Source organism: Acetobacter orleanensis, assembly GCF_001581005.1.
GTDB classification, from domain to species: domain Bacteria; phylum Pseudomonadota; class Alphaproteobacteria; order Acetobacterales; family Acetobacteraceae; genus Acetobacter; species Acetobacter orleanensis.
Genome location: NZ_LHZV01000062.1, coordinates 1 through 57,671 on the forward strand (window position 1 = coordinate 1; position 57,671 = coordinate 57,671).

Sequence of the window (57,671 nt, forward strand, 5' to 3'; positions counted from 1 at the left end):
TGTGCCTGTGCCTGTGCCTGTGCCTGTGCCTGTGCCGCTTGCGTTTGTTTGCCGCACAACGCTGGCCGGTTGGGCCGGAAGTTGCGTATGAGGCTTCCAGCCGCCGCCCAGAGCACGGTAGATGGTGATGAGGTTCTGGTATTTGGATACCGCGACCGTAATCTGCGTCTGTTGTGCCTGAAGGTAAGAGCGCTGGGATTCCAGCGTGGTTAGGTAGGAATCAGAGCCAGCGTTAAAGCGCATTTTCGCGAGGCGGAAGGCATCGGCGGAAGAGAAGACGAGATCATCCGCCTGCTTTTTCTCATCCAGATAGGCTTCCCGCGCGGCCAGTGAGTCAGCCACTTCCCGGAAGGCGGTCTGCACGGTTTTCTCATAGGTTGAAATCTGCACGTCACGGGCTGCTTTGGAGGCTTTGAGGTTTCCGCTGTTCATCCCCCACGTCCAGAGTGGAATTTGCAGGGAGGGGTTTAGGCCCCATGTGGTGGCGGCTGCGGTAAACATTTTGTGGAACTGAAGGCTGGATACGCCGTCTGTCGCGGTCAGTGTCAGACGCGGGAAGAAGGCCGCGCGGGCCGCGCCGATATTGGCCTGAGCAGCCAGCAGGTTGTGCTCGGCGGAAACAATGTCCGGCCGCCGTTCCAGCAAATCAGACGGCAGGCCTGCGGGCAGGTCCGCCAGAAGAGTCTGTTCGCCCAGAGAGCGGGGCGGCGGCAGGTCTGTCGGGATGGGGGCACCAATGAGCAGCGCAATCAGATTTTCATCCTGCTCCATTTTCCGGCGGGAATCAGCCCGGAGGGCGGCGCTCTGCTGGACCTGCGTTTCTGCCTGACGGACGGTGAGCAGGTTTTCTTCCCCATGCTCATATTTGGTGCGTGTCAGGTTCAGGGTGTCCTGCTGGGTGGCCAGCGTTTTTTCCGCCAGAGCCAGTGTATCCCGGTCTCCGAGCCAAGTGACGTAAGCCGTTGCGACCTGCGAGACGATGCTGATGAGCATACTGCGCTGGGAGGCTTCCTGCGCCAGTGCTTTTTGCCCGGCTTCCTGCGTCAGACTGCGGATGCGGCCGAACAGATCAATCTCGTATGAGGAAAAGCCAATTCCGCCCTGATAGTATTTAAAGACGCGCCCCCCGCCAAAGGCCGCGTCGCTCCTGTTCGCGTCGAGGCCCGGAGCGAAGCTGAGGCCGGAAGCACTGGCTGGAGCCTGATAGATCGGGCCGCCTGTGGCTGAAATTGTAGGAAAAAGGCCCGCATGTTGCACATCATACTGGCCCTGTGCCTGCATGATGTTGGCGGCTGAGATGCGCAGATCCCGGTTTTCACGAATGGCGATGGTAATCAGGGCTTTCAGCCGGGGATCGGTAAAGAAATCCTCCCAGCCGATGTCATACGCCGCCTGAGCCAGACGCGGGCTTTTGGTGGCTTGATACGCTGGCCATGTGGTGGCCAGCGGTGGTGCGGGCCGCGTATATTTCGGGATCATGGTGCAGCCCGACAGCAGGCCAGCGGCCAGTGTCAGGCCCAGAACCCGGAAGCGGCGCGATGGGTGAGACGAAAAATGTGAAGACATGCGCTTACTCGTTTCCGGGGGCTGACGGGGCGGAGGACGGGGTTTCCTGACGTTCACTGAGGCGTTTGACCTTGAACAGACGTAGCACCACCACAAAGAACACCGGCACGAAGTAGACAGCCAGCAGGGTGGCTGTCGCCATCCCGCCAACCACCGCTGTGCCAATGGCAATGCGGGAGGCGCTGCCTGCGCCGGAGGCGATTGCCAGCGGGAACACGCCCACCACCAGCGCGATGGAGGTCATCAGAATGGGGCGGAGTCGTTCGCGGGCGGCTGTCAGCACCGCATCACTCAGGGACTCGCCGCGCTCGAAGGCCATTTTTGCGAATTCTACAATCAGAATGGCGTTTTTTACCGCCAGACCAACCGTAGTCAGCAATCCCACCTGAAAGTACACGTCGTTATCAAGGTTACGCCACAGCGTTGCGGCAATGGCCCCCAGAACGCCCAGCGGAATAACCAGCATCACGGCAAGCGGGATGGCCCAGCTTTCATAGAGTGCGGCAAGGCAGAGCAGGATAACAATTATCGCCAGCGCATAGAGCGGACCCGTGGAGGAGCCAGAGGCTATCTGTTCAAAGGACAGGCCCGTCCATTCATAGCCCACACCAGCCGGAAGTTTGGCCAGAATGCTTTTAATGGCGTCGATGGAATCACCCGAACTGTAACCGGCGGCTGGCTGGCCCAGAATTTCAAAGGCATTCAGGCCGTTATAGTTTTCCACTTTCTGCGGGCCGACGTCCCAGTGCCCGGATGCAAAGGCATTCAGCGGCGTGAGGGTTAGCATCGTGTTGCGGATGTACCATTTGTCCAGATCGCTCGGCAGCATGCGCGCTTCGGGTATGCCCTGAATATAAACCTGCTTCACACGGTCATTCCGGGTAAACTGGTTGACGTAGATAGACCCCAGCGCCCCCTGAATGGTGGTGTTGATGTCATCAATCGTAATGCCTAGCGCGTTGGCTTTTTCCCTGTCGATGTCCAGATGGTACTGCGAGGCATCTTCCATGCCGTTCGGGCGCACGGCCATCAGGCGGTGGTCTTTGGAGGCCATGCCCAACACCATGTTTCGGGCTTCCAGCAGCTTCTGGTGGCCTAGATGGCCGCGGTCTTCCAGCTCAAGGTCAAAGCCGGTGGCGTTGCCCAGTTCCAGCACGGCGGGCGGGTTGATGGCAAAAATCTGCGCCTTGGGGCTGGACCAGAAATGCATCATGATCCGGTGCGCAATGGCGGACGATGTCTGGGAAGCCAGAGGGCGTTTTTCCCAGTCTTTCAGGCGGATAAAGAATGCGCCGGAGTTCTGGCCCTGCCCGGCAAAGTTAAAGCCGTTAATGGCATAGACGGATTCAACCAGAGAGCCTTCGGCCTTGAGGATATAGTCAGTAATCTCGCGGTTGACGGCCTGCGTTTCCGCCATGGGCGTGTTGGGCGGCATGGTGACCTGCCCGAAAATCAAGCCTTGATCCTCATCCGGCAGGAAGCCGCCGGGTAGACGCATGAACAGGAACACGACCAGTGCGGTAATGACGACAAAGCCGAGCATGGACAGCACGGTGCGGCCAATAAGGAACTGCACCCCGTGCAGATACCCTTTGGTCAGCCGGTCGAACTGCCGGTTGAACCAGCCAGCGGGGCCGGTTGTTTTTTCATGGCCACCCGCCTTGAGCATGGTGGCGCACAGGGCTGGCGTCAGCACCATGGCGACCAGAACGGACAGCCACATGGCGGCAACAATGGTCACGGAGAACTGGCGATAAATCACCCCGGTGGAGCCGGAGAAGGCCGCCATGGGCAGGAACACGGCTGTCAGCACCAGCACGATACCCACCAGAGCGCCGGAGATTTCATCCATGGAGACACGGGCGGCTTCCACGGGGGAGAGCCGCTTTTCCGTCATCACACGTTCAACATTTTCCACCACCACAATGGCGTCATCCACCAGCAGACCCACGGCCAGAATCATGGCCAGCATAGTCAGGGTGTTGATGGAGTATCCGAGAATATTCAGCACCCCGAACGTGCCCAGCAGCACAACCGGCACGGCAATGGTCGGGATGAGTGTGGCCCGGAAATTTTGCAGGAAGATCAGCATCACCACGAACACGAGCGCGATGGCTTCCAGCAGGGTTTTGACAACTTCCTCAATGGAGAGAACGATAAACGGTTCGGTATCCAGCGGGTAAACGGTTTTCAGGCCCGGCGGGAAGAACTTTTCAAGCTGGGCGATCTGCGCCCGGACAGCGGCTTCCGTCTGCATCTGGTTGGCACCGGGGGCGAGCTTCAGCGCCATGCCGGACGCGGGCATGTTGTTGTAGAAAGAGTTGGTATTATAGGTCTGCGGACCCAGTTCCACTTTGGCGATATCGCTAATACGGACCTGAGAGCCATCAGGCTGCACCTTGAGCAGAATTTTCTCAAATTCTTCTGGTGAGGTCAGGCGCGTGGGGCCAATGATGGTGGCGTCCAGCCGGATGGCTTTCTTGGCGGGCAGACCGCCGAGTTCACCGGAGGAGACCTGAATGTTCTGTGTCTGGATAGCGGTCTGCACATCCTTGATGGTCAGGCCGTAGCTGAACAGCTTGCCGGGGTCCATCCAGATACGCATGGCGTATTCGGACCCAAAGAGGGTGTGATCCCCCACGCCGGACACACGGCTCAGCGGGTCGGAAATGCTGGAGGCCACGTAATCGGCAATGTCACTGCCGGTCATGCTGCCATCGGTGGAAATAAAGGCCAGAACCATCATGAAGTTCTTGACGGCCTTGGTGATGCTCAAGCCCTGCGCCGTGACTTCCGGCGGCAGTTTGGGCTGTGCCAGTTGCAGCTTGTTTTGCACCTGCACCTGCGCAATATCCGGGTTTGTCCCCTGTGCGAAGGTGAGGTCAATTTCCATCGCGCCAGACGCGTAGGACTGGGCGGAGACATATTCCAGATGGTCCAGACCGAACATCTGCTGGAGGATGGGGCGTACGACCGTATCATTCACCGTATCGGCGGAAGCACCGGGATAGGTGACGGCAATGGCGATCTGCGGCGGTGCAATGCTTGGATACTGGGCAATAGGCAGCTGGAAAATGGACAGGCCGCCGACCAGCATGATGATCAGGCTGATGACCCACGCGAAAATCGGGCGGTCAATAAAGAAACGCGAGAGAGACATCCTCTTACTGTCCTTTGTTCTGGCTGGACGTGTCGGATGCTGACGGCGCGGGTGCGTCTTCCATGGGTTTCACTTTTGCACCGGGTTTGATTTTCTGGAGGCCGACGGTCACGATGCGTTCACCAGCTTTCAGCCCGCCCGTGACGAGCCAGTCTGAGCCGATGGCCTGACCGATCTGGATCTGGCGCAGTTCCACAGTGTCATCGGGTTTGACAACCCAGACCTGCGGGTCCCCGTGTGTATTGCGTGACACTGCCTGCTGCGGCACGAGCAGCCCGTTGGGGTCCGCCCCTTCATCCAACTGGGCGTGGACATACATGCCCGGCAGCAGGAGCTTGTCGGGGTTGGGCATAATCGCCCGCACCACGACGGAGGCCGTGGATGTATCCACGTTGACTTCGGAAAGCGCCATCCGGCCCGTATGTTCATACGGGCTGCCGTCTTCCAGCGTGAGGGTGACGGGCACCTCCCCATTGGCCTGACGGGTGATACGGCCTTCCGCCAGTTCCCGCTTGAGGCGCAGGAGCGTGATGGCAGGCAGATTGACGTCCACATAAATGGGGTCGAGCCGTGTAACAACGGCGGTATTGTCGGTCTGGTTGGCCGTAACAAGCGCACCCACGGTGATGATGGTACGGCTGATGCGCCCGGTAATGGGGGCGTTCATGCGCGTATAACCCAGATCAACCAGAGCGTTTTCCACCTGTCCTTTTGCCGTCAGAATCCGGCCCTGTGCTTCTTTTTCAGCCGCCAGTGCGTCATCATAATCCTGATGGCTGACGGCATGGGCCTGCACCAGAGATTTAAAGCGTTGCAGCTTGGCGCGGGCGGTCACTTCTGCCGCTTCCGCTTCCGCCAACTGGCCGCGGGCGGTATCATACGCGGCTTGATAGCGGGATGGGTCAATCTGGTAGAGTTGCTGCCCGGCCTGCACATCGGCCCCTTCGGTAAACAGCCGCTTTTGGATAACGCCCGTCACCTGCGGGCGGACCTGCGCGATTTCATACGCATCTGTGCGGCCCGGCAGGGTGGTATGCACAGTGACGGACTGCGGATGCAGCGTAATGACGCCAACCTGCTGCGGAGGCATGGCGGGCGGAGCGGCTTTGCGGTTACAGCCCGAGAGCGCCAGCAAAGCGACAGCAGAAAGCAGGACCGGGCGGAATGGGAGGGTGTGCATGGTCACTCTGACGGATCCTGTTTTTGGAAAACAAAGAAAAAACGAAGGGTAATACGCTAAGCGTTCTGGCGCGCCGGGTAAGGCTTGAAGAAGGCCCTGACTCAGGGGCGCAGAAGGAAAAGCGTATCAGAAGACAAACTGAGGAAGTGTAAACAGTACTAAACGTTACCGTTCAGTGGGTAAGCTAAAAGGCGGTAACAGGCTAGTCAAGCCACGTAGGAAAACATTAACGGCCGATGTCACGCAGTTTTTTCCCGGCCATGAGATTTTGCTCAATCTTTTCAAGGGAGACACCGCGGGTCTCGGGAACCAGCAAGCGGGTGAAGACAAAGAAGACGGCGTTGAGTGCGGCAATCAGGCCAAATGTCATCGGAGCCCCCAGCGCGTTGAGCAGGCTGAGGAAGGAGACACCGACAATCATGTTGGATACCCAGTTGGTCAGGGTGGACAGGGTAATACCCAGATCACGCCCCTTGATCGGCTGGATTTCCGAACACAGTACCCATATCAGCGGCCCTGCGGACATCGCATGGGCGGCGATGAAGATCATGATGAGGAAGACGCACAGCACCTTGGCCGCCTGCCCGTCCAGCCCGTGAGAGTTGAGGAGGGCGAGTGCTCCCATGGCAACCGTCATGGTGCTGAACCCTGCATAGAGAATGGGTTTGCGGCCCCAGCGGTCCACCAGCCCGATAGCGGCCACGGTAGCTAGCACGTTTACAAAGCCAATAATGGCCGTGCACCACATCTGCGCCGTGCCGACAAACCCGGCCAACGCGAAAATCTTGGGGGCGTAGTACATCACCACATTAATCCCCGCGAACTGCTGCATCATCTGAAGCAACATGCCTAGCAGAATGGAGCGCCGGAAATTGGCGTTCTGCCAGAGCAGACCAATGCCGCTCTGTCGCTGCTGGAGCTGTTCATCAATCGCGCGGATTTCCGCATGGGCTTCATGCGGGGTAGGGCGGAGGTCTGTCAGCACTTCCAGCGCTTCCTGCCTGCGTCCCTTCATCATCAGCCAGCGTGGGCTGTAGGGCAGGAACAGCACGCCAATAACAAACAGCACGCCGGGGATGGCAATCACGCCAAACATCCAACGCCACTGGCCGTGGTAACTGAACAGGGTGTCACTGATAAAGGCCAGAAAAATACCCACCGTAATCATCAACTGATAGGTGGAAATCATCGCCCCGCGTGAGTTTTCACTGGCAATTTCGGAAAGGTAGAGTGGGGAGGTAAAGGCGGCAATCCCAATAGCCAGCCCCATGAGCCCGCGCCCGCAGATCATGCTGGAAACGGACCATGACAGCGCACAGCCTACAGAGCCGATGATAAACAGCACCCCGCCAATCACCAGAGCCCATTTACGCCCACCCAGCCGCGCCAGCCACCCGGCCATAATGGCCCCGATGGCAGCGCCCGCCATCATGGCGCTGACAATCCATTCCTGCGCAAAGGTGGAGGCATGGAAAGCCTCTGCAACAAAATCCAGCGCGCCGGAAATAACCCCAATGTCTAGACCAGACATAAGGCCACCAGTTGCGGCAAGAATACCAATAATAATGGTACGGAAATGAGCGGACGAGTCTGTTTCTGTCTGTAGTGAAGGCTGGTTTGGCATCGGGTTAACAGGTTTCCGTGAAGAAAATTATTATTATTAGCGTATTTATGTTCGGCACGACCTTGCCGGAACGGCTTTTTAGGCTTGCCGCTATCCGAATAGTCTGGGTCATGCCATAAAATGACCCAGAAACCTATCTTTTACGTTCGGTTGGTTAGGCTGCGTCCTGATTTTCATTCTCGCCAAAGCGAGAATCCCGGTGCACCCATGTAGACAGCAGCAGCCCAAATCCCAGCATGACATTCAGCATGGCCGAACCGCCGTAAGAGACAAGCGGCAACGGCACGCCGCCTACTGGAATGGCCCCCATCACCATGGACAGATTAACCAGACAGTAGAAGAAGAAGTTCATGCTGATTCCCAGAGCCACCAGCCGCCCGAAGCGGTTGCGACTGCGAATGGCCATCAGCATGCCGCCCAGAATCATCAAGAGCAGCAGCCCGATGACAGTCACTGCACCGACATAACCCCATTCTTCCGCAATCATGGTGAAGATGAAGTCAGTCTGTTTTTCCGGCAGGAAGTTCAACTGGCCCTGTGAGCCATGCAGATAGCCCTGCCCCCACATACCGCCAGAACCAAGGGCAATTTTGGACTGAATGATGTTGTAGCCAGCACCCAGCGGATCACTTTCCGGGTTAAGGAAGGTTGTAATACGGGCGCGCTGGTAGTCATGCAGGTGGGCGTAAGCAAATTTTGCCAGATAGGGCACCGGCAGCAGGAGCAGGGTAATGAGCCATAGCCGCATGCCTGCGGCAAAAAACATGGCCGCGCCAATTCCGCCAATAATCACGGCGGTGCCTAGATTAGGCTCCTTGAGCACCAGCACGACGGGCAGCAGCACCAGAAAAGCGGGGGGAAACAGCCATAGCGGATTACCCATCCGAGCGTAGCTGATGCGATGGAACCATGAGGCCAGCACCAGCACCAGAGCGACCTTGGCATATTCGGAGGGCTGGACCTGTAATCCGCCAATCATCAGCCAGCGTTCCGCGCCTTTGCCCACATGCCCCATGCGCAGCACGGCGACCAGCAGAATGATGGACAGCACATAAAGCGGGCCGGAAATCCGCACCAGTATTTTGGGGGGGAGCATGGCCACGGTAATCATGAGCACCAGCCCCACCGCAAACCGAGCAGCCTGCGGGGCCGCGAAGGGATACGGCGTGCCGCCCCCGGCGGAATAGAGCGTGACATAGCCCACGCCAGCCAGTGTGCAGATCAGCAGCACATACAGCCAGCTAATCCGCCAGAGCTTGGAGAGCAGGCGGAAGCTGGGTTCGGCGCGTAAAAGGCGTTTGTGAAATTTCATGACTAGTCTGACGTGGCCGCCGGGGGGGCATCGCCAGCGGGCGGCGGGGCCTCCGGTTGCTCCGCCGTGGCCACGCTTTCTGGCGGCGGAGTCTGGTGGTTTACCGGGTCTCGCAGCAATGTATCGGTCATGATCTCGCGTGCCAGCGGGGCGGCGGCATCGGCTCCGGTATTACCGTGTTCAATTACCACCGAGACGGCATAGCGCGGCGCATCATACGGCGCGAAGCAGATAAACAGCGCGTGCGGGCGATATTCCCACGGCAGATTGGCGGAGTTGAAGTGCCCGCTCTCACGCAGCGCACGGGAGACGCGGCGCACCTGCGCGGAGCCTGTTTTCCCCGCCATGGTGATGCCGGGCAGGTTCAGCCGGGCCTTGGGGGCTGTGCCATGCGGTTCATTCACCACAGCAAACATGCCCGAGCGCAGGGCGGAGAGATATGTGTCCGGCATACCCAGTTCTGGCCAGTGGTCCGGGGCCGCCTGTGGCCCAAGGTCCCCGTTCATGGTACGGACCAGATGGGGCTGCACGGCCCGGCCTGTAGCAAGGCGGGAAGTATAAGTAGCCAGTTGCAGCGGCGTGACCTGCACAAATCCCTGCCCGATGCCGCTGACAATGGTATCGCCCCCGTTCCAGTGGTGATGGTGGGCCTGCCGCCATGCGGGGGTGGGGATCAGCCCCGTGCGGGTATGTGGGAGTTCAATATCCAGCGCGGTGCCCAGCCCGAACTGGTGGGCTGTTTCGGCAATGCGGTCCATGCCAATCCGGCGCGCCATTTCATAGAAATAGACGTCACAGGAATATTTCAGAGCCAGATGCAGGTCTACCGAGCCATGCCCCCAGCGGGACCAGCAGTGGAAGCGCGTTCCGCCCACATCCAGATGACCGGGGCAGAAAACGCGGTCTGTTGGCGAAAACAGGCCGGATTGTAGCCCAGCCATGGCCACGGCGGGTTTGAATGTGGAGCCGGGAGGATACACACCAGCCACGGCCTTGTTGATGAGCGGGGTGCGCTCGTTATTGGTCCATTCAATCCACTGGGCATGGCTGACGCCACTGTCAAACAGGGAGGGATCGAAGGAGGGCGTGCTGACCATGGCCAGCACTTCCCCGTTGCGGCAATCCATGACCACGGCGGAGGCTGTCAGTTCCCCGATACGGTTGAGAACTTTCTGTTGCAGGCCGCGGTCAATGGTCAGGCCGATTTCCGTGCCCGGCACCCCTTCCACCCGGTTCAGTTCGGACATCACACGGCCGACGGAATTGACTTCCATTTCCACGGAGCCCGCCGTGCCGCGCAGCTTTTCGTCCTGACTCTGCTCAATACCGGCGCGCCCCACGCGCATGCCGGGCAGGGCCAGCAGAGCGGAGCGGGCAACATCCCCTTCATTCGGCGGGGCGACATAGCCAATCAGATGCGCCAGCAATTCCCCTTCCGGGTAGGCCCGCCGGGTGCCGACATCAATCAGTACGCCGGGGAGGGAGGGCGCGTTGAGTTCAATCCGCGCCATTTCCTCCCATGAGAGGAAGTCCCGCAGCATAACCGGGATAAACCTGCGCTGGTGGCGCATTTCCCGCGCAATGCGTGCGCGGTCACGGTCATCCAGCGGAATGATGGTGGAAAACCGCTCAATGGTGCCGCTGACGTCGGTCGTTTCCTCCGGCATCAGCAGGGCGCGCCAGTTTTCCTTATTGTTGGCCAGCGCCACGCCGTAGCGGTCCACAATCCGGCCACGTGGGGGGGCCAGATAGCGTTTGCTGACACGGTTACTGGCCGCCATACGGGCGTAGCGGTCCCCATCCTTGATCTGAAGCTGGTAGAGCTTGTGTGCGAGCTCCCCTAAAGCGCCAACCTGCACGGCCATGAACAGGAGAGCCCGGCGTGTAAAAACGCCGCGGCCGGGGTCTTTCTGGTTCTTGATGGGCATCAGGCGGTTGCTCTCCCGCCTGCGACGTCTCAGCCGCATGACACGCCTCCCGCCAGCATCAGATATCTTCCTTTTCGTCCAGCCGGTGCAGAATCCATGAGAACAGGGCGGAGAGCGGAGGATAGACCCCGATTGTCAGAAGAGCCTCGAACAACGCCGGGGCAATGTCCAACATGGACAGCCGGAACAGACAGGCCAGCCCCCATTGCAGCAGGCAGGCTGCTGCCGCCACCAGAGCAAAAACACCCCAGACCAGCAGAAAATTCAGGCGCATCAGGCCAAAGCGGGAATAGAACGCCACCCCATGCACCAGCAGCAGGATAAAGGCGCTCACCCCAAGGGGCGTAAAGCCTACCAGATCCATAAAGAGACCGAGCAGGAACACGGCCACGCCAGACATGCCGGTGGGCCGCCAGAAGGACCAGAAAAAGACGGTGGCGATAACAAGGGCTGGCAGCAATTCAGCCGCCCCCGGAATGTTCAGGGGGGCGGAGAAAAAGATAATGATGAGCGCAATAAAAAGAGAGGGCAGCAGGCGGCGCGCCCCGTGGTCAAGCCGTTGCCATACAGTCTGGCGGGGCCGGATTTCCGGCTCCCATGCGCTCATGGAAGGGTCTGGCATCATCCCGTTATGCCCTCAGCCCTGACCAAGCAGGGTCTTGAGGGGCAAGGTGAGTGTCTGGCGGGGGTGGGCCAGGGGTACATGGCCGGGGGCTTCGGGCGGGTCGATCAGCGCCTGACCAAAATCAAACACCCGCAGCATGGTCAGGTGGTCAAGCTGGGCAAACGGCACGACCACAGGCTGGCCGGGATGCAGGTAATGCACCGTCCCGATCGGGAGCCCTGCGGGAAAAGCGCCTGCCTGATCACTGGTCACGACTCGTTCACCTTCGATAGGCCGCGTATCCTGCGCGTAATACATCAGCCGGGGGAGAGGCGTATTATCTCCCCCCATGATGGCGGTAGCATGGCTGGCGTCCAGCATGACGGGCAGGCGGCTGGCAATATCGGTAATCAGCAGGATCCGGGCGGAGCGCGCGCCGGTTTCCGTCACGCGGCCTGCCAGACCATTGGCGGCCAGCGCGACGTTGCCTACACGCACGCCGCTGTCCGTACCGGCAACCAGCAGAACGGCGCGGGCGTAAATCCCCCCGCTATCCGCCACCACACGGCCGGTGACAAAGGCTGGTGTAGGCTCGGGAATCCAGTGCAGGGCGGTTTTCAGCGTGTCATTTTCCCGTGTCAGGGAAACGGCGACATCATACCAGCGGCGCAGATTGTCATTTTCTTTCTGGAGTCGCGCATTTTCCGACGCCATGCGCCCGGCTTCCCGCAGGCTGGAGCTGATGGCCTGCGCCCGGTTCTGCGCGGCGGTCATCAGCCCCCATAGCGGGGCGAGACCATCGGCCACGGTCATACGGGCTTTGTCCGCCAGTTTGCGGTCGGCTTGACCGCCGATGATAATGCCAATGGAGAGCAGAACGAGCAGCGGCAGCACCAGCTTGCCCAGTGCCTGACGCATCTGAATGGAGACAGGAATCATGCAGCCTCCATGACGTTCAGGGAGTCAGTTCCCGTGTCGGCGTTCAGGGCGTGTCGGCGTGGTCTCCACATGGAGTTGCATGCATCCTTTTCATCAGCCGGGCTGACGTCTTGTGCCGCGTTCCTCCTTGTCCGGACGGAAGGCGTCTCATTTTATGATAAAAACATGACAATTAATACATGGTTGTCAGGACGTTGCGCAGGCGCTTCATTTCTTCCAGCGCGCGCCCGGTACCCAGAGCCACGCAGGACAGGGGATCTTCCCCAACCGTTACGGGCAAGCCGGTTGCCCGACGCAGCACTTCGTCCAGACGGTAGAGCAGCGCTCCGCCGCCCGTCAGCACAATGCCTTTATCCACAATATCCGCCGCCAGTTCCGGCGGTGTGTTTTCCAGAGCCGTGGTGACGGCATCCACAATCTGGCTGACAGGTTCAAGCAGACTTTCGGCAATCTGCGCCTGAGAAACCTGAACCTCACGCGGGACACCGTTAATCAGGTCACGCCCTTTAACATCCAGCCATGGGCCGGGGTCTTCCGGGTCATCCGGCATCATGGCGGACCCGAGATTGATCTTGATGCGCTCGGCGGAGCTTTCACCAATCAGCAGGTTATGGGTGCGGCGGATGTAGGAGATAATGGCTTCATCCATCTTGTCCCCGCCCACGCGCACGGATCGCGCATAGACAATGCCGCCCAGAGAAATAACGGCCACTTCCGTCGTGCCGCCACCGATATCAACAATCATGCTGCCGGAGGGTTCCGTAACAGGCAGGCCCGCGCCAATGGCGGCGGCCATAGGCTCTTCAATCAGGAAGACGCGCCGTGCCCCGGCACTTTCCGCACTTTCCTGAATGGCGCGGCGCTCAACGGCGGTAGAGCCGGAGGGCACGCACACAATAATCTGTGGGCTGGTAAAGGCGCGGCGATTGTGGACCTTGCGGATGAAATGCTTGATCATTTCTTCCGCGACATCAAAATCGGCAATCACGCCATCCCGCATCGGGCGGATGGCGGTGATGTTGCCCGGAGTCCGGCCCACCATTAGTTTGGCTTCATCCCCCACAGCCAGAAGCTGCTTCTTGCCCCGTACCTCGGCAATGGCCACCACAGACGGCTCATTGAGAACAATGCCGCGTCCTTTGACATAGACAAGGGTATTGGCGGTACCCAAGTCGATAGCCATGTCGGCGGACATGAGACCGAGCAAACGAGAGAACATCCAGCACTCCTGGCTTGAGAGGGTACTGCGCACGCCTCAGACGCAGGCGCGCAAACAACTACACTCAGGTAACGAGCTTCCTATATGGGGGCAGGGCTTACCGGGCCGCAACCACACAGACAAGACCCTGAGGCAAGAAACAGAAGAAAATTCTTCCGGCCCGGTTCTGCTATAATAGAACCGGACCAGAACGCTGTTTTTTAAACGGTAAGAGCTTCCGGTTCCGCACGGTCCCGCTTGACCAGCAGTTTGTTCAGCGCATGCACATAAGCGCGTACGGCGGAGACAACCGTATCCGCGTCCGCGCCCTGACCGTCCACCAGCTTCCCCTCTTCTTCCAGACGGACGGTGGTGCGGGCCTGTGCATCCGTTCCTTCCGTGACGGCTCCAACGGAGAACAGGGCCAGACGGGCCTCATGCGGGAAAGCGATGCGCAGCGCGTTAAAGGCCGCATCCACGGGACCGTTGCCGGTTGCGTCGGCTTCAACCACCTGACCATCCACCGTCAGAGACAGCGTGACGCTGGAGGGCTTGCCGGAGCAGGAGGTCAGGCTGAGCGTGCCAAAGCGGATATGCTCATTATCCCGCACTTCATCATCCACCAGAGCCACGATGTCTTCGTCGTAGACAGATTTTTTCTTGTCGGCCAGATCCTTGAAGCGGGCAAAGGCATCATTCAGCTTGGCGTCATCCAGATCGCCATAGCCCAGAGCTTTCAGCTTATCGCGGAAGGCCGCGCGGCCGGAATGTTTGCCCATAATCAGGGAAGAACGGCTCCACCCCACGCTTTCCGGCGTCATGATTTCATAGGTCGCGGCGTTTTTCAGCACGCCGTCCTGATGGATGCCGCTTTCATGCGCAAAGGCATTCCGGCCGACAATGGCCTTGTTGGGCTGTACATCAAAGCTGGTGATGGTAGCCAGCATCCGGGAGACCTTCAGCAGGCTTTCCGTATGAATGCCGGTGGTGAAGGGATACTGGTCATGCCGCGTGCGCAGCGCCATGACGATTTCTTCCAGCGCCGCATTGCCTGCCCGTTCGCCAATGCCGTTGATGGTGCATTCAATCTGCCGCGCCCCACCGCGCACGGAGGCCAGCGTGTTGGCAACACCCAGCCCGAGATCATTATGGTTATGGGCGGAGAAAATGACCTGATCCGCTCCGGGCACTCGCGCCAGTAGCATGGAGAAAATCCGCTCCATGTCTTCCGGAGTCGCATAGCCGACGGTGTCGGGAATGTTGATGGTCGTGGCACCTGCCTTGATGGCCGCCTCCACACAGCGGCACAGGAAGTCCGGGTCCGTGCGGGAGCCATCTTCCGCGGACCATTCCACGTCATCCGTCAGGTTACGGGCAGCGGTATTGCCGGTGGTGATCAGGTCCAGCACCGTTTCCGGCTCCATCCGCAGCTTGTATTTCATGTGCAGCGGAGAGGTGGAGATAAAGTTGTGAATCCGCTTGCGCTCAGCCGGGGCCAGAGCCTCACCCGCTGCCGCAATATCTTTCGCACCGCCAGAGCGGGCCAGTGCGCAGATCACTGAACCTTTGGTGTGCTGCGCAATCTGATGCACGGATTCAAAATCCCCCTTGGAGGCAACGGGGAAGCCTGCCTCGATCACATCCACGCCCAGTGCTGCCAGCGCTTCCGCCATGCGCAGTTTTTCCGCCAGATTCATGGAAAAACCGGGGGATTGTTCGCCGTCCCGCAGGGTGGTGTCAAAAATAATGACACGGTCGGCAGTCATGCGGCCAAAGGAGGGATGAGTGATGGTGCTGGATGAGGCTGACATGGGAAACTGTCCTTGAAATCGGTCTTGTCTGGGGTCTGGCATGCGGAGGAGGCACGCCGGTATCCGTTGAGGGATACAAAGGGCTCGTTCGTCTTTCCCCTAAGCGCGACGGCAGAGAGCCGCCCGGATCGCTCAGGGGCAGATTAGTCGAAGAAGGAGGTCCAGACGCGTGGCCACGCCGCCCGCTTGCGCCGCAGAGCGGCACAGCAGAGACTCGGACGTGAACCAGACGGAATTCATACCGAGCACAATACAGGCGGATTTTCTAAAATCAACCCGCACGCTGCCCGCGCAGGCAATGCAGCGTGTAAAGCATGACCCCCAGCAACACGGCAGCAAACGTCTGGTGCACAGCCCCAGCCCAGACGGGCACGACGAGCAGCAGGGTGGTGACACCCAGCGCATATTGGATCAGCACTGCCCAGCCCAGCAGCATGATGGCGTTATGCGCCTTGTTGCCAAGGTTTGTGCTGCGCAGACCCACCAGCAGAATTGCGCCAATGCTCAGGGCCGTCAGGGTGGCCAGCAGGCGGTGGTCAAACTGGATGGCGGCCTTGTTGTCCACCAGATTCATCCAGAAGGGGGAAAGGCGGGCGTAATCCGCCGGAATCAGGTGCCCGTCCATGAGCGGGAAGGTGTTGTACACAAAGCCAGCATGTGTGCCTGCGGTAAACCCACCCGCGATAATGGTTATGCAGATCAGGCAAAGAGCCAGCCAAACCAGCCGCTTGGTGCGGGTGCCATTGGCGGAGGGGGCCACCACCTGCGGCGTGGGCCAGCGGATGGATAGGGCTGTCCACAGAATAGCCAGATACAGGGCAAGGGCCGCGCTCAGATGCAGCACCAACCGCACCGGCTCCACTGCTGTGCTGTCCGGACGGAAACCAGAGGCGACCATAAACCAGCCAATGGCTCCCTGCATGGCGCCGAGGATGAAAAACACAAACAGACGCACTGCCAGCGCACGGGTAATCATGCCGCGAATGGTGAACCAGATGAGCGGCAGCAACAGCACAAGGCCCATCAGGCGGCCCCAGAAGCGGTGCGTCCACTCCGCCCAGAAAATGCGCTGGAATCCTTCCAGCCCGAAGCCTTCATGCTGGAGGTGATATTGCGGGATGGTCTGATACAGCGCGAACAGCCGCTCCCACTCCGCATGGGAGAGCGGGGGGATAAATCCGCTGACAGGCTGCCAGTCCATAATGGACAGGCCGGAGCCAGTCAGGCGGGTGACACCGCCAATGGCAATCATGCCCAACAGCATGAAACACAGCAGAAACAGCCAGTTTGAAATCAGGCGGCGATGGCTGGGCGTCATATCAGCATAACGCGGGAGAGAGGAGGACATGGCACCCTTTTGCGTGTGTTGTGTCTGGTACAACGGGGTTTAAACCCTGCTTGCGGCTGGCGGCAAGAAGATGGTACCAGCCGAGGGGATGGAACAGACATCTCCTGCCGCTTCCCGCCCTGTTTTACGGTTTTTACGTCCTGCCCTGATGCTGGCCTTGCTGGTGGCAGGGGCCGTGCTGCTGCGTGCCGTCCCGGGCCTGCGGCATGTGCTGCAAAGCACGGACCTGCTGCGGGATGGCGTGAGCGGTCGCATGGTGTTTCTGGCCGGAGCCTCTGTCTGGTGTGCTTTTGGGCTGCCCCGACAGGTGGCGGGTTTTGCCGCCGGGCTGGCTTATGGCGCACTGGAAGGCATCGTGCTGATTACGGTTGCCTCCACAGCCGGGTGTGTGGCCGGATTTTTCTGGGCGCGCTGGGGGGGGCGGCAGTGGGCGCAGGCCCGGCTTGGTACGCGTTTTGCAAAGCTGGACACCATGCTCACCACCCAGCCGTTTCTCAGCATTTTAACCCTGCGGCTGTTACCTGTCGGCTCCGCTTTGCTGCTGAATCTTCTGGGGGGGATTTCCGGCGTCGGGGTCTTGCCATTTACTGCGGCGACTGTGCTGGGCGGACTGCCGCAGAATGTGGTGGCGGTGCTGCTTGGCTCCGGTGTGCGGGTTGACGCTCTCTGGCAATTCGTGCTTGGCGGAGGGCTGTTTCTTGCATCCGGTGTGCTCGGTGTCTGGTTGCTGCGCCGGGCGCAGATAGGCCATATCGTGCAGCAGGCAGGCCAGAACGGCCAGTCAGAACCATAAGGGGCCAGAAACACAAGGGAAAAGTCCCGCACGGAGCAGCATGGTGAAGGTGCTGCATTTCTGTTCTTCAATTTTACCTCTGTCCCGCCGGGGCAGGGTCCTGTTCACTCCCTGATCTGCCTTTTTTCTTTCTGGAGCGCTACGATGGCGTCTGCCACCGTCTCACGAGAGCCTATTTCTGCCATTTTCCCGCAAGGAATTCCGGGGTGGCTGCCCCTCCTGCTGGGGTTTCTGACGGCCGTTGGCCCCATTTCCACGGATATTTATCTGCCCGCTTTTCCCGCCATGGAGCAGTCTCTGCACACCTCGGCGGGCAATGTGCAGATGACGTTGTCCATCTGGTTCGTGGGGCTTGCCATCGGGCAGATGACCATGGGGCCGCTGTCGGACCGTTATGGGCGGCGCTGGCCCATGCTGGCCGGAAATCTGATTTATGGTCTGGCCTCAGCCGTCTGCGCGTTTGCGCCGGATATCATCACCTTCTCCATCGCCCGTTTTGTCGCTTCCATCGGGGCATCGGCCAGTCTGGTTATTCCCACGGCTTGCGTGCGGGATATTGTGCCGGACCGGAATGCCGGGGCCAAAATGCTGTCCCAACTGGTGATGGTGATGGGTGTTGTGCCGATTCTGGCCCCCATGCTGGGTGGGTTGGTTGTGGCGGTTACATCATGGCGGATTATCTTCTGGGCCTCGGCTGTGTACGGTCTGCTGTGCGTGGTGCTGGTGCTCTGGGTGCTGCCTGAAACCCTGCCGTATCAGAAACGCGTCTCCCTTTCCCCCATGACTCTCGTCACGCGGTATCTGACACTGCTGCGGGATAGGTCTTTCAGTGCGCATGCGTTGATTACGGGGTTTTCCACCTTCATGCAGTTCAGCTACCTGACTGCGGCCTCTTTTATCTTCATCAAGATTTTTGGGTTCACGCCGTTCCGTTTTTCCATGCTGTTTGGCGTTTTTTCTGTCTTCATGATTGGCGCATCGCAGTTGAACGGTGCACTGGTAGGGCGCATCGATTCGGGTCGTCTGCTGCTGGGGGCTGTGCTGGTTGCCGTTGTGGGGGGTGCGCTGGTGGTGGCTGTCAGCCTGTGGGGGGCTTGGTATGCAAGTCCCGCATGGCGTAACCAGTATGAAGTGTGGTTCCTTATTGCCGCAATGGTGCTCACTCTTGCGCCGACGGGCTTTATCTTTCCCAACGGCATGATGGGCGCATTGGCCGACCACCCCAGTCTGGCCGGGGCAGCAGCCGCGTTGGCGGGCACCATGCAGTATGTGCTGGGGGCGCTGGCCGGAGCTGTGTTGGGGATGTTCCCCACAACATCGGCTCTGCCCATGGCAGGCTGCATGTTTTTTGGTACAGTAATGATGTTAGTTATGTGCGCGTTCCGGCCCGGTGGGCTGAGCGGCACAGGCAGCCACTAGAGCGACTGAGGCCAGGAGGGGTGCTGTACCCTGATGCCGCAGACCGCGTGAGACGGAGCTAGGACGGCATGGCACGGCATCCCGCAAGACGGGCCCATATTCTGGCACTGATTGGTGCCGGTCTGCTTATTGTCACCTTCGGGACAATGGGTATCGAGCTTGGGAATGAAATGGCCCGCCACGGGGACCTTGATCGCCAGAGTACGGCGGCGGGCAGTTATCTGCGAACCCTGCACCATGCCACCAGTGAGGCCCGGATCTGTCATTACGCATGGCTTGCCAAAAGACAGGAGCGCGATCAGGCGTGTTACGAGCGCGCCATTACCCAGCTCGGTTCCGCCCGGCAGGAATTTACAGCCTTCCGGCTGGTTCAGCAGCGTGAGGGGAGCGAGCGGTCCGAACCGCTGAACGGTGTGGATGACGGGCTGAAGCAGATTGCAGGCTGGCACACAAACGGTGGCGCCATGCCGGAGGGTGGCGAGCAGGTTCTGGCGACACTTGATGACAACCTCTCTGTCCTCAGCCGAGTCAGCACGCTGGATCAGGCCGACCGCGTGGCCAATATGCTGCGTAATACCAGTTGGCAGCGGCGTCTCGGCCTTCTGGGGATTATAACGGGTGTGCTCAGCCTGATTTCCGCAGGCTGGGTGCTGGACCGTTCCTCACTGGCGGCTGCGCGGGCGGAAGCGTCCTCGCGTGATCTGGCTTTGCGTCTGCGCGCCACACTGGACAGCCTCAGTCTGGGCGTTGCGGTGTTCGGGGCGGATGGCCGCCTGTGGCACTGGAATGAGCAGCTTGGCACCGTGCTGGGGCTGGAAAAGGACTTCCTGAAACTCGGCCTGTCTTATGAGGAACTGAGTGCGGTCTTGGTGGTGGGCGGTGTACCCCTGCTGGAGCCGTTCGAGCATATTGAAGCCAGCCTGCTGCGAGGCGAATCCGCACCGCCCGTGATGGTGGAATGTCACGGGATTAATGGCGCGGATCTGGAACTCTGCCGCACGCTCTTCTTCGCGCCAGATGGCGCTGCGGAGCGGCGGGGTTTTGTGCTGACGGCTGCCGACATTACCCTCCGTCTGCGGAGTGAGCGCGCTCTGGGTGAAGCGCAAAAACTCCGCGCCCTAGGCCAGTTGACCGCTGGCATTGCGCATGATTTCAAAAACCTGCTGACGGTTATTCTGGGGAATCTGGAACTGGCGGCGGACCATGACCAGCCGGACCATGTGGAACAGCGGCAGGAATATCTTTCCGCCGCCACCCACGCTGGACGGCGCTCCGAGGCGCTGACAGGCCAGTTACTCTCCTTCATGCGTCGGCAGAGCACAGCACCGGATTCATCGCTTTCCCTGTCTGATCTGTTTTCTTTCCTCAGCGGCCTGCTGGGGCGGATTATCGGCTCCCGCATTGTGGTGGAGTGTGGGGATGTCTCGGGCGTGTGGTCCGTGCGGGCGGACCCGGCCCAGCTTGAAAGTGCTGTGCTCAATCTGGCTATCAATGCGCGGGATGCCATGCCCAAAGGGGGCCGCCTGCGCGTTGCGGCGCGGAATGTGACCTTCTCTGTCAATGCGGACCTTATGAGCCTTCCGGTGGAGGAAGGCCGCACCATGCGCGTGGTGTCTGACCCGACGCCTCTGACGGCGGGGGACTGGGTACGGCTGGACGTGATTGATAGCGGCTGCGGCATGACAAAAGATGTGCTGGCGCACCTGTTTGAACCGTTCTTTACCACCAAGGGGGAAGGAGCGGGGACAGGGCTTGGCATGGCGATGGTTCTGGCGTTTTCTCAGCAGGCGCGTGGGCGCGTGGTGGTGGCGACTGGCGCATCCTGCGGCACGGAGGTTTCCCTGTGGCTGCCCCGCGCGGTGACGGATGTGAAAGAGGTCGTGCTGCCCAAATGTCAGCCCGCGGCACAGCGACAGGAGCGACAGATGCAGGTTCTGGTGGTGGAAGATGATGCGGCAATCCGGGATATTGTTGTCACCATTCTGAGCATGGCCGGGCACCGGGTGCTGGAAGCGGGGGATGGTGAGCAGGCGTTTGACGTTGCCGCTGCGGCCAAGGGGCGGATTGATCTTTTAGTGACGGATATCCAGCTTCCCGGCCCGCTGGACGGGCTGACACTCTCCCGCGTGCTGGCCGGACGGGATGCGGGGCTGGCCGTTGTCTATATGTCGGGTGAGCTTACAGTGGATAGTCCGCCGCCGCCCGGCGCGCTGGAAGGAGCCCGGCTGCTGCCCAAACCGTTCCGGCGGGATGGTCTGATGGATGCGGTTACCGCTGCACTGAGCGCGCGTGCGGGTGTCTGACCTGATTGCTTCTCTCTTGCGGAAGGGGGAGGGGCGGGCTAGAGCGAGTGCCGCAAAAAACCATCGGAAAGGACACCACGGGCTATGACGCAGCACGAGGATATCGACCTGAAGCGTTATATTCGGAATATTCCGGATTTTCCGAAACCGGGTATCCTATTTTACGATATTTCTACCCTGATGCGGGAGCCGGATGCTTGGCAGATCGCCATGGGCCGTCTTGCCCGCCAGATTGCACCGTGGGAGCCGGATATGCTGGCCGCCGTGGAATCCCGTGGGTTTCTGACAGCCGCTCCGCTGGCTGACCGTCTTGGCTGCGGGATGCTCATGCTGCGTAAACCGGGCAAGCTGCCGGGTGCGACCATCTCCCACACCTATGATCTGGAATATGGGAGTGACACGCTGCAAATTCAGGCAGACGCCATTAAACCCGGTCAGCGTGTTGTGGTGATGGATGACCTGCTGGCAACCGGTGGTACGCTCTCGGCCTCCGTCACGCTACTGCAAAAAGCCGGAGCCACGGTGGTGGGCGCCTCTGTGCTGGTGGAACTGACCGGCCTTGGCGGACGTGCAAAAGTGAATGCACCGGTGAAAACCCTGCTCTCCTACGAAGACTAAAACGTTACGCTTGCTCTGCCCGCGTGACGCCTGCCTGTCAGGCATAGCGGGCATAGTAAAGCTGTGAGTACGTTTTTGGGTTGCCTTACGCTATGAAGGCGGCATGGCAGGTCTTTCCTTACCCACCGTCTGGCTGTGTGCTGCATGAGGCGTGCAGCGCTTTCCGCTGGCCAGTTCTGGCTCGCACTTGCGCAGAGTGCGCGCCAGACTCTGCTTGGGTCCGGGCCACCGCGTAAGCTTGACCATTTGCGCTGGCTGTATGCGCCAGACCTTCTATCATTCGGATACGCGCTGCGGACCACTATTTCCGCACTGATTGCCCTTGGTATTGCCCTGTGGTGGGAACTCGGCAGCCCGCAATGGGCCGCGCTGACAGTCTGGATGGTAGCGCAGGGCACGCGCGGCAAGTCCATTGCCAAGGCGCGCTGGCATATGTTTGGCATGGTGGTAGGGACCATCTGCGCCATTGTGCTGGTGGCCTGTATGCCACAGGCACCGCTGCTCTATCTCTTTTCTCTGGCAGGCGGCATCGGGGTGTTCTGCTTTATCGGCACTCTGCTGCCCGGCCCTGCCGCCATGACCAATTACCGTATTCACGGGATGCGCGCCTCTGGCTTTACCTACGCCATTATTGCGCTGGATGGGGTTTTAGCGCCCGACCATATTTTTGAAATTGCCATGGCGCGCGCCACCTACATCACGCTTGGCATTGTGGTGGAAACCACCATTTCTTCCCTGTTCCAGTATCAGCTTGAAAACCGCGCCAAAAACCGGCTTGCGAGCAATTTTGTGCAGGCGCTCAATGGGGTGACGCGCGTTTTAAGCCGCCTTGTGCAGGGAGACCGAGGGTCCGTCACCAACTCGCCCGAAGTCTTTTCCACGATTCTGACTCTGAGTGATCAGGTGGAGTTTGCCGAGATTGAAATGGGCAAGCACCAGCACGAAGGAGACCATGCACGCGCGGCCCTTGCGGCCATGACGGTGCTGATGTCTCGCGGGCTGGATCTCGCAGCGCTGTTGCAGGTGCCGGATAGTGAGGGCGGCCATTATCAGCAGACAGCCGCCGATGTCGCGCATTTTTTGCAAACTCTCCCGCCGCGTCTTGACCAAGGGCAGCCCATTGAACCCGTTATGCGGGATCTGGACGAGCTCTGTGCCGTCTGCCGCCAGCTTGCGGCCTCCTGTCTGGATGAAGAAATGGTTGCGGCCCTGCATGCGCCTGTTGACCGGGATCAGGAGCGTGTCATCTCCCGGCAGGGCCAGCTTCTGCACAAGATGGGAGAAATGATGGATGAACTGCGGCTGGCGCTTGAACAGTTTGAAATGAGCCGCAACCCGCAGCCGCATGACCGTTTCCGCTATGCCATGCGGACGTATCGAGACTGGCGGATGGCGTTTACCAACAGTCTGCGGGCGTCCGTCACCATTTTCTGCTCCGGGCTGGTCTGGGTTGCCACCGCATGGCCTGATGGCCTTACCTTTATGATGTTCGTCTCCATTGTCTGCGCTCTGTTCTCCACTCTGGAGCAGCCCGCCATGGCGACAAAGGCGTTTCTGCACGGTACCATCTGTGTCATTGGCATGTGCGGCCTGCTGGATCTGTGGGTGCTGGCGCAGCCCACCACCTATGAGATGCTGGCCATGTGTCTGGCCGTGCCCATGCTGGTAGGCGGGCTGGCCTTTGCCTATCTGCCGATCATTCTCGCGGCGGTGGCGTATAATCTATTTCTGCCTATTCTGGTGGGGCCGCTTAATCAGGGCAGGATGGACGAACTTTTGTATTTCAACACCGCTCTGCCGCTCCTGCTGGCTATGGTGTTTGCCATGTGGATGTACCGGGTGTTTCTGCCGTTTGACCCGGCAGGTCTGCGCTGGGACATACGGCTGACCATTCTGCGCTCCTTACGGCGGCTGGCCACCCAACGCGAGATGGAACGGCCAGCGGAGGTTGTGGGCCGGAGTGTGGATGGCTTTGTGCGCCTGTCCAGCATGACACCGGATAAAAACTCTTTTGTGCTGAACCGGTATTTGAGCGGCGTGCTCTCCGGCATGACCATTGGGCTGAACGTGTTGCGCCTGCGGGCCATTCTGGCGCAGGGTGTGCTGCCACCGGGTGCTCAACGCGCCACGCAGGCCATGATGAATCGGATGCAGCGATTTACAGGCCGTTACGGCGGTCAGTATGGGCGTACGGCCCGCGCTACCCGTCTGGCCGTGGACTATCTTGTGCAGCGTGAGCAGGTGGAAACCAACCTTTCCGTGCGGGTTGAAATGCTGCGGGCGTTAGCCAGCCTGCGGGTGATTGAAACGGAGCTTGAGCAGAACCGGGATTTCTTTGATGCGTCCTCCCCTTATCTGGACAAGGCGTTTTCCTGACCGTGTTTTGACTCACCCTGCCTCGGCTGGCATGGAAAATTTCTCCCGCACGTCTTTGGTGCGTCCCGGTAAAGAGATACTGTGCTCTCTTTCTGTTTTTAAGACGGATACTGCAAAATGACCGCCTCCCTTCAGATGTCATTCTGGCAAGAGCAGGCAGACAGCCTATACCCACGGGTCAGCCACGTTATTCCAGCCATGGAGTGGCCCGCGTTTTCTGAAGATATCGCAGCCATTCTGGCGCTCAAAGAAAAGCATAACGCGGTTATTCTGGCGCATAATTATCAGACACCGGAAATCTTCCACTGTGTAGCGGACGTAAAGGGAGATTCCCTCGCTCTGGCGCGTAAGGCGCAGGAGGTGGAGGCCGATGTGATTGTGATGGCAGGCGTGGCCTTCATGGCGGAAACCGCAAAGCTGCTGAACCCGTCCAAAAAAGTGCTGCTGCCTTCTGTTGAGGCCGGATGCTCTCTGGCGGATTCCATCACAGCGGCGGATGTCCGTCTGCTGCGGGCCCGCTACCCCGGTATTCCTGTGGTGACTTATGTGAACACCTCGGCGGATGTGAAAGCGGAAAGCGATATCTGCTGCACTTCCGGCAATGCGCGCAAGGTGATTGAAAGCCTTGGCGTGGAGGAAGTCATTATGATCCCCGATGAGTTTCTGGCGCAGAATGTCGCTCGGGAAACTGGCGTGAAAATCATCACATGGAAAGGCCATTGTGAGGTGCATGAACGCTTCACGCCGGAAGAAATCCGCCAGTGGCGGGCTGCGTGGCCGGGTTTGGTGGTGCTGGCGCATCCGGAATGTCCGCCCGAGGTCGTGGCGGAAGCGGATTACTCTGGTTCGACGGCCGGAATGTCGGATTTTGTAGCCTCTGGTAAAGCCGGGCGCGTGCTGCTGGTAACGGAATGCTCCATGAGCGACAATCTGGCTGTGGAGCACCCGGAGGTCGAGTTTGTCCGCCCCTGTAATCTCTGCCCGCATATGAAGCACATTACGCTTTCCGCCATCCGCAAGGCGCTGGAGCGGATGGAGGTTGAGGTGACGGTGGATGCCAGCGTGGCAGACCGCGCCCGCCTGTCTATTGAGCGGATGCTGGCTGTTTAAAGCTCTGCTCCCCTTATCTGGAAGAGCCCCTTATCTGAAAGAGAATGAGAGTGTCTATGCTGCCTCCCCTGCCTGATATCATGCTGGAACCGCTTGTGCGGGCCGGATTGCTGGAAGACCTCGGGCGCGGGGGGGATCTGACAACCAACGCCGTACTAAAAGGCTCGGAGCGTATCCGGGTTTCTCTGCGCTGCCGGGAAAAAGGCGTTCTGGCCGGGCTGGATCTTGCCAGACTGTCCTTTCATCTCATGGACCCTTCGCTGCTTTTCGAGCGGCTGAAAGTGGAAGGTGCTCATCTGGAGCCGGGGGATGTCGTGGCTGTGGTGGAAGGTTCTGCCCGGTCCATTCTGACAGGTGAGCGGGTGGGGCTGAATTTTCTCTCGCATCTGAGCGGAATTGCGACAGCTACGGCGGATATTGTCGCCAGTATGGCGGGCACAAAAGCACGTCTGTGCTGCACCCGCAAAACACTGCCCGGCCTGCGGGCAGTGCAGAAATATGCTGTGCGGGCGGGGGGCGGTATCAGCCACCGTATGGGGCTGGATGACGCCATTCTGATCAAGGACAACCATATCGCACTGGTGGGCAGCGTGCAGGAAGCCGTGGCGCGGGCCCGTAAGGCCGCCGGACATATGGTGAAAATTGAGGTTGAAGTGGATACACCAGACCAGTTGCAGGAGGTTCTGGCGGGGGAGGCGGTGGATGCCGTGTTGCTGGACAACATGCCGGTGCCTGTACTGCGCACGTGCGTGGAGATGATCAATGGCCGCCTGCTGATGGAAGCCTCTGGTGGCATTACCCCGCAAACGGCAGCGGCCATTGCGCAAACGGGGGTGGATCTGCTGTCCGTCGGCTGGCTGACGCATTCCGTCAGATCGCTTGATTTTGGCCTCGATTTTGAAAAGACGCTTTGAGCATCCTGTCTCTCACAGGAAAATGACTATCGGCAGAGGGTTCAGTTTTCTGAGTATGCCACCCTCGGAGCAGGTTGCGTGTTAAGTTATAACGCGTAATCCTGATCCCCTGAGTTCATCGCCAGAACGTCATGGCCAGAACGGCGTGGGATGATGCTCAAGAAAAGAGGGGCAGCCTTTATGTCAGAATCGTTTAACCCTGCATCGTCCCGCCCGGCGGAAGACTGGTCGGAAACACGCGTGCGGGTTTTCCTGCGTGAAATGTTTGATGCCGCCGTGGCCAGCGCCAGCCCGTTCCATGTACTGGCGCGTTTCCTGCCGGAAAAGCCTAAAGGCCGTTGTGTGGTGGTCGGCGCAGGGAAGGCGGCAGCCTCCATGGCGGCGGCGCTGGAAGCCGCATGGCCCGATGTGCCGCTGGAAGGCGTCGTGGTCACGCGGGATGGGCATGCCATGCCCACACACTCCATCCGCGTGCTGGAAGCCTCTCACCCCGTGCCGGATGAACGCAGCGAACAGGCCGCGCGGGACATTCTCAAAACAGTCAAAGGCCTTCGGGCCGATGATCTGGTCATTGCTCTGATTTCCGGCGGTGGCTCGGCGCTTCTGGCATTGCCTGCGGAGGGCATTACGCTGGATGAAAAAAAGCAGATCGCCCGCAAGCTTCTGCATTCCGGCGCGACTATTACCGAAATGAATACGGTGCGTCGCCATCTGTCCGCTATCAAAGGGGGCAGGCTGGCACAGGCGGCCTATCCCGCACGGGTGGTGACGCTCGTTATCAGCGATGTGCCGGGGGATGACCCCGCCGTTATTGCCAGTGGCCCGACCGTGCAGGATGAGACCACGGCGCAGGATGCGCTGCGTATCGTCCAGAAATATGATCTGACTTTACCCCCCGCAGCGCTGGCCCTGCTGCAACGGGAAGCCGATGCCACCCGTCAGGCCCGTCCCCCTGTGGCGGAGGGTTCGAGCCTGACGCTGATTGCAACGCCCTTTTCCGCGCTTGAAGCCGCAGCGGAGGTTGCGCGGCGCGCTGGTATAACACCCGTTATTCTGGGGGATGCGCTGGAAGGCGAAAGCAGTTCAGCCGGGGTTGTGTTCTCGGGCATTGCTCGGTCTGTCAAACAGCACGCCCAGCCTGTGGCGGCTCCGGCTGTTTTGCTGAGTGGCGGAGAAACTACCGTGACCATCAGGCCGGGCGAAAAGCCGGGCCGAGGCGGCCGTAATACGGAATTTTTGCTAGCCTGTGCGCAAAGTCTGGCAGGTGAGCCCGGAATATGGGCGATGGCCGGGGATAGTGACGGGATTGATGGCACGGAAGACGCCGCCGGAGCCTTGATCGGCCCGCAGACATTGGCGCGCGGAGCCGAACAGGGGTTAAGTGCAGAAGATTTCCTGAAACGGCACGATAGCTACAGCTATTTTAAAAAGCTGGATGATCTGGTGATAACCGGGCCAACTCTGACAAACGTGAACGATATCCGTCTGATACTGGTTTTGTAAAAACCCCTTAGTCTTCCAAAGCGTGTCTGACAGCATCACGCAATGCGGGAATGATGACGTTCTGAAACTCTGGTGTTTTCTGCTCCCATGCGCCGGTGCGCCATGAGGGGTGTGGGAGCGGAAAATACTGGGGAAGGTACGAGCGGAAACCCAGAACGCGCTCAAAAACCTTTCCTTTTCCCAAAGTATAATTCTGCGCGTAAGAGCCCACCAGCAGCGTCAGCCGCAGGTTGGGCAGGAAAGACAGGATGCGTTGCCGCCAGAGGGACGCACATTCGGGCGGTGGTGGCCGATCTCCGCCTTTTGGCAAAACACCCGGGTAGCAAAAACCCATGGGAATAATGGCAATTTTCTCTGTGTCATAAAAAACATCCGGGCTCATATCCAGCCATGAACGCAGGCGTTCGCCTGAAGCATCGTTAAACGGAATCCCGGTGTTATGAACATGCGTGCCCGGTGCCTGCCCCGCGATAAGGAGCCGCGCGCGTGGGGAGAGCCTTACAACGGGCCGTGGCCCCAGCGGGAGTTTATGTGCGCAGGCTGTGCAGCCGCGCAACTCTTTCAAAAAACAGCCAAGAATTTCGTCCTGCTGTTCTGAAGTGCTGCCTGCGGGAAAGCCGGAAGTCTGTGTGGAAAAGAGAGACGCCATGCCATGGATATGTGGTGGCGGCGTTCATTTCACAACGGGCATTTTTTCAAGAATGTCGTACATAAAAAAACACCGCGCGGGTAAGACCTGCGCGGTGTTTTATGCTCTGCCCCAATTAAGGGGCAAAGTGAGAATAGAGGCGGCTTATTGAGCTGCGTCTACACCCGTGTGGGTCTGCGGAGAGAATGTCCAGCCAGCACCGTAAGGCTGCGGATGCATGACACCCCATGTCGCTGCGCCATCACCACCAGAGCCCCATGCGGACGTGGAGATCGGAGTATGATCGACACGCAGCTTCTGGATGTCGGCAGCCGTGACGTTTGCCGGAGCCTTGTTGCCCCAAGACGTGCGGATGAAGTTCACGACATCAGCCATCTGCTGGTCGGACAGAACGCTCTTGTAGCCGGGCATGGCCACAGAAGACGGAGCCCAGTTGGTCGGCGGCAGAACCGCACCGTCCACCACAATGTGAGCAACGGATGTCGGGTTTTCAGACACGACAATCGGGTTGCCTGCCAGAGGCGGGAACATACGGGCAACACCACCACCATCGTTACGGTGACAGATGGCGCACTGTTCAACATACACGCTGGCACCGGGGGTGCCGGACGTGTTGTTGGAGTCCAGAGCCTGTGCCGTGGAGGCATCATACGTGTAGTCACCCCGTGCCGGCGGAACCGGAGGCAGGGACTTCAGGTATTTTGCCATGGCGTGCAGGTCAGAATCCGTGAAGTACTGGGTGCTCCAGCCCACCACGTCTGCCATGCCACCAAAGACGGCGGAATGGTCGATACGGCCAGATTTCAGGAACTGGTAGAGGTCTTCTTCAGACCAGCGACCAAGGCCCAGAACCGGATCGTTCCGCAGGCTGGGAGCAATCCAGTTATCAATCGGGGCACCACCACCCAGGAATTCAGGACCACCAGCGGCGTCCAGAGCTTTTTCCTGCATGCCAAAGCCGCGCGGCGTATGACAGGCTCCGCAATGGCCCGGACCCGTTACAAGATATTCACCGCGGGCAATATCAGCATCCGTGCCGGGAGCCGGGGTAAAGTCCTTGGGGGTCGGCGCAAACACGGACCGCCAGATGGACAGCGGCCAGCGCATGGACAGCGGCCATGAAATGCCGACAGGCTTGTTTGCCTGCGCAACCGGCTTCACGCCATGCATGAAGTAGGCATACAGTGCCTTCATGTCGTCCTGCGTCATCCGTGCAAAGGACGGATACGGCATGGCCGGATAAAGCGTGCTGCCATCCTTACGGATGCCATGGCGCACGGCCTCATCAAATTCCTTGAACGTATAGGTGCCGATCCCGTTGGTGGGGTCCGGCGTAATGTTCGTGGAATAGATGGTGCCAACGGGGGTCTTGATGGACAGACCCCCAGCATACATCTGGCCATGCAGCGCTGTATGACAGGCTACGCAGTCACCCAGACGGGCAACATACTCACCTTTTTTTACCAGTTCATCATCAGTGCTCTGGGCATGGGCCAGAGAAGTTCCTGCCAGAAGCCCGACAGTGACCGCCCCTAGGGCGGCTTTCAGTCCTTTGATCATCGTTTTTACCACTGTATCGCTTGTGTACCGAATGACGTCATGACTCTGCCGGACCATTACGGCGTAATGCCGAGGGTCGCGTTTTCAGGAATGCCCTTGTCATTCTTACGAGCATCCACTTCACGCTGGTAGGTTTCGTTCGCGCGTTTGATGATGAACTGGCGAATGCTTTCGATCTCATCAGGCTTAACGCTCGAGTCAAAACGGTCCATGCCGAAGGCGGTCAGAGCACCACGACCAACAACATTGTAGAACGCGTCCTGATGACGGATTGCACCAGACCAGCGCAGATCAGGCAGCACACCACCGCCTTCTGCGTTGTCGCCATGGCAGGCGGCGCAATAAGTCTGGAACAGGAAGTAGCCGTTGTCTGTCACCTTGGTGTCATACTGTGCCGGCGGCTTGACGGGCACGAAACCCTTGTCGTTCTGCGGCGGCAGAACAGCATTGCCATCTAGAGAGAAAGCGACAACGCGGGAGTGGTTGACTGTCCAGCCAGATGTACGGGCCAGACCACCAAGGAAGAACGGATAAATACCGCCCCAGCCCACTTCTACAGCCACAAACTGCTTACCGTTTGCCTTATAGGTAATCGGCGGAGCAATAATGCCGCTCTGTGCGTCAAAGTGGAACAGGTCCGTGCCGTTTGTGGCGTCGTAGGCGTGGAATTCACCGTTTGCCAGACCCTGGAACAGGAGGTCACCGCCCGTTGCCAGAATACCGCCGTTCCACGGACCTTTGTGGTCTACAACCCATGCAGCTTTCTGTGTCTTCGGATCCCAGGCAATAATCCAGCCCTTCAGATCTTTCATGAACGCCGTGCGGGCTTCCGGTGTATCCGGCAGACCAGCTTTGTTCATGTCCAGACCGAGGTTCCATGAATCCGGATGGGCTTTAAAGCCACCAACCTGACTTTTATACAGGAACGGAACCTGCTGGCCCGGAATGTAGACCAGACCCGTTTTGGGGCTGTAGGCCATGGCGGCAAAGTTATGCCCGCCCAGATCACCCGGAATGCCGTACCATTCCTTGCCGTTCAGGGTGTAGAGCGCATCAGGGTTATAGATCGGACGACCGGTTTTGGGGTCCAGACCCTGTGCCCAGTTCTCATACACATAGTTATTGCCGGACAGGAATTCACCCGTTTTGGCATCCAGAATGTAGAAGAAACCGTTTTTGGGCGCATGCACAATCACATGGCGCTTTTCGCCATTAATCGGCAGGTCAAGCGTCATGATCTGCTGGACAGAGGTGTAATCCCACTGGTCCATCGGCGTTTCTTGGAAATGCCAGACATATTCGCCAGTTTCAGGCTTGACCGCGACGATGCTGCCTAGGAACAGGTTATCGCCAATCCCGTCGGAACGGTATTTGTAGTTCCATGGGGAGCCGTTCCCGACGCCCAGATAGACCAGATCAGCTTCCGGGTCATAAAGGATGGAGTCCCAGACCGTGCCGCCGCCGCCCTGCTTCGTCCAGGCGCCCGTGGGGCTCCATGTCTTGTAGGCTTTGCTCATCAGCGCAGAGTCAGACGCTGCGTGGTCAGGCTGATTCTTGTTGTTGGGAACCGTATAGAAGCGCCAGTCCAGCTTGCCGGTTTCCGCATCGTAAGCGGACACGAAGCCACGGGCACCAAATTCGGAACCACCGTTCCCGATCAGAACGCGTCCTTTTGCAATGCGGACAGCGCCGTCAACCGTATAGGAACGCTGCTGGCCCAGAGAGGCGTCTTTGGGGATGGTGTTCACGCTCCACACCAGCTTGCCGGTTTTGGCATCCAGTGCGATCAGGCGACCATCAAACGTCCCGAAATAGACCTTGCCGTTCCAGTATGCCGCACCGCGGTTTACTGTGTCACAGCAGCCCTTGTCGGCGATGTTGCCGGGGGTGCGCGGGTCATAGGCCCACAGCAGCTTACCGGTCGCGGCGTCCAGCGCCTTCATTTTGGACCAGTTGGTGGTGGCATACATCACGCCATCTACAACCAGCGGCGTACCTTCCTGTCCACGGTTTGTGTCCAGATCGTAGTACCAGGCCAGCTTCAGGTTACCAACGTTGGACCGGTTGATATCCTCTAGCGGGCTGAAGCGCTGTTCCGTGTAGGTACGGCCATAGGAAAGCCAGTTTTCAGGGTGATCATCCGCATGGATAATTGCTTCCCCTGTGTTGCTGCTGCTTTGGTCGTCAGCGTAAGCAGGCACCGCCGCATACGGCAGTGATGCGGCGCAGATCGTTCCAGCCGCGAGAATTCCTAGCAGCGAACGTCTCTTGGCGGAGGCGGGGCGGGTCATACGTTAGCGTCCTCGACTGATATTAAGGTGAGGAAAGAAGAAAAAAGCCGGCAGGCCGGTTTCGGACACTCAGCCAAGAGGCCCACTTTCTGTCAATCACACCAGATGAATAGCTGCCTCCATCTTCCGGGCTATTCTATAGCTGTTACAGCAAGGTAAGGGCGGTCAATCCTGCTGTAGCTGCATGATCACGGACTGTAATGATTTATGTTATAACGCGTGAGGACAGGACTTAAAACACCCCGCCAAAAGGATATTCCTCCTCTGGAATAATGAGAGGGGTTTCCTCGTTTTTCCAAGAGCTGAAAAGGGTAATTTCGGAAACGTACTGGGTGGAAAATGTCTGTGGGTGATGCATCTGAATCCACTGGCTCACGGCAGGGGGCGGAACGTCCGTAACCTGCGCCAGAGGAATGGTAAGGGGGCTGTGTGCTCTGGGGTTCAGCATGCCTGAGCGTTGCATGGCGGCACGGATTTTCACGGAAAGGTGATCAATCTGTGGCGCCTGTATCTTAACCCCGAGCGTGATTCGCCCAATGTGGTGTGAGAGTTCAAATCCATCTGTCGTGTAGGAAAGCGGCGCAGATGGGCAAACGTTCCGCAAAGCATGATCAATTTCTTCCAGAACCGCAGGATTGGTGACGTTGCCTACCGTGCAGAGTGGCAAAAAGAGGTAAGACTCCGGGGTCCAGCTTTTGTCTGGAAAATGCGCCTGAAGCCCGAGTAGGGTTGTTCTCTGTTCCGCAGGAAGTGTCGCGCCAATTATAAGGTACATCGTCAGGCCCTCATCAACTCTCAGGCTGGTTATGAAATAGGCCTTCCACCCTTGACGCAGGGGCAGGGCAGCCACAAGTATAAAACAACCCCGGCATGTCCGGACAAGGAGAGGAAAAAATGTCGTTCAGTAACGACTACCGTTCACCCACAGCAGCTTCTGGCTGGAACGCTCAGGCTGGCGCGTTGGATGCAGGCCTGCGCGCCTACATGCTGCGTGTTTACAACTGGATGGCTTCTGGCCTGCTGCTGACAGGCATTGTGGCCTATGCCGTCGCCTTTACCGGCCTGCGGAACCTGTTTTTCCATCTGGTGCCCATGGCGGGCGGTCTGGCTCTGCGCCCCACGCTGTTGGGTGATCTGGCCATGATTGCGCCGCTGGGCTTCGTGTTGGTGATGTCTTTTGGAGTGAACCGCCTGTCCAGACAGGGGGCTCAGGGTCTTTTCTGGGCTTTCTGCGCCACCATGGGTGCCAGCATGGCCAGCATTTTTCTGGTCTATACCGGCGTTTCCGTTGTGCGTGTGTTTCTGGTGACAGCCTGCACCTTCGGCGCAACGTCTCTGTGGGGTTACACGACCAAGGCGAACCTGCTGCGGTTCAGTTCCTTCCTGATGATGGGGCTGTTCGGTCTGGTGATTGCCGGTCTGGTCAATATCTTCCTGAAAAGTTCTGCGGTTTATTTTGTCTACAGCATCATCGGGGTGCTTATCTTCACGGCGTTCAGTGCGTTTGATGCGCAGCGCATCCGCGTGACCTATCCGCAGTATGCGGCGTATGAAGGGCCGGATGAAGCAGCAAAGCGCAGCGTGTATGACGCGCTGAGCCTGTATCTGAACTTTATCAACCTCTTCCAGTTCCTGCTCCAGTTCATGGGCGTGCGGAGTTCCAACGACTAAGGTTGGAAAGACAGAGGGCAGACTCTTCGGGAAGAGGAGTCTGGATCAATCTGGAAAGCCCGGTCTGCAAAGGCCGGGCTTTTTTGTGTGACCAGCTATGCAGTGACGGAAAGGGCTTCTGCTCATTCGGAATGCGTTCAAAATAAGACTTATGTTGAACACGATGAAGTGGCTCACACCTCTGTGATTTGGTGTCGCACAACATAACACATTGATTCAATTAAGAAAAAAAATCAGGACATTTTCAGTATGAAATATTCTGTAATAAATAGTGAAGTCTTGTCACCCTCGAAATTCAGGGAAATAAGACAGTAACGAAATGTTCCTTAGGGAATAGATCGACTGTGACGAAAGGCTGATGGAACTTTTCGGACATTGAGAATCTGCGCTTTAGGAATAGAGTAGGGCGCAAGGCGTTTTCGCTGCCCGAGGAGCCTGTTGAACTGTCGTTCCGGTTCGGATTTCGCTCATCTCTTCATTTTGAGGAGATGAATGGTCCGGGTGGGGTTGCCGGCACTTTGGCACCAAGGGAGCCGGAGCGCGGTTTCTTGCTGTTGTCGGGCTTCTATGGCAGCAGGAGCGAAGAGTCTTTGTGAGGCTAAGTAGATGTCAGAACCAAGAGGCGTGCGATGAAAAACAAGTTACTGGCGAGAATGGCGCGATTGGGCGGCCTATCGTCAGCGTTGCTGCTTGCCGGGTGTGAGATGGATGTCTTGGATCCGAAGGGCCCGGTTGGCGATGGGGTGAAATCACTGATTGCCACCTCTACAATCGCAATGCTGATTGTGGTCGTTCCGACCATCATTCTGTCTCTGGCTTTTGCCTGGCATTACCGCCAGTCAAACACCAGTGCGGAATACCTCCCCAAGTGGTCCCACTCCAACAAGGTCGAGCTGATCATCTGGGGCGTTCCGTCCCTGATCATTCTCTTTCTTGCGGTGATCACCTACCAGACGAGTCATTCTCTTGACCCGTACAAACCGCTGGAAGCCGAAGCAACAACCAAGCCACTGCATGTGGAAGTTGTGGCGCTGGATTGGAAATGGCTGTTTATCTATCCGGAACAGGGTATTGCGACCGTCAACCAGCTGGCTATTCCGGTTAACACCCCCGTCGATTTCGTAATCACCTCTGATTCCGTGATGAACTCTTTCTTCATCCCGCGTCTTGGTTCCATGATTTACGCAATGGCCGGTATGCAGACCCAGCTTCACCTTCTGGCCAGTGAGCCGGGTGACTATCTGGGTGAATCCGCCAACTACAGCGGCCGTGGCTTTTCTGACATGAAATTCCGCACGCTGGCTGTAAGCGGTGATGAATTCAACGCATGGGTTGATAAAGTGAAGTCTTCCTCCGAGCAGCTGGATGGTCAGACCTATCCGAAGCTTGCTGCCCCGAGCGAAGCAAATCCTGTCGAATATTTCGCACATGTTGAACCCGGATTGTTCAACACGATCGTGGCCAAATACAACAACGGCATGGTCATGGACAAAAGCACTGGCAAAATGCTTCAGGTGCAGCAGTCCGCGATGTCCGACATGAATATGAAGGAATAGGATCTATGCTAGGGAGACTATCGTTCTCGGCCATTCCGCTGGATGTGCCGATTCTCGTCGGCACGTTCTTGGGCGTTGCCATTATCGGTCTCGCGGTACTGGGGCTGATTACCTATTACGGCAAGTGGGGCTATCTCTGGAAAGAGTGGTTTACGACCGTTGACCATAAGCGTCTGGCTGTCATGTACGTCGTGCTGGCGCTGGTTGCTCTGTTCCGCGGCTTTGCCGACGCCATCATGATGCGTACCCAGCTGGCCATGGCCTATGCTGGTAATCCGGGCTACCTGCCTCCACATCACTATGATCAGATCTTCTCCGCTCACGGAACGATCATGATCTTCTTCCTGGCTATGGCTTTCATGACCGGGCTGTTCAACTTCGTTGTGCCGCTTCAGATCGGCGCCCGCGACGTTGCCTTCCCGTTCCTGAACAACCTCAGCTTCTGGATGACGGCCATTGCCTTCATTCTGGTGAACGTCTCCCTGTTCATCGGTGAATTCTCACAGTGTGGCTGGCTGGCCTATCCTCCGCTGTCTGAAACGCAGTTCAGTCCGGGCGTTGGCGTGGATTACTATATCTGGGCCATTCAGCTTTCCGGTGTCGGCACGTTGCTGACCGGCGTGAACTTCTTCGTGACGATCGTGAAGATGCGCGCTCCGGGCATGACCTGGATGCGTATGCCGGTTTTCACATGGACAGCTTTCTGCGCTTCCATTCTGATCATGGTGTCCTTCCCCGTGCTGACGGTTGCCGTCGCTCTGCTGGGTCTGGACCGTTACTTCGGTATGCACTTCTTCACCAATGATGGTGGCGGCAACCAGATGCTGTATCTCAGCCTGATCTGGGCTTGGGGTCATCCTGAAGTTTACATTCTTGTTATTCCCGCCTTTGGCGTGTTCTCTGAAGTTGTTCCTGCCTTCTCCGGCAAGCCGCTGTTCGGCTACGGCACCATGGTTTATGCAACCTGCTCCATCATGGTTCTGTCCTTCATCGTGTGGGTTCACCACTTCTTCACCATGGGTGCTGGTCCGGACGTGAATGCGTTCTTCGGCATTGCAACCATGATCATCTCGATCCCGACAGGCGTGAAACTCTTTAACTGGATGTTCACGATGTATAAGGGTCGCGTCCAGTTTCATGCCTGCATGTACTGGGCCGTTGGCTTCATGGTGACCTTCACCATCGGTGGTATGACCGGTGTGATGATGGCCATCCCGGGCGCTGACTTCGTTCTGCATAACTCCCTGTTCCTGATTGCTCACTTCCATAACGTGATTATCGGCGGTGTGTATTTCGGTTACATCTGTGGCATGAACTTCTGGTTCCCGAAGGTCATGGGCTTCAAGATGAACGAGACATGGGGCATCCGTGCTTTCTGGTTCTGGTTCGTCGGCTTCTACTTTGCGTTCGTTCCGCTGTATGTGCTGGGCTTCGACGGTATGACCCGTCGTATGAACCACTACGACAATCCGCAGTGGCACGTTCTGATGCTGATTGCTGAAGTTGGTGCGGTGCTGATCCTGCTCGGGATTGTGTGCCAGTTGACCCAGCTTTACGTGACAATCCGTGACCGCAACCTGCCCGCAAACCGTGATGTCACGGGTGATCCGTGGAATGGTCGTGCTCTGGAATGGTCCACGTCTTCTCCGCCGCCGCCGTACAACTTTGCTATTGTCCCGCACGTTCATGAACTCGATGCGTTCATGCATGACAAGGAAAACGGCATTGATACGCGTGGTGCCGGTGGGCCGTATGCTCCGATCCATATGCCGAAAAACACGGCTGCCGGGTTCCTTGTCGGTGCGTTCAGCTTCATCTTCGGCTTTGCTGCAGTATGGTATATCTGGTGGCTGGCAGCTCTCGGCCTGATCGGTGTGATCGGGACGATTATTGCTCGCAGCGCCAACAAGGATATCGATTACTACATCCCTGCTGAAGAAGTTGCCCGGATCGAGAACGAGCATTCCCGTAAACTCATGGCACAGGCAGCTGAGTAATGGCGCACGACACAACTGTTCAGACCGCAGGCCACGACGAACACCATCACGAGTCCCCGGTGGTGTTCGGGTTCTGGGTCTATCTGATGACCGACTGCATTATCTTCGGCTCACTGTTTGCCGTGTTTGCAGTCTTGCATAACCAGGTTAACGGCGGCCCGAGCGGTCGTGACCTGTTTGAATATAAAGGACTGGCAGAGGAAACCGCTCTGCTGCTGATTTCTTCCATTACTTATGGGTTCGGCATGATTGCCGCCCATAAGAATGAAATCAGTAAAGTCATCATGTGGCTGGGTGTTACCTTCCTTCTGGGTCTGGGCTTTGTTGGTCTGGAACTGAGCGAATTTGCACACATGATCCATGAAGGAAACGGCCCGGACCGCAGCGCGTTCCTGTCCTCCTTCTTCACACTGGTGTCTACGCACGGTCTGCACGTAACGTGTGGTCTGATCTGGATTGTGACCCTCATCGTTCAGCTGATGGGTACGACCGAGATTCCGGAACGCATGATGAGCAAGCTCACCTGTCTGAGCCTGTTCTGGCACTTTCTGGATATCGTCTGGATCTGCGTCTTCACCTATGTCTATCTGGCGAGCATGATCTGATGAGCGATCTTCATACATCCCCCTCGGGTGAGAGCCACGGTAGTGTATCGTCTTACATTATCGGGTTTGTTCTGGCTGTTATTCTGACGGTGGTGGCTTTTGGCGTTGTTATGAGCCATAGCCTCTCTCCTTCAGGCACGCTGACAGCACTTGCAGTTCTCGCTTTTGTTCAGGTGCTCGTGCATCTGCATTACTTCCTCCATATGGGGAGCGGGTCCGAACAGCGTTGGAACAACATGTGTTTCTTCTTCGCTGTTGGTTTCGTCGTAATTCTGATCATCGGCACCATGTTCATCATGAACAACACCGCCATGCACATGATGTCCCGCTAAAAAGGGACAGCTCTGCCGGTTTTGCATCGGCAGGGTCTTGTTTTTGGTAGGAAAAAGCCCCGGAAGAAATTCCGGGGCTTTTTTTGTGCTTCGGTTTTTGTCGTCCTGACCAGCCCTAGGCAAACTGCTGAGCCGGACTATCCTGCCGATGCCGATGCCGATGCCGATGCCGATGCCGATGCCGATGCCGAGGTGGAGGTGGAGGTGGAGCTCGTGAGAACCGTCCAAAAAAAACGGCGCGGACCACCCGACTGGGGGTCAACGCGCCGTTTTTTAAACCATCCCGAACGGGAGGTAATTAGCCTTTATGCGGCTCCGGGGAGAGCAGGCCAGCCTTGTCGGGCTTGTCTTTCCACTCTTCCGAATCAGCCGGGGGTGTGCCCTTGCGGGTGATGTTCGGCCATTTGGTGGAATAGGATGCGTTGAGTTCTGCCCAAGCTGTCGCGCGATCATCACTGTCGGGGAAAATCGCTTCTGCGGGGCATTCAGGCTCACACACGCCGCAATCGATACATTCATCCGGGTTAATAACCAGGAAGTTTTCACCCGCGTAGAAGCAGTCAACAGGGCAGACTTCCACACAGTCCATGAATTTGCAGCGGATGCAGTTTTCAGTGACCACGTAGGTCATTGCCATCTCCGAAGGTTTCTGGGGGATCGGAGCACCTCCGGTCCCGGGACAAATGGCATGGTCATTCCGGGCCATGCCACCAAGGATGGCGAAGATATGAGGGGCTTTTTGTTCCGTGGCAACCCGCTTCTACGACGTATTACTGTTTCTTCCTGAGCAGGGCTGTATCTAACGACGTTTTTGCAACACTGCGAGGGCTGCAAAAGGGCCCGTTGCGGCTGGCACGGCCTGCTTGTGTGCACGAGGATGATTTTTCCGGCTCTTACGGTCCGGGAGGGCTGAAAGGGCAGGCAGCAACAGGGCCGGGGTGGCGGGGCCAAAGTGTTTTTTGTGCAGGACAGAGGCTTTTTGTACCCGCAGGCCAAGCTCCGTCAGAACAAGCGGTAAATCCGCCGCCGGTATGCCCAGACGGGATGCCATATTGGGCTGGAGCGGGCAGCCGCCGGTGCGGGTGGCAAGCTCGGACAGGGTTTTGTGCGTCTCCCACCCAATATCCAGTCGGATCAGGAAGTCAGCGGCAGACTGCCAGCCAATTTGCACCAGAAGGGCACGATCCTGCGTGGAAAGGATGGTTTCCGGCGGCAGACGGCAGGAGACCGCACCCGGTTTGGGGAGCGGCGGGATAGGGTGCCCCGTATAAAGCTGCACCAGCAGCGCACGGAGCATCATGGGGCGCGGACGCAGGAGTTGCGGGCAGAAGAGGATACCATTCCCGGCCCGCAGACCGAGCTTGTGCAGAAAAGTGCTGTCTTTCCGGCTGATCTGAGTGGTGGCAGGTAGCCTCATCACACCGCCCTGTTCCGTCAGGCCATGAATAATGCCTCGGAGCGTGGGTGTGTCCGCAACGGCCTGTGTCGCACGGAAAAGGGGGGCCAGATCTTTTTGCAGTGTGGCCGTCAGAAACGCGGCAAGTCGCATTCGGATACGTTCACGGTGAGACGGCTCCAGAAACTCCGCCGTGGTGACATGGACCGCAGGCCGCAGCAGATCTTCGCCTTTTTGCAAATGGCCAATAGCATCGCCCTCCCACAGCAAAACGCCGGTGGCCGGGTCCAGTGTCAGACTGTCATCCGATGTTTGCAGAAACTGCGTCACACGGCGGGGGATTTCACTCCGGGCGGCTCGGCGGGCGGCGCGCATCAGCAAGGGTTGGTCGGATCTGGCGGCGTCCGGGTCTGGAATAAAAGCAAAGCCCTGCATGTGGCCCACGGCGTGGCCTTCCACACTCACTTCTCCGGTGCGAGTAATGGCGGACAATAGGGGTTTGCTATCGGCTTCTTCCAGCCTGCGGGCCAGACTGGTGGCGCGTTTATCAACAAAGCGTGCCGCCAGCCGCTCATGCAGCAGGTCGGAGAGGGTGTCTTCAATCGCGCGGGTTCGGCTGCGCCAGAGTTGCGGGTTTTCCACCCAGTCTGACCGCGTGGCGACGTAGGCCCAGATCCTGATCCCCATCAGCCGCTGCATCAGGGCTTCAATATCGCCCTCGGTGCGTTCCAGATTGGCCAGCCGGGGTTCCAGCCAGCTTGAGGGCAGGTGGCCTTCTTTGACCAGAACCGTGAAAATCTGGGCACATTGGCGGATGTGGCTGTCTTCTCCCAGCTTGCGGAAATCCGGTATCTGGCAGACTTCCCACAGCAGGCGGGTGCGTCCCGGTTCCTTGGCGAGACTCTGGATGGCAGTGTCCCGCATCAGCGCGCTGAGCACGATGATGTCGGACGCCGGTTCCGCCGCCCGCAGGCCGGGATAAGGGGGCTTCTGGCACAGGCTGGCATACAAGGCGCGAGGAGAGGAATACTCCAACGCGCTGTTGCGCCAGTAAAGATGGTGCAATGCCTCGAACTGGTGGTTTTCCACGGCCTCAACAGAGCTTTCCGGCAGAGGCGGGCAGTCACCCGTCGTGCCAAAGGTGCCATCCTGCGCGCCGCGCCCGGCCCGGCCCGCAATCTGGGCAATTTCAGCAGGGGCGAGCATCCGACGCTGGGAGCCGTCAAACTTGGACAGTCCGGCAAAGGCCACGTGCTGAATATCCATATTCAGCCCCATGCCGATGGCGTCCGTGGCGACCAGATAATCCACTTCCCGTTTCTGGTAGAGTTCTACCTGCGCATTACGGGTGCGGGGGGAAAGCTGACCCATGACCACGGCACAGCCCCCGCGCCTGCGGCGGATGGCCTCGGCAATGGCATAAACCTCGCCAGCGGAGAAGGCGACAATGGCGGTGCGGGGTGGTAGCCGGGAGAGGCGGGTAAAGCCGGTATAGCTGAGCTCTGACAGGCGCGGCCGAGAGTCAATTTCAATCCCCCGGATGAGCGAGCGGAGGAGGGGGGCGATGGTTTCCGCGCCCAGAAACAGCGTTTCCGATTGCCCGCGCGCGTTTAAAAGCCGGTCCGTAAACACATGGCCGCGTTCCGGGTCCGCACAGAGCTGGATTTCATCAACGGCGATGAAATCGACCGGACGGTCCATAGGCATGGCTTCCACCGTGCAGGAAAACCAACGGGCACCTGAGGGGATGATTTTTTCTTCCCCCGTAATCAGCCCCACGGATCGGACACCCTTCAGCCTGACCATGCGCTCATAATTTTCCCGCGCCAGCAGGCGGAGCGGAAAGCCCATAATGCCAGAGGAGTGCGCCAGCATCCGCTCCAGCGCCAGATGGGTCTTGCCCGTATTGGTTGGCCCCAGTACAGCGCGAACGGGAGCATCCTCGGAACTGGCGGGAGGCCTCAGGCGCATAGCCTGACGGCTTGGGGTATCCATCATCCCGCCATGGTCCGCTGGTATGCGTTCAAAAGCAACCCGTTCCCTTCTGCGGGGGCATTGCGCCGGGTGTGTGCCGGGCGCAGGTTTGAGTAAGGAGGAACTGCCATGTCCGTTCGTGAACCAGACTGTCTCGTCGTAACCCGTAGCCGCCGCAAAACGGGTGAAAAAGCTGTTCGTACCGTGCAGGGTGTGCGGGGGGCTGACCCAAAAGCCCTTAGCGCGCTGGTGGGTGCGGACGGGGCCGCCTTCGCGCTGGCCTGTGGCTTTACCGGCAAGCCGGGCCAACTGGTGCTGGTGCCCGATGCGCATGGCGTTCCGCTAGGGCTATTTGGCCTGCCGCCGCTGACGCAGCGTGACCCGTATCTGTTCGGCACGCTGGCGCAGGACCTCCCTGCGGGAGACTGGCAGGTGAAAATGCCCGTCGAGAGTGCGCGGGAGGATGTGATCCTTGGCTTTTGCTTGGGGGCTTATCAGTTTTCCCTGAAATCTGACGGCAAGGCGGCCGGACAGGCAAGGCCGCGTCTGGTGGTGACAGAGGCTGAACAGAACGGTCTGGCTGTAGAAACAGCACTTTCTATCTGGCTGGCGCGCGATCTCATCAACACGCCCGCCAACCTGCTGGGGCCGTCTGAGCTTGCGCGGGCCGCGCGGGCGGCACTGCTGCCGTTTGGCGCGGAAGTGGACATTATCAAAGGCACCGCGCTGGATAAGGCGTACCCGCTTCTCGCCCATGTGGGGAACGGGTCCGACCGCGGGCCGCGCGTGGTTCTTGCCCGCTGGAAAGGGAGCAAGGCAGGAAAATCCGCGCCGCTGCTGTCGCTGGTCGGCAAGGGTGTGTGCTTTGATTCCGGCGGGTATGACATCAAACCCTCCTCCGGCATGTTGCGCATGAAAAAGGATATGGGCGGGGCCGCCAGCGTGCTGGCGCTGGCGCGGTTGATCATGACGCAAGACCTGCCTGTGCGGCTGGAAGTGCGGCTGGGCTGCGTGGAAAACAGTGTGTCTGGTCATGCCATGCGGCCACTGGATGTGGTGACAAGCCGCGCGGGTTTGACAGTGGAAATTGGCAATACGGACGCCGAGGGCCGGCTGGTGCTCTGTGACCTGCTGAGTGAGGCCGGGGAACATGCGCCGGACCTGCTGCTGGATATGGCGACTCTGACCGGTGCCGCCCGTGTGGCGCTGGGGCCGGATCTGCCAGCCCTGTTCTGTAATGATGATGCCGTAGCGCAGTCCATTTTGGCCGCGGGCGTGCGGCAGGCGGACCCGCTCTGGCAGTTGCCGTTATGGCAGGGTTACGCGGGGTGGCTGAAAAGCCCGGTGGCTGACCTGAACAATATTTCCTCCAAACCTATGGCTGGAGCAGTAACGGCTGGACTGTTTCTTGAGCGTTTTGTAAATGCAGGCCAGCGGTGGGCGCATATCGACAGCTATGCGTGGAACGATAGCACCCGTCCGGGACGGCCTGAAGGCGGGGATTCTCCGGGGATTCGCGCAATTTTTGATGCGGTGTGTCGAATTTTTGAGACAAATACCGACGCGGTATCGTAAAGAAATGTCACACTTCTGGAACTATTTTTAGAGTATCAGGTTTTAAAACGTACACCGGCGCCTATATAGGCATCATCAAGTATGCCGGAAGTAAAAGTGAAAGTCCGGACAGAGCCCTTCGGGGGGAATGACCGGAGTTTTTGAAAGGACAAGAGTCTGATGGCACACACTGCCGCCAAAGCCGAAGAGCTGGTTAAAACTCTTCGCGATACCGTCGTCTCGCTGGTGCGTGGCGAAGGCCCCGATCTTTCTGCAAGACAGCTTGCGGTCTTCCTGACCTGCTATCTTGATGAATCCGGCCACACCGTGCGTGGTCTGGCTGCCAGCCTGAACGTCTCCAAGCCCGCCATTACCCGTGCGCTGGACCGTCTGGGTGAACTGGACCTCGCGCGCCGTAAGGTGGACCCGCTGGACCGCCGCTCCGTTCTGGTACAGCGCACCCCGAAGGGAGCTGCTTACCTGAAGGAAATCCGCTCCATCATGGGTGATGCTGCGGATGAGGAAGCCAAGAAGGTGCGTCAGGAAGAAAAACCTGCACGTCGCGCCCCGCTCCGCCGGGCAGCGGCTGCCTGAGAGCAGCTTTTACGGGCCTGTCCATCGTTTTTCTTGTTACAGAAAACGACAGACAGGCCGGTTGTAAGAAACTTTTAGCAGGATAGGGCGTTTTTTTCTCACGACTTCCCCAACACCTTTGGCCTTCCGCCGCAGGGAGAACCGGGAAGAAAAACGAGATAAGGAACGTTCCAATGCGTTTTGCTTCTGTCGCTTCCGTTGCCGCTGTTGCGGCGCTGACGTTCTCGTCCATCAGCACCATGCCTGCGGCGCATGCGGCTGATGCCATGGGCTCACCCACCGCAAAAATTACCATTAGCGCAAAATCAGCCGATGTCGGCATTGGCTATACATGGGGTGATGGCAAGCTGACCTATGGCGGCCATACCTACAAATTCTCTATTACCGGCGGCACGATTGCAGCCGTTGGTTTTTCCAAAATTGAAGGCAAAGGCACGGTCTATAACCTGCATCGCCTGCAGGATTTTAACGGCACTTACGGCGCAGCGCATGGTGAGGCCACGCTGGGCAACGGCCTCGGTGGTGCGGTTCTTGAAAACAAGAACGGTGTTCGCATCAAGATTGAAACCGCGACAAAAGGTGCCCGTCTGGCCAGTTCTGCTGAAGGTCTGACGCTGACGCTAGAAAAATAAACGGTCAGACGCTTAAAGTCTGACGCCTGAAAACACGCCGCTTACCACGGGCCAACCGGGTGGCGGCGTGCCTGTAGAGCGGCAAAGCGCGTCCACAGGAGTTGCGGGGCCAGAAGGAGTGCGACGGCACAGGCAAGGCCGGGCAGAAACGCCATGGGTGCTACCCAGAACGCGACCCCACAGCCCCAGACCACATAGGCCCATTCAGCCAGCGTGATGAGTGCCGGGGAAACGCCGGTGCGATGCAGCACCTGATATAAATGCCCCCGATGCGCCTGCACCAGAGACTGTCCAGCCAGTTTGCGGCGGGCCAGCGTAAACAGCACATCATAAATCAGCGGAAACAGCAGACACGGCCCCAGCCACCAGCCGGACGGGAGCGTGGTTACTTGCGCCACATGCAAGGCCGCCGCACCTGCCAGCAGGCCACATCCCTGACTGCCCACATCCCCAAGAAAAATGCGGGCTTTGGGATAATTGAAGGGCAGAAAACCGCACAGGCAGGCGCATAGTAGCAGCGCTGGCCAGAATAGATCCGGCACACCAAAGCTCGGGCCAACCAGTGCGACAAGAACGCACCCCACAGCCAGAGATCCCGAAATCAGCCCGTTCAGCCCGTCCATGAAATTGATGGCGTTGGTGATGAACACCAGCCACAGCACAGACAGCACTGCTCCCGCCATCAGACCTCCCCAAGCAGGAGGCAACGGTAGGTTGGTACCCCCGGCAACGACCATCACCGCAGCAAGACACTGGGCAGCAAACTTGATGGATGGTGGCCACTGGTACAAGTCATCCAGCCAAGACACCCCGGCCAGTAGCGCTGTGGCAAGGGCGGTCAAAAGCACCGGGGCGGTGAGGATCGGCTGGCCAGTAACCCCCTGAATGACGGGAAATAGCACGAAAAACGTTGCCATCACCCCAACGCCGCCGCCTTTGGGTGTGGGGCGTTCATGCGCGCTTCTGTGTCCCGGATGGTCCAGCACGGCCACGCGGATCATCAGCCTCACCAGAAAAGAGGTGAAAAAAACGGCACTGATCAGGCAGAAAACCGCCAGAAAAGAAGAAGAAGGGACGATGGACATAATCTCGGCTGGTTGTGCTGCTTCTAGGATGGCAGGTGCTAGGCTATAGGTGTAAGGTAATGGTACTGCAACGCTCTGAGTCTCTGCATCGTAGCCCTCGGCTGCGCCCGCTCAATAGAATCATCGTCAATATCCTGCTGGACGGGATACTGGCTGCTCTGGCCGCGCCGTTTGCCCGGTGGCTGGCCGCGCCGCAGGACGGGCTTTTGCACCCGCTCTGGTTTCTGGCCAGCGGGGCGATTACGCTGGTAATTAGCGGTTTGCCGTTCAGAATGCCGCAGCAATACTGGCGGTTTTCTGGGGTGTCTGACCTTCTGGGGATTGCCGGGGCTTCCGTTGCCAGTTCGGTGCTGTTTTCCACCGGGCTGGTTTATGCGGGCTTCAAACTGCCCAGCCCGACGTTCCCCATTATTTACGCGCTGGTGTTGCTGATCATGCTGGGGGGGCTGCGGATTGGCTATCGGCTGGTGCATCGTCTGGCCGCCCGCAGGGCCGACCAGCGGCGCGTGGTGCTGGTGGGGGCGGATACGGAAGCAGACCTGTATCTGCGTGCTTTGGAGCGCATGCCTGCGGCGGGTATCCGTGTCGTGGGTTTGGTCGCCCTTGGCACGCATCAGGCAGGCCGCAGGCTGCATAATGTGCCCATTTTGGGCCACGTGAATGATATTGAGGCCGTGCTGGATCGGCTGGAAAAAGCTGGAACGCTCCCCGAGTCGCTGGTGGTGACGGAACCCTCATTCCGTGGTGCGGCGCTGACAAAGGTGCTGGATGCCGGGGCCGCGCATGGTCTGTCCGTTCTGCGAACTCCGGCCATGACGGCTCTGACACCCGCTGAGCGCGTGGAACTGCGGCCTGTCCCGATTGAAGACCTGCTAAACCGCCCACAGGTGCCGCTTGACCGCGCCGGAATGGAGCGGCTGGTCGGGCAGAAAACCGTGCTGGTGACGGGCGCAGGTGGCAGCATCGGGTCCGAACTGGTGCGGCAGATTGCCATGCTGGAGCCGGAGCGGCTGATCCTGCTGGACCATGGCGAGTTTGAACTCTGGCAGATTGATACCGAACTGGCCGAATGTGCCCCCTGTGTGCCGCGTGAGGCCGTGGTTGCGGATGTGCGGGACGAAGCCCGGATGGAAGAGGTCATGGCCCGTTTCCGGCCGGAACTGGTGTTCCATGCGGCAGCGCTCAAGCATGTGCCGATTGTGGAGGCCAACCCAGCGGAAGGCCTGCTGACCAACGTGCACGGCACCCGCGTGGTGGCGGATGCGGCTGCGCGTAACGGGGCGCGGGCCATGGTGGTGATTTCGACCGACAAGGCCGTGAATCCCTCAAGCCTGATGGGGGCGGCCAAACGCGCGGCTGAGATGTATTGTCAGGCGCTGGACATCAAGGCCCGGACATCTGGCAACCCGGACGCCATGCGCTGCATTACAGTGCGGTTTGGCAATGTGCTCGGGTCCACAGGCTCGGTCGTGCCGCTGTTCCGGCGGCAGCTTGAACGGGGCGGCCCGCTGACTGTGACGCATCCGGACATGCGCCGGTATTTCATGACCGTGCCAGAGGCCGTGGGACTGGTCCTTCAGGCGAGCGTACGCGGCACTTGCGGTGTGAACGGCTCCGGCACGGATGCCCTGCTGCGGGATGGCGGGATTTTCGTGCTGGATATGGGCGAGCCGGTTAAAATTGTGGACCTCGCCCGGCAGATGATCCGCCTTGCGGGCCTGCGCCCGGAAGAGGATGTGGCCATCCGCTTTACCGGCCTGCGTCCGGGTGAAAAATTGTATGAAGAACTGTTTCATGGGCGGGAGGCTCCGGTGCCGACAGATGCGCCGGGCCTGCTGATGGCCACCCCCCGTGTGGTGGACCTGACAGACGTGACACAGGCCGTGGACCAGATTGCAGCCTATGCGCGCAAAGGGGAGGTGAAGGCAGCCCTGCGCATTCTGTCATTGCTGGTCCCGGAATTCGATCATAACCCCACAGGAGAAGTGCGGTCTGTTGCTCCGCCGGGAGCGGCAGACCCCGCAGCCCTCTCCGGGGAGAGACAGGCTGGAAGCCCCGGAGAGGGGGCGGACGGCAGCAGGAAACAGGTGGCATCATGACCGATAAGACAGCAGATAAACCGATAGCGTTTCTTGATCTTCCTGCGCAGCAGAAGCGCCTTGGCCCCGCTCTACGCGCCCGCGTGGACGCCGTGCTGGACCATTGCCGCTTTGTGATGGGGCCGGAAGTGGCGGAACTGGAACAGCGTCTGGCGGACTGGTGCGGCGCGAAGGAGTGCGTTGGCGTTTCTTCCGGCACGGATGCGTTGCAGATTGTCATGATGGCGGAAGGTATTGGCCGGGGGGACGCCGTGTTCCTGCCTGCCTTTACCTATACGGCCACGGCGGAAGTGCCGCTGGTACTGGGGGCTACCCCGGTTTTTGTGGATGTGGACCCCAACACGTTTCAGATTGACCCCGCTCATTTGCGCGCCCGTATCCGTGCCGTGAAGGCCGCCGGGAAACTGACCGCTCGCGCCATTGTGGGGGTGGATTTGTTCGGCCAGCCTGCTCCGTGGCCGGAACTGCGCAAAATTGCGGAAGAGGAAGGTCTTTTCCTGCTGGCTGACTGCGCACAGTCCTTTGGGGCTGTGCTGGATGGGAAACCGCTGGGACGGGAAGCCACGGCAACAACCCTCTCCTTCTTCCCTTCCAAGCCGCTGGGTGGCTACGGGGATGGCGGAGCTATTCTGACGGATGACCCGGAACGCGCAGCACTCTATCGCTCCCTCCGCACCCACGGGGAAGGTGGCACACGCTATGAGGTGCTGCGTACGGGCATGAATGGCCGTCTGGACACGTTGCAGGCCGCTGTGCTGCTGGCCAAGCTGGATGGCTTTAAAGAGGAACTGGCCCGGCGGGATGCCATTGCGCAGGCGTATGATGCTGGTTTTGCCGATGGTGTTCAGGTGCCTGTGCGTGTACCGGGCAGCACGAGTGCGTGGGCCATTTATGCCATCCTGCTGAAAGACCCGGCGGACCGTGCGCCGCTTCAGGCCCGCCTGAAAGAGCGCGGCGTTCCCTCCGCCATTTACTATCCGCTACCGTTGCACAAGCAGCCAGCGTATCAGGACCACCACGACGGCACAGCATTGCCGGTTTCAGAAGATTTGGCACAGCGTATTCTCGCACTCCCCATTCATCCAGAGTTGACGGATGATGAGGTCGCCCGCGTAATTGCCGCTGTGCGCGGTTAAGGAGAGATAGGGGAATGAGGAAAGAAACCGCGTTTCTCATCGGTTTTCTGGTGCTGACTATTGGTACGGCATCGTTAATCTGGATGGTTGCTCTGCCCAATTTCAAGCCTGTGGACTTTCCTCAGGTTGCCAGTGGCGAGATTGAGGTTGGCCCCATGCGGCACAAGCGTGTGCTGACGACTGCGGAAGTAAAATCCGTCAATGACTGGCTGAGCCAGCATAAAAGCGGTTGGGGTCCGCTGGGCCGTACCCCGCCCTCCTCTGGGGATTCGCGCATCATGCTGAAAGACGCCAGTGGCAAGGATGTTCTGGCCCTCACGCTCTGGACAGGCATCAGTGCCGCAGACTGGAATGATACCGTGTTTGTGGAAGCGCCAGACGGCTCCAAAGTCCATACAGAAAGCTTTTCTGACACAGCTTTCGCGCCCCTGCGGGCGCTGGTGGATATGCATGTTTTTAAACGCTCTGCCTTTCCGTGAAAGGCTGTTTCAAAAAATTTGAGATGAGGACTGGCGGCATGGTTTGTGACTGAACAAACGGCGAGATATCTGCACCTCTTGCTATATGTCTGGATTTTTCTCTTCCTAAAAATCCAGAAGCCGTTTTGTCTGTTATTGGTCCAGAGTTGATTTCGGTTGAACGGGTATGCGGAATGCCCATCATTGAAGATACGGCAAAAGACCGTCATGCCTATAAACAGCAGGCTCTTGCAGCAGTTAAAGAGAATCATGATCAGGCTTACGTGGTCCAAAAGAAAGCCTGCATTGCCAGACTCGCGGCCTCCTATTGAAGCCGGATATTTTTCTTCCGATCGTATAACCGCCTGAGCATTAGCTTATCGACTACCTTTTTGGTGACTTTCCGGGCGTAATCAGTCTTTCTTTCTGGCCGCGTTCGGGCCGTTGTCCTACAGCTAGAAAAATGCTTCAGGCGGCGCGACCTGACATCAGCGCCAGCCCTTCCGCGACGGAGACAAATTCGCCACCGGCATCCACGCGGTCTTTCCCAAAGCGAGTGATGAACAGGTTGCGCACCGCAGGCACAAAGGAAGTGCCGCCGGTGAGGAACACCCGGTCAATAGCGGAGGCCGCAAGACCGGCGTTTTCAAGCGCTTTGTCCACCGCACCCGCAAACTGGGCGAGGTCCGGCGCAATCCATTCTTCAAATTCCTGCCGGGTGATGGTGCGCTCCACAGTCAGCCTTTTATGCTGGAACTTCAGCACGGTACTATCCGCGGAAGAAAGTGCGCTTTTGGCCGCGCCTACGGCGCGATAGAGCGCCTGCCCCTGCTGATCATTAACCAGATCAAGCAGGGCACGGAGCTTTTCCGGCTCGGCGGCGGTGCGGATGACATCCTCAATATCGCGCAGGGTCTGCGGGGTGCGCATCAGCGCCAGACGGTGCCAGTGGCCAAGGCTTGCATACCATTCAATGGGCACAGGTAACGGCTGACCACCCATGATGCGGTAGGTGGTGTCCCGCCCCAGAAGGGGGGCGATGACGGTGTTGATAATGCGGTAATCAAACTGATCCCCCGCAATGCCGACGCCTGCGTGGCCGAGCGGTGTGGCGTAGCCAGTCGCAGGGTCAAACCGCAGAACGGAAAAGTCACTGGTGCCGCCGCCAAAATCACCCACCAGAATGGTTGTGGGGTGTTCCAGCCGCTGGGCAAAGCGCCAGCCTGCGGCTTCTGGCTCCCACGCAATGCCAATCGGGCCGAAGCCCGCGGCGGCAAAGCTGTCCCGCAGGCGCTGCTCGCCCAAGGCATCATCCGCGCGATCTCCGGCAAAATGCACAGGCCGGCCGACCGTGACCTGTACGGAGGCGGGGTCAATCCGCACCGCCTGCATCAGATGCGTCAGGAACCGGGCAATCAGCATTTCCAGCGTCATACGGCGGTTGAAAATCTGCGTCTCGCGGAAAGATTTCTGCGCGAGGTAGGACTTCATAGACATAATCATGCGGCTTTCCGCAGGATCTTCCAGATAGGCATCGACCGCCCCAGCGCCAATGGCCTCATGCAGTTTCAGGCGGCTGCCTTCTTCCTCATGCCAGAAGCAGAGCAACGTGCGGCAGGTGTCGGACTCGCCATGATGCGGGAAGGTAAAGCGGGCGGTTTCCGTCCGTCCATCCGGGTGCGCCAGCACCACCACGCTGTTGGTGGTGCCGAAATCAAGACCAATTTTCAGGCTGTTGGAAGGCGTCGTCATGTTTCAGCGGGCAGCCTGCGGTCTGTCGGTTGCGTCAAAACGTAGGGGTTCGCCAAGGGCTTTATCCGCCAGCGTGCCTTCCCACATCACCTGATTGCCCCGGATGATGGTGCCCACCGGGCGGCCTGTCACGGTCTGGCCCGCAAAGGGAGACCAGCCACAGCGGGAGGCCATCCAGTTCTGCTCCATGGTCCAGCGGGATTTGAGGTCCACAATGGAGAAATCAGCATCATACCCCACAGCAATGCGGCCCTTGCGCACCAGCCCGAACAGGCGCTGCGGCCCGGCGGAGGTCATATCCACAAGGCGGCGCAGGGTGAGGCGGTTGTTGGCCACATGGTCCAGCATCAGCGGCAGCAGTGTCTGCACGCCCGGCATGCCGGAGGGTGAGGCGGGGTAGGGCTTTTCCTTGGCGGAGAGCGCGTGAGGCGCGTGGTCGGAACCGATAATATCCGGCATGCCCTGACTGACCCAGTGCCACAGGCCATCCCGGTGCGCACCGGAGCGGATGGGCGGGTTCATCTGCGCCAGTGTGCCCAAACGGGGGTAGGCTTCCTCCCCGGCCAATGTCAGGTGCTGCGGGGTCAGTTCACAGGTGGCAATGTCCCGGTTTGCCGCAATCAGTTCCAGCTCCGCAGGCGTGGTGATGTGCAGGATATGCACCCGCCGCCCGGTCTTGCGGGCCAGATGCAGGGCGCGGGTGGTGGCGCGCAGGGCGGTTTCATCATCCCGCCAGATGGGGTGGGAGGAGGGGTCACCCTCCACGCGGTAGTCCATGCGTTCCTTTAGGCGGGCTTCATCTTCCGCATGAATGGCCACACGGCGCATACCGGACCGCAGGACACGCTCAAGCATGTCATCTTCCGAAATCAGCAGGTTGCCGGTGGAAGACCCCATGAACACCTTGATGCCTGCTGTACCGGGCAGCTTTTCCAGTTCCCCGCACTCGTCAGCGTTGTCCACGGTCGCACCCACGTAAAAGGCATGGTCACACCACATGCGGTGCTTTGCGCGGGAGAGTTTGTAGGCCACCGCTTCCGGCGTGGACGTGGGCGGGCGGGTGTTGGGCATTTCAAACACACCCGTCACGCCGCCCAGAACAGCGGAGCGGCTGCCGGATTCGAGGTCCTCATTGGCCTCGGCGCCCGGCTCACGGAAATGGACCTGCGTATCAATCACGCCCGGCAGAATGGTCAGGCCGGTACAGTCCACCGTGCGCCCGGCGTCAGCCTGCCCGCCAATGGCGGCAATCAGCCCGTCCCGCACATACACATCCGTCTGCACGGTGGCGTCAGGCAGCACAACGGTGCCGCCTTTCAGAACCAGATCGTAAGACCCACGGGCATGCGCGGCAACGCTGCCCGCAGTAGGGCCAGAAGATGTGTGGGGAGCGGACATGGCGTTTTTTCCTGTTCTGGCGGCTGGCAATAAGGAAAAGGCAAAAGGATAAAGGGGAAACGACGAAAGAAATGGGAAGAGGAAGCAAACCGGGAAGGCAGAGAAGGCCGAGCCGGGGCGCGGCCATAGTGTTCAGGATACGGCTGGGGTTTCCCGTGTGCGGGTGCGCATTGTCACCAGTTCCTCGGCGGAGGTGGGGTGGATGCCAATGGTGCGATCAAAATCCTGCTTGGTCAGCCCGGCGGTGACGGCCACGGCTACGCCCTGCAACATCTCCGGAGCATCATCCCCCAGAATATGCACGCCAACCACTTTCTGGCTGCTCTGCTGCACCACCAGTTTCATAACCGTCTTGCGGTCTTTACGGCCGCTCAGCGTGTGGCGCATGGGGGTAAAGCGGGTGACGTAGATGTCCACCACGCCATGCTGCGCGGCTTCCTCTTCCGAAAGGCCAACAGAGGCCAGCGGTGGTGAGAAGAAGACGGCCTTTGGCGTGGTGTCGAACGCCCACTCACGCGGAGCTTCCTTGCCGAACAGGCGGTCGGCAAGGTTATGACCTTCAGCAATGGCGACGGGGGTCAGGTTGATGCGGTCCGTCACGTCCCCAATGGCGTACACGCCGGGTTCCGTGGTCTGGCTGCCCGCATCCACTTTAATCTGCCCGTGTTTGCCGATTGCGATGCTGGTCTGATCCAGTCCAAGCTTTTCAATCTTGGGTTTTCTGCCGGTCGCAAAAAATACGCAGTCCGCTTCCAGCGTCTGGCCGTTATCCAGCGTGACGGTATAGGTCTCGCCTTCTTTGCTAATGCGGGTGGGAGAGGTGTGTGGGTGCTGCGTAATATCGCGTACGGCAATGGCCTCGGCCATAGCGGTGCGCATATCCGCATCAAACCCGCGCAGAGGCAGATCCTGCCGGTAAACCAGATCAACCTGTGAGCCGAGACCTGCAAAAATCCCGGCAAATTCCAGCCCGATATAGCCGCTGCCCACAAGCACCACGCGCTGCGGGCGGGCGGGCAGATGGAAGGCGTCATCGGAGGTAATGGCCAGTTCCGCGCCCGGAATATCCGGGCGGACAGGGGTGGAGCCCGTGGCAATAACGATATGTTTCGCCGTGACAGTGCGTGGCACCTCATCCGGGGCGAGCGGAGAGGCTTCAACACGCACGGTATGGGCATCCACAAAGCGGGCATGGCCCGTCAGCAGGGTGATGCCTGCCTTTTCCAGCATGGAAACGTAAATGCCGTTCAGGCGGGTAATTTCTTTATCTTTGGCGGCAATCATGGTGGCCCAGTCATGCGTGCCACGGGTGGAGGACCAGCCAAAGCCGTGGCTGTCATCCACCAGATCACCATACTCGCTGGCCTGAACCATCAGCTTTTTGGGCACACACCCCAGATTGACGCAGGTGCCCCCCCAGTGGCGGCTTTCCACAATGGCGACGCGCGCACCATATCCTGCGGCAATACGGGCGCAGCGCACCCCGCCGGAGCCTGCTCCGATGACAAGAAGATCAAAATCATGCGTCATGGCGCAGCCTCCGTTTGGTCAGTGTTGGGGCGCTGGCAGCCCGAAGGCTCCCAACGGGCAGAGAGCCTCAGCGTTCAGCGAAGGCCTTTTCCACCACGTAGGAACCGGGGTTGGACATATTGCCTTCATCAAACCCGCGGGCCTGAAGCAGAGCTTCCGTATCCGCCAGCATTTCCGGTGACCCGCAGATCATAACGCGGTCATGCTCGGGGTCCAGTTCCGGAATGTTCAGGTCCGTGAAGATTTTGCCGGATTCGATCAGCTTGGTGATGCGGTCGGTCACGGCAAAGGCTTCACGCGTCACAGCCGGATAATACAGCAGCTTGCCGGAAACATCCTCACCCAGAAATTCATGTTTCGGCAGTTCATGGCGGATGTGGTTGGCATAAGCCAGTTCACCGGAAATACGCACGGTGTGGCTCAGGATCACATGCTCGAACCGCTCATAGCAGTCCGGGTCCTTGATCAGGCTCATGAAAGGGGCAAGGCCCGTGCCGGTGGACAGGAAATACAGGTTCCGGCCCGGACGCAGGTTGTCCAGCAGTAGTGTGCCGGTGGGTTTGCGGCCAATCAGAACCGTATCGCCCACTTTCACGTGGCGCAGGCGGGAGGTCAGCGGGCCATCCGGCACGGCAATGGAGAGGAACTCCATCTCATCCGCATAGTTGGGGGAGGCAATGGAGTAGGCGCGCAGCAGGGGCTTGCCGTCCAGCTCAATGCCGATCATGGCGAACTGGCCGTTTTCAAACCGCAGACCGGGGTCCCGCGTGGTGGTGAAGCTGAACAGCCGGTCCGTCCAGTGATGCACCGTCAGCACCTTGGCCGGATACAGGTTGCCGTATTCTTTGGTCGGGGGGGCGAGGTGCCACACACCGTCCTGACCTTCGACCGGCAGAAGACCGGTCGGGACTTCAGAGGCCGTCATTTTCGGCAGAATGTCGGACAATGTTCCGGTTGATGTTTCAGGCATGGTTTCAGACGTGGTTGCAGACATGGGCCGCTTATACTCCGCTTGCAGCAGATCGAGAGGATATACCCCGTAGCCGGCCTGTGGTCCCGGTGCGGACTCTTGAACGGCACGGAGGCGTGCTTCTGGTCGTGGCGCGTTTCTAAGGGGCAAGAAAGCAGGACGCCAGTGCAAATTCATCACGCGTTGCTTTCTGGCAGCGCACAGGTCGGTTTTATTCCTGTTACAACCATTGTTCCGCCCGCGAGGATGCCGCATGAATACGGCATGACATCAGAGACTTTTGCATCCCCCGCCCGTGAGGCCTTTGCCCGTGTTTCCGCCCGCACGGGCCTGAACATCGAGCCACGGGAAGAGCAGGACATTCTGCGCCGTATTGCGCGCGCGCTGGAACCCGGAGCGCGGGATATTGAGGACAAGACCTACCGCGACATTCTGTGCGTCTCCCGGCGCAAAAAGCGCGTCTCCCGCCTTGTGGACATCACGCGGCGCAGCGGGCGCATCTGGATTACGCGGGATGAAATTGAAGACGCTGTCGCGACAATAGAAGATCCGGAAGCGGATGACAGAGGGCTGGAGCGCGCTCTGGCCCCCGTGACCCGCGCGCGGCTCCGCTCTTACGGTGCAAACCCGAAGGCGGTGTTCGAGACGGTTCAGGCGGATCTGGTCGATACCGGGCGTGTGCTGTCCCCACCCCAGACCGACCTGCTGCTGATGGCCATTGCGCTGGCGTTTGACCTGCCGGAGGGGGACCCGTTTCTGGACACAGTCCGGCGGGAGGAAGCCCAGCGCCAGAAGGTTGCCAGCACCATTGAGCGCACGGCGCGGGAGAAGCGCGAGAAAGAAGAATCGCGCCTCCGCACGTGGGAAGAAAGCCTGGTACAGTTTGATGAGGTGCCGCGCCTGCTGCGCTGCTCCCACAAGGAAGCGCTGCGCTGGATTGCGGAAAATCGTCTCCCCGTGGCGCGAAAAGTGCGCGAATCGGGCGATCGGGAACGTTGGGAGTTTGATCCGGCGGAACTTATTGCCCTGCGCGGCAAGCTGGGTGAATGGCGTAACGGGGGTGTTCCGGCAGTTGTCGGGGCCGGGGGTAAAGCCCCGGACATGGGCCGCAAGGTGGCCAATTCCGTTATTGCCCGCGTGGCAGCGCTAGACCGGTATGTTGCCCATTTCCGGACAGCGCGCGCGTTGAACCGCCGCATTACCCTTGTGACTGGCCCGACCAATAGCGGCAAATCCTACACAGCGCTGAATGCGCTGGCGCAGGCGGAAAGTGGTCTGGCGTTGGCCCCGCTCCGCCTGCTGGCGCATGAATTCCGCGAGGCTCTGGCGTCTCGCGGGGTTGAGGCCTCTCTCGCCACGGGGGAAGAGCGGATTCTGGTGCCGTCCAGCCGCCATCTGGCCGCAACGGTGGAAATGTGCCCGTTCCATAATCCGGTGGATGTCGCGGTGATTGATGAAGCACAGATGCTCTTCGATACAGACCGTGGTGCGGCATGGACCGCCGCCATCATGGGGGCTCCGGCCCGCCACCTGTATGTGCTGGGCGCGCCCGACTGTATTCCCATGGTGCGGCGTATTGCCGAACTGTGTGGGGACCCGCTGGATGAGATTTCACTGGAGCGCAAAAGCCCCCTGAAACCGGCCTCCCAGCCCGTGCGCTTGCAGGATCTTCAGACCGGGGATGCCGTGATTGCGTTCTCCCGGCGTGAGGTGCTGGACCTGCGGGCCACGCTCATGCAGCAGGGGCGGCGCGTGGCGGTGGTGTATGGGGCGCTCAGCCCGGAAGTGCGCCGGGCCGAGGCGCAGCGTTTTAACTCCGGGGCTGCGGATATCCTGATTGCCACGGACGCCATTGGCATGGGGCTGAACCTCTCCATCAAGCGCGTGGTATTTGCAGCGCTCAAGAAATTTGATGGCAAGCAGACGCGTGACCTCACGGTGCAGGAAGTCAAACAGATTGGCGGCCGCGCCGGGCGTTACGGCAAGCATGAAGTGGGCGTGGTGTCTGTTCTGGCAGGGGCGGGCAGCCCGTCCTTCATCCGTCGCCAGTTGGAGGCGGATGCGGAAATACCGGAAGACCTGCGCCCGTTCGTGCAGCCGGATGCGGATATCGTGAAGGCTGTTGCAGCGGAAATCGGGTCAGAAAGCCTCTATGGCGTGCTCTCCCGTATTCATCGCGCCGTGTTGCGCAAGGATGACCCGAATTACCGTCTGGCGGATATGGAGCAGGCGTTTGCCATTGCCTCCGCGCTGGAAGGGGTGGAGGGGTTGGATCTCACTACCCGCTGGTCCTATGCCATGTGCCCGGTGGATGACCGGGATAATGGCATCAGGCGGCTGGTTGGCTGGGCAGCGGACCATGCTGCGGGCCGCCGGGTTCTGCCGCCGGGCACCGGGCGTCTGCCCCCCAGTGAACGCGCCAGCCGTGAAGAACTGGAACGCGCCGAAAAACGGCATAAGCGGCTTGTTGCGTGGCGTTGGCTGGCGCTGCGTTTTCCGGAATTTTACCCGGACCGCGAGGACGCGGAGGAAACAACGCGCCGCCTGAATGAATGGATTGAAAGCGTCCTGCGTCAGCAGAGCCGCACCCGCAATGCGGCTCCCGGTGGCAGTTCTCGCAGGCGAGGTTAAGGGAAATCCCGTACCGTTCGGCGGGTATGAAAGTGCGATGGATGTCCTCCTTGGCCAAATCTCTCCCAGTGCAGTCGTTGTAAAGGAGCGTTTGT

At 59.2% G+C, this 57,671-nt stretch carries 43 protein-coding genes; 21 read left to right on the plus strand and 22 right to left on the minus strand.

All coding sequences use genetic code 11. The features are described 5' to 3' along the window. From AD949_RS07865 to AD949_RS07915, 11 genes are all read right to left on the minus strand, one after another. Positions 1–1,566, minus strand: a 1,566-nt coding sequence (locus AD949_RS07865; protein WP_156475924.1) for an efflux transporter outer membrane subunit, incomplete at its 3' end; no start/stop codon positions are given. A gap of 4 nt (positions 1,567–1,570) precedes the next feature. Continuing rightward, positions 1,571–4,726, minus strand: coding sequence for an efflux RND transporter permease subunit (locus AD949_RS07870; RefSeq protein ID WP_048836880.1), 3,156 nt, complete (start codon positions 4,724–4,726; stop codon positions 1,571–1,573). A gap of 4 nt (positions 4,727–4,730) precedes the next feature. After that, positions 4,731–5,906, minus strand: coding sequence for an efflux RND transporter periplasmic adaptor subunit (locus AD949_RS07875; RefSeq protein ID WP_048836881.1), 1,176 nt, complete (start codon positions 5,904–5,906; stop codon positions 4,731–4,733). A gap of 226 nt (positions 5,907–6,132) precedes the next feature. Further along, complete coding sequence (locus AD949_RS07880) at positions 6,133–7,530, minus strand: sugar porter family MFS transporter (RefSeq protein WP_048836882.1); 1,398 nt, start codon at positions 7,528–7,530, stop codon at positions 6,133–6,135. A gap of 154 nt (positions 7,531–7,684) precedes the next feature. After that, on the minus strand, positions 7,685–8,842 hold the full coding sequence (gene rodA / locus AD949_RS07885; RefSeq protein ID WP_048836883.1) for a rod shape-determining protein RodA: 1,158 nt from the start codon (positions 8,840–8,842) through the stop codon (positions 7,685–7,687). A 2-nt stretch (positions 8,843–8,844) separates the two neighbouring features. Next, on the minus strand, positions 8,845–10,809 hold the full coding sequence (gene mrdA, locus AD949_RS07890) for a penicillin-binding protein 2 (RefSeq protein WP_048836884.1): 1,965 nt from the start codon (positions 10,807–10,809) through the stop codon (positions 8,845–8,847). A gap of 19 nt (positions 10,810–10,828) precedes the next feature. Then, a complete protein-coding gene (locus AD949_RS07895) occupies positions 10,829–11,395 on the minus strand; it encodes a rod shape-determining protein MreD (protein ID WP_244463451.1) in 567 nt (188 codons plus the stop codon). A 12-nt stretch (positions 11,396–11,407) separates the two neighbouring features. Beyond that, a complete protein-coding gene (mreC, locus tag AD949_RS07900; protein ID WP_048836885.1) occupies positions 11,408–12,313 on the minus strand; it encodes a rod shape-determining protein MreC in 906 nt (301 codons plus the stop codon). A gap of 172 nt (positions 12,314–12,485) precedes the next feature. Beyond that, positions 12,486–13,532: a rod shape-determining protein gene (locus tag AD949_RS07905; RefSeq protein WP_048836886.1), complete on the minus strand. Its 1,047-nt coding sequence runs from the start codon at positions 13,530–13,532 to the stop codon at positions 12,486–12,488. Between the two features lie 200 nt (positions 13,533–13,732). Further along, a complete protein-coding gene (locus tag AD949_RS07910; RefSeq protein WP_048836887.1) occupies positions 13,733–15,322 on the minus strand; it encodes a 2-isopropylmalate synthase in 1,590 nt (529 codons plus the stop codon). A 271-nt stretch (positions 15,323–15,593) separates the two neighbouring features. Beyond that, positions 15,594–16,640: a COX15/CtaA family protein gene (locus tag AD949_RS07915; protein ID WP_096430397.1), complete on the minus strand. Its 1,047-nt coding sequence runs from the start codon at positions 16,638–16,640 to the stop codon at positions 15,594–15,596. 100 nt (positions 16,641–16,740) lie between these two features. Here AD949_RS07915 and AD949_RS07920 point away from each other — a divergent pair, with 100 nt between their 5' ends. The 8 genes from AD949_RS07920 (at position 16,741) to AD949_RS07955 (ending at position 27,706) form a co-directional block, all read left to right on the plus strand. Then, the gene (locus AD949_RS07920; protein ID WP_244463452.1) at positions 16,741–17,463 is read left to right on the plus strand and encodes a TVP38/TMEM64 family protein; all 723 of its coding nucleotides are present in this window, start codon (positions 16,741–16,743) and stop codon (positions 17,461–17,463) included. A 144-nt stretch (positions 17,464–17,607) separates the two neighbouring features. Then, positions 17,608–18,882 (plus strand): multidrug effflux MFS transporter, encoded by a 1,275-nt coding sequence (locus AD949_RS07925; protein WP_048836890.1) that lies wholly within the window; start codon positions 17,608–17,610, stop codon positions 18,880–18,882. Positions 18,883–18,950: 68 nt separating this feature from the next. Then, entirely contained in the window at positions 18,951–21,185 is a 2,235-nt protein-coding gene (locus tag AD949_RS07930; protein WP_061504650.1) for an ATP-binding protein, read from the plus strand. 84 nt (positions 21,186–21,269) lie between these two features. Then, entirely contained in the window at positions 21,270–21,803 is a 534-nt protein-coding gene (locus tag AD949_RS07935) for an adenine phosphoribosyltransferase (RefSeq protein ID WP_048836892.1), read from the plus strand. Positions 21,804–21,947: 144 nt separating this feature from the next. Further along, on the plus strand, positions 21,948–24,179 hold the full coding sequence (locus AD949_RS07940) for an FUSC family protein (RefSeq protein ID WP_048836893.1): 2,232 nt from the start codon (positions 21,948–21,950) through the stop codon (positions 24,177–24,179). 117 nt (positions 24,180–24,296) lie between these two features. Continuing rightward, positions 24,297–25,289 (plus strand): quinolinate synthase NadA, encoded by a 993-nt coding sequence (gene nadA, locus AD949_RS07945; protein ID WP_257007543.1) that lies wholly within the window; start codon positions 24,297–24,299, stop codon positions 25,287–25,289. A 56-nt stretch (positions 25,290–25,345) separates the two neighbouring features. Beyond that, positions 25,346–26,203, plus strand: coding sequence for a carboxylating nicotinate-nucleotide diphosphorylase (nadC, locus tag AD949_RS07950; protein ID WP_048836894.1), 858 nt, complete (start codon positions 25,346–25,348; stop codon positions 26,201–26,203). Between the two features lie 261 nt (positions 26,204–26,464). Further along, a complete protein-coding gene (locus AD949_RS07955; protein ID WP_244463454.1) occupies positions 26,465–27,706 on the plus strand; it encodes a glycerate kinase type-2 family protein in 1,242 nt (413 codons plus the stop codon). Between the two features lie 7 nt (positions 27,707–27,713). On the opposite strand, the gene AD949_RS07960 is transcribed toward AD949_RS07955, so the two are convergent. The 4 genes from AD949_RS07960 to AD949_RS07975 all read right to left on the minus strand — a co-directional run bounded on the left by AD949_RS07960 (position 27,714) and on the right by AD949_RS07975 (position 32,981). Beyond that, entirely contained in the window at positions 27,714–28,355 is a 642-nt protein-coding gene (locus AD949_RS07960) for a uracil-DNA glycosylase family protein (RefSeq protein ID WP_082064877.1), read from the minus strand. Between the two features lie 144 nt (positions 28,356–28,499). Beyond that, a complete protein-coding gene (locus tag AD949_RS07965; RefSeq protein ID WP_048836895.1) occupies positions 28,500–29,915 on the minus strand; it encodes a c-type cytochrome in 1,416 nt (471 codons plus the stop codon). Positions 29,916–29,971: 56 nt separating this feature from the next. Then, a complete protein-coding gene (locus AD949_RS07970) occupies positions 29,972–32,206 on the minus strand; it encodes a PQQ-dependent dehydrogenase, methanol/ethanol family (protein ID WP_048836896.1) in 2,235 nt (744 codons plus the stop codon). A gap of 232 nt (positions 32,207–32,438) precedes the next feature. After that, entirely contained in the window at positions 32,439–32,981 is a 543-nt protein-coding gene (locus AD949_RS07975) for a 2'-5' RNA ligase family protein (RefSeq protein WP_141325350.1), read from the minus strand. A 119-nt stretch (positions 32,982–33,100) separates the two neighbouring features. On the opposite strand from AD949_RS07975, the gene AD949_RS07980 reads away from it, so the two are divergent. From AD949_RS07980 to cyoD, 5 genes are all read left to right on the plus strand, one after another. After that, positions 33,101–33,877: a Bax inhibitor-1/YccA family protein gene (locus tag AD949_RS07980; RefSeq protein WP_048836908.1), complete on the plus strand. Its 777-nt coding sequence runs from the start codon at positions 33,101–33,103 to the stop codon at positions 33,875–33,877. Between the two features lie 629 nt (positions 33,878–34,506). Continuing rightward, a complete protein-coding gene (gene cyoA / locus AD949_RS07985; RefSeq protein WP_048836898.1) occupies positions 34,507–35,433 on the plus strand; it encodes a ubiquinol oxidase subunit II in 927 nt (308 codons plus the stop codon). 5 nt (positions 35,434–35,438) lie between these two features. Further along, a complete protein-coding gene (gene cyoB, locus AD949_RS07990) occupies positions 35,439–37,430 on the plus strand; it encodes a cytochrome o ubiquinol oxidase subunit I (RefSeq protein ID WP_048836899.1) in 1,992 nt (663 codons plus the stop codon). Then, positions 37,430–38,035, plus strand: coding sequence for a cytochrome o ubiquinol oxidase subunit III (cyoC, locus tag AD949_RS07995; protein ID WP_048836900.1), 606 nt, complete (start codon positions 37,430–37,432; stop codon positions 38,033–38,035). The genes cyoB and cyoC overlap by 1 nt, the downstream gene beginning before the upstream one ends. Continuing rightward, positions 38,035–38,367, plus strand: a complete 333-nt coding sequence (gene cyoD / locus AD949_RS08000) for a cytochrome o ubiquinol oxidase subunit IV (RefSeq protein ID WP_048836901.1) — start codon at positions 38,035–38,037, stop codon at positions 38,365–38,367. The genes cyoC and cyoD overlap by 1 nt, the downstream gene beginning before the upstream one ends. A gap of 298 nt (positions 38,368–38,665) precedes the next feature. Here cyoD and fdxA read toward each other — a convergent pair whose 3' ends face one another. Further along, positions 38,666–38,998: a ferredoxin FdxA gene (gene fdxA / locus AD949_RS08005; protein ID WP_048836909.1), complete on the minus strand. Its 333-nt coding sequence runs from the start codon at positions 38,996–38,998 to the stop codon at positions 38,666–38,668. 168 nt (positions 38,999–39,166) lie between these two features. Continuing rightward, complete coding sequence (locus AD949_RS08010; protein ID WP_061504651.1) at positions 39,167–41,761, minus strand: helicase-related protein; 2,595 nt, start codon at positions 41,759–41,761, stop codon at positions 39,167–39,169. A 105-nt stretch (positions 41,762–41,866) separates the two neighbouring features. Between AD949_RS08010 and AD949_RS08015 the strand changes: the two genes are divergently transcribed. The 3 genes from AD949_RS08015 to AD949_RS08025 all read left to right on the plus strand — a co-directional run bounded on the left by AD949_RS08015 (position 41,867) and on the right by AD949_RS08025 (position 44,517). Then, on the plus strand, positions 41,867–43,312 hold the full coding sequence (locus AD949_RS08015; protein WP_048836818.1) for a leucyl aminopeptidase family protein: 1,446 nt from the start codon (positions 41,867–41,869) through the stop codon (positions 43,310–43,312). 159 nt (positions 43,313–43,471) lie between these two features. Further along, on the plus strand, positions 43,472–43,885 hold the full coding sequence (locus AD949_RS08020; RefSeq protein WP_048836817.1) for a MarR family transcriptional regulator: 414 nt from the start codon (positions 43,472–43,474) through the stop codon (positions 43,883–43,885). 173 nt (positions 43,886–44,058) lie between these two features. After that, positions 44,059–44,517 carry a hypothetical protein gene (locus AD949_RS08025; protein WP_048836816.1) on the plus strand — a complete coding sequence of 153 codons (459 nt, stop codon included), beginning with the start codon at positions 44,059–44,061 and terminating at the stop codon, positions 44,515–44,517. Positions 44,518–44,558: 41 nt separating this feature from the next. Here AD949_RS08025 and AD949_RS08030 read toward each other — a convergent pair whose 3' ends face one another. After that, a complete protein-coding gene (locus tag AD949_RS08030) occupies positions 44,559–45,602 on the minus strand; it encodes an MraY family glycosyltransferase (protein WP_082064862.1) in 1,044 nt (347 codons plus the stop codon). Positions 45,603–45,661: 59 nt separating this feature from the next. Between AD949_RS08030 and AD949_RS08035 the strand changes: the two genes are divergently transcribed. The 4 genes from AD949_RS08035 (at position 45,662) to AD949_RS14110 (ending at position 49,627) form a co-directional block, all read left to right on the plus strand. Beyond that, positions 45,662–47,701 carry a polysaccharide biosynthesis protein gene (locus AD949_RS08035; protein ID WP_048836815.1) on the plus strand — a complete coding sequence of 680 codons (2,040 nt, stop codon included), beginning with the start codon at positions 45,662–45,664 and terminating at the stop codon, positions 47,699–47,701. After that, complete coding sequence (locus AD949_RS08040) at positions 47,698–48,837, plus strand: DegT/DnrJ/EryC1/StrS family aminotransferase (RefSeq protein WP_048836814.1); 1,140 nt, start codon at positions 47,698–47,700, stop codon at positions 48,835–48,837. The genes AD949_RS08035 and AD949_RS08040 overlap by 4 nt, the downstream gene beginning before the upstream one ends. Positions 48,838–48,851: 14 nt before the next feature. Continuing rightward, the gene (locus AD949_RS08045) at positions 48,852–49,316 is read left to right on the plus strand and encodes a hypothetical protein (RefSeq protein ID WP_048836813.1); all 465 of its coding nucleotides are present in this window, start codon (positions 48,852–48,854) and stop codon (positions 49,314–49,316) included. A 173-nt stretch (positions 49,317–49,489) separates the two neighbouring features. Further along, positions 49,490–49,627, plus strand: coding sequence for a hypothetical protein (locus tag AD949_RS14110; protein ID WP_156475925.1), 138 nt, complete (start codon positions 49,490–49,492; stop codon positions 49,625–49,627). A gap of 136 nt (positions 49,628–49,763) precedes the next feature. Here AD949_RS14110 and AD949_RS08050 read toward each other — a convergent pair whose 3' ends face one another. The 4 genes from AD949_RS08050 to AD949_RS08065 all read right to left on the minus strand — a co-directional run bounded on the left by AD949_RS08050 (position 49,764) and on the right by AD949_RS08065 (position 54,900). Then, entirely contained in the window at positions 49,764–51,047 is a 1,284-nt protein-coding gene (locus tag AD949_RS08050) for an Hsp70 family protein (protein ID WP_048836812.1), read from the minus strand. A gap of 3 nt (positions 51,048–51,050) precedes the next feature. Next, entirely contained in the window at positions 51,051–52,445 is a 1,395-nt protein-coding gene (locus tag AD949_RS08055; protein WP_048836811.1) for a dihydroorotase, read from the minus strand. Positions 52,446–52,577: 132 nt separating this feature from the next. Beyond that, entirely contained in the window at positions 52,578–53,975 is a 1,398-nt protein-coding gene (gene gorA / locus AD949_RS08060; RefSeq protein ID WP_048836810.1) for a glutathione-disulfide reductase, read from the minus strand. A gap of 67 nt (positions 53,976–54,042) precedes the next feature. Continuing rightward, the gene (locus AD949_RS08065) at positions 54,043–54,900 is read right to left on the minus strand and encodes a ferredoxin--NADP reductase (RefSeq protein WP_096430394.1); all 858 of its coding nucleotides are present in this window, start codon (positions 54,898–54,900) and stop codon (positions 54,043–54,045) included. A 309-nt stretch (positions 54,901–55,209) separates the two neighbouring features. Between AD949_RS08065 and AD949_RS08070 the strand changes: the two genes are divergently transcribed. Next, a complete protein-coding gene (locus AD949_RS08070) occupies positions 55,210–57,576 on the plus strand; it encodes a helicase-related protein (RefSeq protein WP_048836822.1) in 2,367 nt (788 codons plus the stop codon). Positions 57,577–57,671: the final 95 nt, after the last annotated feature.

Bases quoted from the DNA above. Each gene is read 5' to 3' on its own strand.
- AD949_RS07870 (WP_048836880.1), bottom strand. From the start codon at position 4,726: ATGTCTCTCTCGCGTTTCTTTATTGACCGCCCGATTTTCGCGTGGGTC.
- AD949_RS07875 (WP_048836881.1), bottom strand. From the start codon at position 5,906: ATGCACACCCTCCCATTCCGCCCGGTCCTGCTTTCTGCTGTCGCTTTG.
- AD949_RS07880 (WP_048836882.1), bottom strand. From the start codon at position 7,530: ATGCCAAACCAGCCTTCACTACAGACAGAAACAGACTCGTCCGCTCAT.
- rodA (WP_048836883.1), bottom strand. From the start codon at position 8,842: ATGAAATTTCACAAACGCCTTTTACGCGCCGAACCCAGCTTCCGCCTG.
- mrdA (WP_048836884.1), bottom strand. From the start codon at position 10,809: ATGCGGCTGAGACGTCGCAGGCGGGAGAGCAACCGCCTGATGCCCATC.
- AD949_RS07895 (WP_244463451.1), bottom strand. From the start codon at position 11,395: ATGATGCCAGACCCTTCCATGAGCGCATGGGAGCCGGAAATCCGGCCC.
- mreC (WP_048836885.1), bottom strand. From the start codon at position 12,313: ATGATTCCTGTCTCCATTCAGATGCGTCAGGCACTGGGCAAGCTGGTG.
- AD949_RS07905 (WP_048836886.1), bottom strand. From the start codon at position 13,532: ATGTTCTCTCGTTTGCTCGGTCTCATGTCCGCCGACATGGCTATCGAC.
- AD949_RS07910 (WP_048836887.1), bottom strand. From the start codon at position 15,322: ATGTCAGCCTCATCCAGCACCATCACTCATCCCTCCTTTGGCCGCATG.
- AD949_RS07915 (WP_096430397.1), bottom strand. From the start codon at position 16,640: ATGACGCCCAGCCATCGCCGCCTGATTTCAAACTGGCTGTTTCTGCTG.
- AD949_RS07920 (WP_244463452.1), top strand. From the start codon at position 16,741: ATGGTACCAGCCGAGGGGATGGAACAGACATCTCCTGCCGCTTCCCGC.
- AD949_RS07925 (WP_048836890.1), top strand. From the start codon at position 17,608: ATGGCGTCTGCCACCGTCTCACGAGAGCCTATTTCTGCCATTTTCCCG.
- AD949_RS07930 (WP_061504650.1), top strand. From the start codon at position 18,951: ATGGCACGGCATCCCGCAAGACGGGCCCATATTCTGGCACTGATTGGT.
- AD949_RS07935 (WP_048836892.1), top strand. From the start codon at position 21,270: ATGACGCAGCACGAGGATATCGACCTGAAGCGTTATATTCGGAATATT.
- AD949_RS07940 (WP_048836893.1), top strand. From the start codon at position 21,948: ATGAGGCGTGCAGCGCTTTCCGCTGGCCAGTTCTGGCTCGCACTTGCG.
- nadA (WP_257007543.1), top strand. From the start codon at position 24,297: ATGACCGCCTCCCTTCAGATGTCATTCTGGCAAGAGCAGGCAGACAGC.
- nadC (WP_048836894.1), top strand. From the start codon at position 25,346: ATGCTGCCTCCCCTGCCTGATATCATGCTGGAACCGCTTGTGCGGGCC.
- AD949_RS07955 (WP_244463454.1), top strand. From the start codon at position 26,465: ATGTTTGATGCCGCCGTGGCCAGCGCCAGCCCGTTCCATGTACTGGCG.
- AD949_RS07960 (WP_082064877.1), bottom strand. From the start codon at position 28,355: ATGGCGTCTCTCTTTTCCACACAGACTTCCGGCTTTCCCGCAGGCAGC.
- AD949_RS07965 (WP_048836895.1), bottom strand. From the start codon at position 29,915: ATGATCAAAGGACTGAAAGCCGCCCTAGGGGCGGTCACTGTCGGGCTT.
- AD949_RS07970 (WP_048836896.1), bottom strand. From the start codon at position 32,206: ATGACCCGCCCCGCCTCCGCCAAGAGACGTTCGCTGCTAGGAATTCTC.
- AD949_RS07975 (WP_141325350.1), bottom strand. From the start codon at position 32,981: ATGTACCTTATAATTGGCGCGACACTTCCTGCGGAACAGAGAACAACC.
- AD949_RS07980 (WP_048836908.1), top strand. From the start codon at position 33,101: ATGTCGTTCAGTAACGACTACCGTTCACCCACAGCAGCTTCTGGCTGG.
- cyoA (WP_048836898.1), top strand. From the start codon at position 34,507: ATGAAAAACAAGTTACTGGCGAGAATGGCGCGATTGGGCGGCCTATCG.
- cyoB (WP_048836899.1), top strand. From the start codon at position 35,439: ATGCTAGGGAGACTATCGTTCTCGGCCATTCCGCTGGATGTGCCGATT.
- cyoC (WP_048836900.1), top strand. From the start codon at position 37,430: ATGGCGCACGACACAACTGTTCAGACCGCAGGCCACGACGAACACCAT.
- cyoD (WP_048836901.1), top strand. From the start codon at position 38,035: ATGAGCGATCTTCATACATCCCCCTCGGGTGAGAGCCACGGTAGTGTA.
- fdxA (WP_048836909.1), bottom strand. From the start codon at position 38,998: ATGACCTACGTGGTCACTGAAAACTGCATCCGCTGCAAATTCATGGAC.
- AD949_RS08010 (WP_061504651.1), bottom strand. From the start codon at position 41,761: ATGATGGATACCCCAAGCCGTCAGGCTATGCGCCTGAGGCCTCCCGCC.
- AD949_RS08015 (WP_048836818.1), top strand. From the start codon at position 41,867: ATGTCCGTTCGTGAACCAGACTGTCTCGTCGTAACCCGTAGCCGCCGC.
- AD949_RS08020 (WP_048836817.1), top strand. From the start codon at position 43,472: ATGGCACACACTGCCGCCAAAGCCGAAGAGCTGGTTAAAACTCTTCGC.
- AD949_RS08025 (WP_048836816.1), top strand. From the start codon at position 44,059: ATGCGTTTTGCTTCTGTCGCTTCCGTTGCCGCTGTTGCGGCGCTGACG.
- AD949_RS08030 (WP_082064862.1), bottom strand. From the start codon at position 45,602: ATGTCCATCGTCCCTTCTTCTTCTTTTCTGGCGGTTTTCTGCCTGATC.
- AD949_RS08035 (WP_048836815.1), top strand. From the start codon at position 45,662: ATGGTACTGCAACGCTCTGAGTCTCTGCATCGTAGCCCTCGGCTGCGC.
- AD949_RS08040 (WP_048836814.1), top strand. From the start codon at position 47,698: ATGACCGATAAGACAGCAGATAAACCGATAGCGTTTCTTGATCTTCCT.
- AD949_RS08045 (WP_048836813.1), top strand. From the start codon at position 48,852: ATGAGGAAAGAAACCGCGTTTCTCATCGGTTTTCTGGTGCTGACTATT.
- AD949_RS14110 (WP_156475925.1), top strand. From the start codon at position 49,490: ATGCCCATCATTGAAGATACGGCAAAAGACCGTCATGCCTATAAACAG.
- AD949_RS08050 (WP_048836812.1), bottom strand. From the start codon at position 51,047: ATGACGACGCCTTCCAACAGCCTGAAAATTGGTCTTGATTTCGGCACC.
- AD949_RS08055 (WP_048836811.1), bottom strand. From the start codon at position 52,445: ATGTCCGCTCCCCACACATCTTCTGGCCCTACTGCGGGCAGCGTTGCC.
- gorA (WP_048836810.1), bottom strand. From the start codon at position 53,975: ATGACGCATGATTTTGATCTTCTTGTCATCGGAGCAGGCTCCGGCGGG.
- AD949_RS08065 (WP_096430394.1), bottom strand. From the start codon at position 54,900: ATGACGGCCTCTGAAGTCCCGACCGGTCTTCTGCCGGTCGAAGGTCAG.
- AD949_RS08070 (WP_048836822.1), top strand. From the start codon at position 55,210: ATGACATCAGAGACTTTTGCATCCCCCGCCCGTGAGGCCTTTGCCCGT.